This is a genomic window from Erysipelatoclostridium sp. MSK.7.34 (assembly GCF_019041935.1).
In the GTDB taxonomy this organism is placed as follows: Bacteria; Bacillota_I; Bacilli_A; order Erysipelotrichales; family Coprobacillaceae; genus Thomasclavelia; species Thomasclavelia ramosa.
On the sequence record NZ_JAHPYJ010000001.1, the window covers coordinates 115,344 to 173,014 of the forward strand.

Consider the following 57,671-nt stretch of genomic DNA (forward strand, 5'->3'; position numbering starts at 1 on the left):
TTAAATGTGGTCAATGTATTAAAGCATGCCACTTTAATGTAATTGAAAGAAAGTAGGTGTAAGGAATGTCGAAAATAAAAATGACTATCAACAACCGTGAGGTAGAGGCATATGAAGGCCAAACAGTCTTGGAAGCAGCCAAAAATAACGGAATCCATATCCCTACTTTATGTTATTTAAAAGATGTTACAGGAACAGGTGCTTGCCGTGTTTGCCAAGTTGAAATCGAAGGTGCAAAAACATTATGCGCTGCCTGTGTTTATCCTGTTAGAGAAGGACTAGTAGTTAAAACTAATTCTCAACGAGCTTTAGATGCAAGACGCCGAGTCGTAGAATTAATTGTTTCTAACCACTCTAAAGATTGTCTATCTTGTATCCGTAATACAAACTGCGAATTACAACGACTTTGTCAAGAATTAGGAGTCCGCGAAGATGCTTTTGCTGGCGAAAAAACAGCTCCTACCTTTGATGAAGTTTCGCCTGGAATCGTTCGTAATACTTCAAAGTGTGTCCTTTGCGGCCGCTGCGTTGAAACATGTGCTAAAACCCAAGGTTTAGGAATCCTAGGCTTTATGAATCGTGGTTTCAAAACTAAAGTTGGTCCAGTTTATGATAAGAGTATGAATGATGTCAACTGTATGCAATGTGGACAATGTATCAATGTTTGTCCAGTTGGAGCGTTACAAGAAAAAGAAGAAGTCCATAATGTTATTGCGGCTTTAAATGACGACAGTAAACATGTTGTAGTGCAAACTGCACCAGCAGTTAGAGCCAGTTTAGGCGAAGAATTTGGAATGCCAATAGGAACTAGAGTAACTGGTAAAATGGTCCATGCCTTAAAATTAATGGGCTTTGATAGAGTATATGACACAAATTTTGGTGCAGATTTGACCATAATGGAAGAAGGATACGAGTTTATCCATCGTATCAGCAATGATGGAGTTTTACCAATGATTACATCTTGTAGTCCTGGATGGGTAAACTATATTGAACACGAATATCCTGAATTATTAGATCATTTATCAAGTTGTAAATCACCACATATGATGCTAGGTTCAATGATTAAATCTTATTATGCAAAAGAAAATAACCTTGATCCAAAAGATATCTATGTTGTTTCTATTATGCCTTGTGTTGCTAAAAAAGGTGAAAAAGAACGTGAAGAAAACTTAACTGATGGTTTAAAAGATGTTGATGCGGTATTAACAACTAGAGAGTTAGGTAAATTAATTAAAATGTTTGGGATTAATTTCCGTGATTTGAAAGACGAAGATTTTGATCAAGACATGTTCGGTGAATACACAGGTGCCGGAGTTATCTTTGGTGCCAGTGGTGGTGTAATGGAAGCTGCCTTAAGAACTGTAACTGATGTTTTAACAAAAGAAGACTTAACTAATTTAGACTATCATGCAGTTCGTGGTGAAGAAGGAGTCAAAGAAGCTAGTTTAAAAATTGGTGATATGACAGTAAATGTTGCAGTTGCCCATAGTATGGTTCTAGCTAAACCTTTACTCGAAGAAATTAAAAACGGTACATCTAAATATCATTTCATTGAAATCATGGGATGTCCTGGCGGATGTGTTAACGGTGGTGGTCAATCATATGTTAATGCTTTAACTCGTAATAGCGGTTTTGACTGGAAACAAGCTCGTGCTAAAGCGTTGTATGATGAAGACTTAGCATTACCTGTTAGAAAATCCCATAAGAATTCACAAATTCAAAAATTATATGCTGATTTCTTAGGTGAACCAAACAGCGAAAAAGCACATCATTTATTACACACACATTATACAAGAAAAGAACGGTTTAAATAATTATCGTTAGGGGGGAATATATGAAGAAAATAATTAAATATTTATTATGTTTAATGATGATATTCACGATGATTGGGTGTTCAAATACAGAAACTAAAGATAAATCCAATACAGTTAAAATACTATGTCCTGCGGGAGCTCCGTCACTTGCCTTTGTCAGTGAGTATGAAAATATCAGTAAAAAAGGAAAAATAGATTTTGTTGATGGTAGCGATCAGCTTGTTGCTGAATTATCAAAAAATAGCAGTGATTACGATATTATTGTTGCCCCAATTAATTTAGGTGCTAAATTGATTGCTAGCGAACAAACCGATTATCGTATTCAAGGGGTTATTACCTGGGGTAATTTATACTATATTGGAACTAGTAACGAAGCATTAAATCAGACTGGCGAACTGGGTTTATTCGGTGAAGGTGCAGTTCCTCAAAAAATCGTTGATACTGTAAAAATTAATACTTCATTGACTCCTAAGTACTATCAATCAGCAACATTAGTACAACAACAATTATTATCGGGCAACATTCAAGTTGGAATGTTAGCTGAACCACTTGCAAGTGCAACGATTGCTAAAGCTAAACAAGCAGGAATTGAACTTTCAATTATTGCTGATTTACAAAAAGAATACGGTAAAGATGGTTATCCTCAAGCCGCTATCTTTGTTAAAGAAAATAACAACTATGATGAACTATTTGAAGCAATCGATCAGTTCACTAATAATGATTACAATGGATTAAAAGACTATCTAGAAAAAATTGGTATCGAGACATTGAGTTTGCCAAGTGTTGAAATTACAGTTAAATCTATCGATCGTCAAAATGTCCATTATAAAAAAGCTAGTGAATGTTCTGAACAAATTAAAGACTTCTTAAAATTATTTAACATTGATTATAATAAAAATATGTTAAGTTCATGAGACGTAAAATAATTACTTTAATATTAATTATTGGTTTATGGCAAGGTTTTGCTTTATCAATTGATAAAGCAGTAATCTTGCCTTTACCACTTGTAGTCTTTAACCAAATGTTCAACCTAGCAACTAGTCAATCCTTCTATATCGCAATTGGAGCAACTTTATCACGTGTTGCTTTAAGTTTCTTTTTAGCTTTAATAGTTGGGACCATCTTAGGCGTTTTTAGTGGCTTGTTTAAAAGTGTTAATGAATACTTAGCTCCAATTTTCTCATTCTTACAAACTATCCCTCAAATTGCCTATATTTTAATTTTATTGGTATGGTTTAAAAGTCTGACTGCATTGATCATCATTGTTTTATTGATGATTTTGCCAGTATTTTATAATAATGCTGTTAACGGTATTAAAAACATAAGTAACGATTTAAATGATGTTACGATTCTCTATCACCATCCATTTAAATTTAATCTAATTCATGTTTATCTCCCTTTAATCAAAGGGTATATCGTCTCAGCCGTTGAAACAGCTCTACCACAAAGTTTAAAGGTCGGTGTGATGGCTGAAATTTTTGTTTCCTCAAATCAAGGAATTGGTAAACAGCTGTATTTTGCTAGAGCACAAATTGATATGGTCAGTATTTTTGCCTGGACCATCTGGATGGTTATTATTATTATGTTAATTACATATTTTACTAATAAAATAATTAATAAAGATAAAAAGTAAAGAAGTCAAGCGATTTGCCATAACTAGCGCTAATCACACTTCTTTACTTTTTATCATCTACAATTATCTGATCTTTTCCACAACGTTTTCCTTTATATAAACGATCATCAGCACACTTTATCATAGTATTTAAATGCTTTGCTTTCATCGTATCTGAAATTCCAAAAGTCATCGTTATCTTAATAACATTACCCTCATAAATGAAAGAGTGCTGCCTTAAGAGATTATTAAAACGTTCAATTACATAAGTAAGTTCTTCTTTATTTGTATTAAAACATAAGAAAACAAACTCTTCACCACCCCAACGACATATATCAATATCATCAGGTATCTTATCTTTCATCAAATTTGCTAAACTATGTAATACATAATCACCACATAAATGACCATAAGTATCGTTAATAATCTTATAATCATCAATGTCGCCTATTACAATATTACAATCTAAATTAGGAGATGAATTTAAACTATCAAATAGATAATGACGTGTTCTAAGTCCTGTTAACTGATCATTATCAGCTATTTCTTGTAAATTTTCATTTAATTTATCTATTGCTTTTGAAGAAACATCAGAAATAAAAACACTGTATATCATAACAATAAAACAACAAACTGCATTAAATATTGAAAGAGTTAAAATAATATTTTTATCAGAAATTATATATATTGGAGCATCTTGGGTTGAACTGATTATTCTAATAATAATATAAACAAACACTTCAATAATTGCACATAAATAAGCCCATCTTGAATTTTTAAATGGCCAAAAATATACTAGCGATACCATTGCTAATAAGTACAAGGGAAAACCACTTTCCCATCCAAGTGTAAAAACTGTAATTCCAACAAATGTGATAACCTCAAGATGTACCGATAATACTGCAGTTCGATAATAGCCTTTATTTATTATTACCAGCATGATTCCATAAAAAATAACACTAAACAGATTGTAAACTACTAAAAAATTAAAGTTTAATAAATAGAAAATACATAAATAGATTAGATGCATAATTAATGCTAAAGCTACAATTTGTAAATACACACTTCGTACATAGTTACTATGAGCAGCTTTCCCCTTTTCATTCATCTAATCACCTTCGTTCATCTCTATTATAGTAAATTTATACCATTTTTCATATATAAACTTAAAATAAAAAGGAACCTAATAATTTGGGTTCACTTCATATCTCTCATAGACGATATTCCTTTTTATTTTGTAGCTATTCTATAAGAACAGTTTAATGATTTCTTAAATATTTTTCTTTAATATATTCAATTGTTTCATCTAAATTAGAATTCGCCAAGCGTTCAAGCATATCTCTCAAGATTCTATCTGTATTTTCATTAATCACATAATAGTGATGCGTCTTATTATAATAATCAAGTGGTGCTTTAAAATTAAACTGAGTTCCTTGATAAACCATCGTTGCAGCAACACGGTCGCAAAACATTTCAACAACATAATTAATTGGCATTTCAATGGCGATAATTCCTTTGCTAGTAAAATCGATCCAATATTCCCAATGATGTTTATTACGTCCTTTGTGATGCAGCCAGGCACTGCTATAACCAATAGTATCACGTTCATTACTATTTGGTGATTTATAGCCCAAATAATATTTAGCACCTGTTACTAATTCAGTCCAAGAATATTTAGATAAATCATGTTTTAACCCTTGTTTATACAAACCAAATCTGAAACATAATTTCATTACATAAAATTTATGTTTTGTAATTGTTTTAAAATGCTTAAACAGTTTCATTTAATTCACTTTCTGCCTTTGAAATATCGTCACTAGTATCTTCACGATATCGTGTAGCAAATATATCCTCTTGTTCATCCACTTCAACAATGTCAGCTAGATCTGGTAATTCTTCAAGTGTTGTTAAACCAAAAGTATCCATGAACTCATCAGTTACACCATACAAAATAGGCATTCCCGGAGTATCCTCTCGCCCAACCTCTTTGATCAAGGCTTTAGCTACGAGCTTACGAATCATTGCATCGCATCCAACTCCACGAATATCTTCAACTCCAGCCCGTGTAATGGGCTGATTATAAGCAATAATTGCTAATGTCTCTAAAGCAGCATTCGATAAACTAGCACTGCTTTGTTCGACCATCTTTTGATAATAAATAAAGTAATCAGCATTAGTAGCTAATTTATAACGTCCGCCAAAATTAACTAGAACAATCCCCTTTAAAGCTTTATTCCCATAAATTTCTGTAAATTGATCCATTAATAGCGTTGCTTCTTTTTTACTTATTTCTAATACTCCGGCTACTTGTTTAATATCAACACCATCATCACCAGCTAGATACAACATACCCTCAATAATATCTAAATAATTATTTTGTTCCATTAAACTTTCCCCTCTACATATATTTCTTCAAATAACCCATCTTGAATAATCTCTACTTCTTTATCTTTAGCTAAAACTAATATTGAAATAAAAGTTACAATAAAATAGAAACGGTCATGACGGTCAAATAATTCCTCAAATTTAACTTTCTTATTTACTCTTGTTTTAAAATAATTTCGTATTTGAGCTGTTCTTTCATCAATTGAAATATCTTTTTTAGCAATATGTGTATCCAGTGGTTTCATCATTGCTTTTCGCTGAAACATTTTTTGCATTGCTTTCATTAAATCATAAACTTCTAATCCTTCAGGAATCATTGAACTAGTATCCACAACATACTCGTCCATTGACTCTGCCGGTTTAATAATAACTGTTTGACGCTGTTCATATTTATCACGAATTTCATCTAAAACATCTTTATAACGCTTATACTCGATTAGTCGTTTGATCAAAGCTTCACGAGGGTCTTCCTGATATTCATCATTAATTGTCACCTTTTCTTTAGGAATCAGCATCTTACTTTTCATTTCAATCAAATCTGCCGCCATCACTAAATACTCTGACATGATTTCTAATTTAGAAGGATCCATAGCATGAATATATTGCAAATATTGATCTGCAATCAAAGACAATTCTAATTTTTCTAAGTCCATTTCTTTTTCCTTGATCAAATGTAGTAATAAATCTAATGGACCTTGAAAATCTTCAATTATTACTTGATATTCCACTATCGATACCTCCTTCACTTCGATTACGCATTTGTTATTATAACATATATATTATTGCTTTAGAAGTATTCTTTTAGGACCGTAACAAACAAAAAACTATAGCGTTTAAATCACGTTATAGTCTATTATGAGCCTCTTTTCGTCTTGGGCTTACGAATAATAAAATTAAGCATTTCTTTGCCATCAAAAGGATATAGAGGATATAAATAAGATACCCCAAATGGTTTTAAAGATACTAAATAACCAATTAAGATCACATGATAAATGACAAAACCGATCCATCCTAAAAAACCAACAAAAATAATTAAAAATATTTTTAAATATTTATTAGTAAGCGATAGCTCATAGTTAGGGGTTGCAAAACCACCGACATCACCAATTGCACAGAATAATAAAATTTCTTCACTAAAAATTCCTAAATCAATTGCAAACTGTCCTAATAATACAGCGGCAATCATCCCCATCGCATTTGACAAAGAGGTAGGAGTATGAATCGTAGCAATCCGTAACAACTCAATCGCTAATTCAACAAGCAAGACTTGTCCTAAAAAGACTAGATCAATAGTCCCCTTACTTGTCAATAGTAGCCATAAAGGTACTAAATAAATAGAAATTAATACTGCACTACAACGAATTAATCGTATAAAAGTCCCAATGATTGGTGTTTGACGATGCTCCTCAACATGCTCCAATATTTCAAATAATGTGGTCGGCAACATCATTACTGAAGACGATGTATCGCAAATAATAGCAATATGACCATGAAGGATATGCGTAGCTACTACATCCGGGCGTTCACTATATCGAACAAGTGGAAATGGATTATATCCTTGATCTAAGATCATCTCTTCAACGGCACGATCAGACATGACCAAATCTTCATTTTTAATTTCTTTTATACGTTGTAATACTGTTTCCAGCATAGTTTGATCAACTGTGCTATCTAAATAACATAAACAAACATCTAAGGGATTATTTTTCCCAATCGTCTGTTTATTCATAACTAGATCAATCGTACGTATTCGTCGGCGAATCAAACCCGCACAAGTCAGCATCGATTCATTAAAACCATCTTTAGAGCCTCTGACGCTTTTTTCTGTCTCGGGTTCTTCTACAGAACGACTAGGAAAGTGACGAGTATCTAAAACATAAGTTTTATCGCGATAACTAATCATTGCACAACCAGTTAACATTGAATACATGGCCTTTTGATAATCCGGTTCGTCTTTAACATCACCATTATTTAAGCAATCTTTTAATGTTTCACCACGATGGTTGGTAATCCCTTCAACTAAATAAGCAATTAGATCATCAGAGCAAAGACTAGAAACATAATTAATTGTAACTTTTTCATTTTCAAAATCAAGCGTTCGGGTATTTAAATCAAATGATGGATTGTTATTGATCATGATTTTGGCTTAGTACAAATTGCAACTAAAAAAGCAAATAAAATAGCACTACTAATACCCGCTGCGGTTAAATCAAAAATACCCATCGCTAATCCAAAAACGCCAAATTCTTTAGTTGCTGCAAGCGCTCCATGCATCAACGAATGACCAAAACTTGTGATTGGCAATAATGCTCCTGCATGAAATATTTCAACTAGTTTATCATAGATATGAAACAAATCTAAAAAAGCACCAATAACAACAAATAGACTCGTAATATGTCCAGGAGTTAATTTTGAATATTCATAAATCAACTGTGCAATTACACAGACAAAGCCACAAAAAATAAATGCTAATAGATAATTCATTATTCAACAACCTCCAAACTAAAGGCATGGGCAATACAAGGTATACTTTGTTTTTGATTAGTCATAACCGGTGACAATAATGCCCCTGTTGTAATCACTAAAACCCGCTTGTACTTATGTTTTAACATTTTCTGATAGATGTACCCAAATGCTACTAAAGCACTGCACGAAGGCCCACTCCCACCTTGATTAACATCTTGATCACTATCATATAATAGACAGCCGCAATCATCATACTCATTATAGGTAACACTATTTTCATTCATTAATTCCTTCATAATCGATTTCCCATAAGTTGATAAATCACCAGTAAGAATCAAATCATAATCAGTTCCTTGCCGGTTTAAATCTTTTAGATGATTAACTAATGTATCAAAGGCTGCTGGTGCCATTGCTCTTCCCATGTCATTAGGATCACTTTGGTTCATATCAATAACACGACCAATAGTTAATGCTTCTATTCTAACAGCGCTAGGATTATTATCAAGAATTACACTGACTGCACCTGTAGCTGTCGTTGTCATTGTTTCTTTACGTTGGACACCATATTCAATTGGATAACGAAATTGTCTTTCAGCGGTTGCATTATGGCTGCAAACAAAACAATTTGCATTATGAATACAATGATTTTCAATTAACATTGAGGCTGTATTAATAACTAGCCCCATTGTTGCACAAGCACCATACATCGCCATAAATGGTCTTTGAAAATCTTTAGCAGTGTAATTACTGGCAGTGACTTGATTATTTAAATCTCCACCTAAAAAGACATTAATGTCATCTTTTTTCAACTTTCCTTTTTTTAAAGCATGACTAATCGCATCTTGAAGCATTGCCATTTCTGCTAATTCATAAGATTTATGTCCAAAATGAAAATCAGGGTAGTGTCTATCAAAATATTGACCTAACGGTCCATTAAATTCGTCAATCCCGCACGTTGTTCCTGTTGCTCTAACATAAACATTATTCAACTGCATTGAACTACCAGATAAGACTGATGACATAACGAATACCTCCTAACACAAACGAAGCAACAATCCCAAAAGTAATGACTGTTCCTCCTAATTTAAACATATTAGCTCCTATACCTGTTACTAAACCTTCGCTTTTAGCTTCTAAGGCACTAGAAGTCATACTATTAGCAAATCCAGTAATTGGGATAAAAGTTCCAGCTCCTGCCTTTTTTCCAATTCGATCATATATTCCCAATCCTGTCAAAATAGCAGCAGCCAAAACAATCGTAATAATCATCATTGGTGTTGCTTCTTTTTCACTCACATCAAAAATATACATGTAAAACTCTAAAATGCCTTGACCGACAGCACCGATAATGCCACCATAAATAAATGCACTTAAACAATGCTTCCCCACTTGTTTTTGGGGTTTTAAATCTTCAGCAATTTCATTATACTGTGATGTATTCATATTATTCACCTCACAATATTTTTTCCATATTAAAAAAAATTAAACAAAAAAGAGTCAAAACTGACTCTTATAGGCGTTTTAACACTCTTAAAACACTATATCCTAAAATGATATCTACTGGAATCATGATACATTCTTTAATGACTCGGATAAATAACGATAATGTAAATGGAATTCCATACATAACTTGTAACCAATAAGGCGTTAACATAAATGTAATTACCATTTCAACTAATACTACCGAAATCAACCACAGATTAAACAAATGATATTCCTGATCATTTAATTTCTTTTTATAATAACGCATAACAGTAAACAAGACACTTATCATCACAATACAAACCACACTAATTATTATTTTAAAATTAAGTGTAATGTCTACAACATTCTTAGAAATAACTACTTGATCTAAACTAAATACATAAAAGCAAGCCCCTATTCCTAAAAAAATTAAAATTACTTGGATTGCCTTTTCTAAATAATTCATATAATTTTCTTTAATCGTGGCAACTACAATGGATGGAATCAAACATTGTAATACCGCACTCAAAGTAAATCCTAAAAAAGGAAATCCCGTTGGTGTCACAATTAATCCAACTAAATCAACAGCAAGACCAATTATATAACAATATCCTGGTGCAAGCATTATCCCTGCTAAAAGCATTGGGATTACTTCAATTGAGATTTTTAGACTCTCAAAACCAAACAAAGGTATCATAATCGATAACCTTTTTAAAATAGCGGCTAAAACAATAAATAAAGCTGCTAATGTGAGTGATTTAGTATCACTCTTAATTGGAAATTTCCAAAATACAAAAATTCCAATTAAAACTAAAATAATTCCGCAAATAATTTGAATCATAACTTGATTGCTACTTATTTACAATCTTTCCTGCTTCAACCTCATTTCTAGTCCACAGGCGTTAATTCCGATCACTGACCGTACATGCGATTGCTACTAAAAAGTAGACTCCCCCTTTTTCTAAATTATATACAAGATTGTATACAATGGAAATAATACTACAAATTAGCAGACACTTCAACATATTTAATTATTCATCAACAAAGCATAAGTACTCCTTTTTACAAATTACAAGCATATCATCACGTTTTATCCGTGTTTTACCATCAGGGATAATCATTTTATTATCACGTTTAATTAAGACTACTAAAAACTTATTACGAGGATTGATCATCGCTAGAGTACAATCGATCCAATGATGATGCTCTTCAATGTATTCCTCATCTAAATAAATATCATTTCCTTCGTAACCTGGTGCACACATAATCAATAGATCACCTTTTAAAACCCTTGTTGTCCCTTTAGGTAAGATCATCTGATTATCGCGAATAATTGTAGCAACTAACATATTAGTCGGCATTACAATATCAATTAATGTTTGATTTATCCATGGATGATCATCACTCAAATAAACTCGAATTAATTCAAATGAGCTATCATCACTATAATCATTAAATGTTTTCATTGTATCATTTTGATCATCTTCCACTTTGAGCCATTTTGCTACTAAAGGCAATAGACTCCCTTGAAATGTTATTGAAAGTAAAGCAACGAAAAAGACAATATGAAAAATGTCATTATTCGTATATGCAGGTGATACCACTGTCATGATTGCAAAAACAATCGAAGCCGCACCTCTTAAACCACACCAGGAAATAAACAATTGTTGTTTAAACGGTACTCTAAACGGCGTTAAACAGATAAATACCGTTAACGGACGCGCAACAAAAGTTAAAAATAGTGTAATTAGGATAGCAGAGCCTATTATATCGGGAATTTGTGACGGGAAAGACAATAAACCTAGTAAGAAAAACAACAAGATCTGCATCATATGAGAAATACTGTCAAAAAAATGAACTAGTGAAACTTTCTTTTTTAAACGACTATTTCCTAATATTATTCCAAATAGATAAACACTTAAAAAACCATTTCCATTCAGTGCTACTGGTAATGCATATGCTAACAATGCTAGAGCAGCTACAAAAATCGATTTTAAGCCAACTTCATTTAATTGAATCTTATCTAAATAATTTTTTGCTAAAAGACCAATTACTACACCACTAATAATCCCGAATATTATCTGACTAAAAATAAGCATATAAATATTAGTTTTCCCGCTTGATAAAAGGGTCAAAATAATAATTGTCAGCATATATGCTGTAGGATCATTACTTCCACTTTCCATTTCAAGCAATGGAGCAATACCTGCTTTTAGATTTAAACGCTTCATTCTTAAAATACTAAATACTGAAGCCGCATCAGTTGAAGCCATTACTGCTCCAATCAGCATCCCTTCAATTAAACTAGTGTGCAATACCCAATAACAAAATAAACCAACAAAGCCACAAGTTAAAATAACGCCAAGTGTCGACATTATCGTTGCTCTAATAAGTACCGGTTTAGCACTATTAAAATTCAAACAAAAACCACCATAAAACATAATATAAATTAATGCAAATGTACAAATTTGCTCACTTATAATAAAATCATCAAAGCTGATTTTAAACAAGCCATCACTTCCAAATACCATCCCCAACAAAATAAAAATCAATAAAGTTGGTACTCCAAATTTAGATGAAAGCCTTGTTGCAAAAATACACACAATTACTACTACTGCAATCAATAATAAAAATAACGTCATGTCATTCCTCCTATCTTTGTATTATTATATCATATCTAATTAAAAATAATAAATAAAACTCATTATGAAATTTTTTTAGCAAAAAAAGAATCAGTATTACCTGATTCTAACTTCTATCAATTATATATTCCCTTACCTTAGAGATGAAATATAACGATCCCGTTACAAATACTGTCCCCTCATGAGTAAAAGCCTTATCAATCGCTGTTTTAAAATTTGGCTCAATTTTAACATCAAAGCCATTTGCTAATGTCTTAGCATCACTAGCTCGAACATGTTCAAATTCACAAATAGTTATATCTTTAGTTAATTGTAACAATTTTTCAATCATATGTTTATAATCTTTATCCCGTAAAGCACTAAAGATTATTTTTATATTGTCATATTTTTTAGCACATTCATAGAAAGCATCAATTCCTTCTTTATTATGAGCACCATCTATAATAATCAAAGGTTCAATATTAATTATTTCAAATCTACCAGCCCAGTGAGCATTATACATTCCCTGAAGTAAATCATCATCACTAAAATCAACAAATTGATGTTCTTTTAAATATATCAGTGCTTCTAGTGCTAAAGCACTATTATTAATCTGATATAAAGCCGGTGTATCAAGAATAATATCATAATCACGATAATGATAACTAACATTATTCCCATCAATAATTTTAGTTATTGGTTTTAAAGTTATAAGCTCACTATGATGTTTTAAACAAACATCTCTAAATACAGCCAAACATTCTTCCTTTGTTTCCCCGGTTAAGTAATCAATTCCTTCTTTAACAATTCCAGCTTTATTTAAAGCAATACTTTGATAATCATGACCTAAATAATCAACGTGATCTAAACCAATATTAGTATTGATTGCTAATTTAGGCATAATGATATTCGTTGCATCCAATAAACCGCCTAATCCTACTTCAAATAACGCAAAATCGACATTCTGCTCAATAAAATACATAATTGCAATAAATACTTCAATTTCAAACATTGAGATTTCATATTTTAACCATAGTTCCACATATCGATTTGCATATCTAACCATTGTTTCTTCATCAATGAACTGGTCATTGATACGAATAATATCTAATCTTGAGTATAGTGCTGGTGAGGTAAATGTTGCAATCCTATATCCCGCCTGTTTTAAAACTTCTTTAATATAATTAGTAGTTGAACCCTTTCCATTTGTCCCACCAATATGAACACAGTCAAGAAATAACTGAGGATTTCCTATATCTTCCATATAATGTTTAAAATTATTAAGGCTGTATACCCGATCTTTTTGACTATTTATAAAATTAACTACCTCATCATAAGTATTAAAACGTTTATTGACTACCCTTTGTTTAAGCATTGGATAATATAATATACCATTTTTCTTAGTTAGATCACCGACCATTTTAAAACCTAAGTTTAAATAAAATCCTTTAGCCCCAATTCCAGAATTAACTTCAAGATCAGCTAAAGCCAAATTATCAATCAACTCAAATAATTTTGTTCCAATCCCATTTCCCTGATAATCATTATCAACAAATAATAAACTTAGATGTTTTCCCTGAGTAAGTGTAATAATCCCAATTATTTTTTTATTCTCTAAACATATATAAGTCAAATTTTGTTTATTACGATAAAATGTATCACAATTTACTTGATTAAAACTATTAATTCCCTCTTGATCAAAGTCTTTATAAATATCTTTTTTAGCTACTCGTGCAACTAATTCAATTGCTTCTTTTATTTCATTTTCTTTTAATATTCTATATTCCATATTCTCCACCTTAGAACATTATAGAATAAAAGAAGTGGCTAAGCCACTTCTTTTTTTAGAATTTTTCAAATTGATCAATATTTAAAACAAATACGGTTGCCCCACCAACTAAAACATCAACCATAATTGGTGTAAAGAATTCTCCCATCTCTGTTGGAGGAACAGTAGGTTCTTTTTCTACCCGTTTCTTTGAATGTGCTTTGATAATAGAAATACAGTCTTCTACTTTATCATCATTAGTTCCAACAAAAAATGTTGTATTTCCTTTTTTCAAAAATCCCCCAGTAGTAGATAATTTAGTTACGAAGTATCCGCCTTCAGTAAGAGCTCCTTGAACCGATGAGCTGTCATCTGAATTAACAATTGCGATTATAAGTTTCATATTAACTCCTCCTTATACTTCTTATACATATATTATACTACGATTTTTCAAAAGATAGTACAAATATAATAATTAAAGTATTTCATTATGTTGAATAGGTAAGAAGATAGATTCATATTCATTTAAAACATAAGAATCTGTCATCATTGATAAATAGTCAGCAACTATTAATGCTGGATCATTTTTACTATATGCCGGAGCCATCTTATTAACAAATGCTTTTATTTTACAATCATGATTATTAGGATCAGTTAATTCATCATAATAAACATGATATAACTGATTAATCATTCGGACTAATTTTGTATTTTCTTTTACTAGCACCGGATGTTGATGAACCCGATTGGATAAAAAATTCAATAAAGTTTTCAAAGCACTAAACACTTCATTAGAAAAGCGAAGATATGGCTTTCCATAACTATGGATAACAATATCTCCAATCAATCGATTTATCATTGATTTATTATCAAAACCTAAAATATCAGTTACCTCTTTAGGAAGATCAGACTGTTTAATGATTCCTACTTTAATTGCGTCTTCAATATCTTTACCAATATATGAGATAACATCTGACACCCGAACAACACAGCCTTCTAATGTCATTGGACGAATAATTAAGCTAGTATTCTTTTGGTGCCAACAATCTTCATATTCCTGCCAAAATTGCGCAATAGTTTTATCATAATCCGGCATATATTTTTTCGATAACATTTCACCGTTATGACACAGAATCGCATCTAACACTTGTAAAGAGACATTATAACCGATTCCATCGCGTTCAATAAAAAGAATATTCCGTACACTATTAGCATTATGGGCAAAATATCCAAATCCCTTTATCTGCAGAATTTTATCAAGAGCCTTTTCTCCAACATGTCCATATGGTGCATGGCCTAGATCATGTCCTAAAGCCGCCGCTTCAATCAAATCTTGATTTAAAGCAAGACCACGACCAATCTGACGAGCAATCCGACTCACCCATTGGACATGAATAGAACGCTTTGAAATATGAGCATTATTAAAAAAAGATAATGCTTGAGTTTTATCAACATATCGCTGATATGATTTACAATATAAAATTCGATCAATGTCTTCTTCAAACGGCCATCGGATATCAAATTCTTCACGATTTCTAATCGTCTGTTTTACTTTTATACAATCACGATTTTTAGTGGCATAGATAGAAAGCTGATCATCGGCCTCTTTAGTCATTCGTAATGCATTTTTTATGACTATTTCTTCTTTTTTCATTGGAACACCTCTCTATATTCTACACGATTTTTTCTTATTTATGCTACTTTCGCCAAAGTGATGGTGAAAACAAAAGCAGCATTGGGAAAAGTTCTAAACGTCCTGCCAGCATGTCGAAAGTTAAAACTATTTTAGAAACATCTGGCAACGAACCAAAATTACTTACTGGTCCAACAACATCTAAACCAGGACCGATATTATTTAAACAAGAAGCAATAGCTGAAAAAGCACTTTTAAAATCAAGATTAAGAAATGTTAAAATCAATAACGATAGAGCAAATATCGTAATATATACGACTAAATATGCATGAATCGTTCTGATTACATTATCTTCAACCGGCTGATTTTCAAATTCAACTGCACGAACGCTATGGGGATGTAATAATTTATGCAGTTCATTTCTTGCATTTTTAAAATAAATTACAATTCTTGATACCTTGATTCCACCACCAGTTGAGCCTGAACAAGCACCAACAAACATCAATGATAATAATATTACTTGTGAAAATACTGGCCATTGCCCATAGTCAGTAGTTACAAATCCTGTCGTCGTTATGATTGACCCAACCTGGAAACTTGAATAACGGAATGCAGATAAGATTGAATCATATAATGGTAAAATATTAATCGTAATTAAAGCTATTGCAGCAACAATTATAATCAAATACCAGCGCAATTCTTCGCTTTTTAATACTTCCTTGATTCGCCCTAAAATGAAGAAATAAATCAAGTTAAAATTAATTCCAAATAAGATCATAAAAACAGTTATCACACCATCAATATAAGCACTATCATAAGCAGCGATACTTGCGTTTTTAATTCCAAACCCTCCTGTACCAGCGGTTCCAAAAGCATTCAAAATGCAATCAAATAACGGCATTCCGCCAAATAGTAAAAGAATTATTTCAATAACCGTCATAATTGCATAAATCACATATAAGATTCGTGCAGTTAATCGTACTTTAGAAACCAATTTTCCAACCACCGGTCCAGGAACCTCAGCTCGTAAAATATGTAATGAACGTCCTGAAGCAATCGGGATAAATGCGATTACAAACACAAGAATCCCCATTCCTCCAACCCAATGTGTAAAGCTTCGCCAAAATAAACTTGTATGGCTTAATGCCTCCACATTGGATAAAATCGAAGATCCGGTTGTTGTAAAACCCGATACAGTTTCAAACACCGCATCTACATATGAAGGTATCTCACCAGTTAAACAAAACGGAATGGCCCCTAATAATGATATCAATAACCAGCTCAATGCTACGATAGCAAAACCCTCACGAGCATAAATATTCTTTTTACGAGGAGCTTTTCTTGAAATTAGAATTCCTAAAGCCAGCATTATTATGCCAAGTATCGCATAATAAACCCCCTCTGTTTCTTGATAAATCAACGAGACAATTACTGGCATGAACATTAATAAACCGGTAATTGTTAATAACTTACCGATTGTAAAAACAATCATTTTTTTATTCATCCTGCTTATCTCCTTATAATATCATTTAGACTTTTCATTGTCTCACCACGAGAAATAATGACTAAATGATCCCCTAATTCAATCGTCGTATCCCCCTTAGGTACAATTGTTTCATTTTCTCGGGAAATAGCAGCAACTAACACATGATTCTTTAAATTCAAATCATTTAACGTCATTCCTAAAAAAGTTATTTTAGGTGTAGCGATAAATTCACTAGCTTCCACTTCACCATCTACAATCTTATATAAAGTTTTAACACTTGAATCATCATCTTTATTCATTTTTGCTCGAACATAACGAATTATTTGACCAGCAATAATTTTCTTTGGAGCTACGATACTATCAACCTTTAGACTATCCGCAAGACCTGTAAAACTCATCCGAGTAACTTTAGCAATAGTCTTTTTATGATAAATATTTTTAGCATACAAAGATAAAATTAAATTTTCTTCATCTAACCCTGTCAATGCTAAAAAAGCATCTGTTGTCTCTAAACCTTCTTCTAATAATACCTCTTCATCACTTCCATCTGCATTAATAACAGTAACAAACGGTAATTTTTTAGCAAGCACACGACAATGTTCAATATCCTTTTCAATGATTTTTACTTTTATTCCTTGAACCCCTAACTGTTTAGCTAAATAATAAGCAATCTTTCCTCCACCAACAATTAAAACATTTTTTATCCTATTTGTAACAATGCCAATATCTAAACAAAATCTTGATAAGTCTCGATGTGATCCTGTAATAAATAAATGATCACCTGGTTTAATAATATAATTACCATCTGGTATAATTACTTCTTCATTGTGACTTACAGCACATACTAAAATATTAGTCTTAGTAATACTATGTAATTGACTTAGCGGAATATCACGTAAATAACTATCTTCTTCTACATAAAATTCTGCCAATTCAACTTTTCCACGAGCAAAGGTATCAACCTTTACAGCCGAAGGAAATGATAATGATCTTCTAATCTCATTTGCTGCTTCTAATTCAGGATTAATAATCATTGAAAAACCTAACTGATTACGCATAAAATCACGTTGTTTAGAATAATCGGGATTTCTTACTCGAGCAATTGTATGGCGAGTCCCCATTTGTTTTGCCATTAATCCAGCTAAGATATTTAATTCATCCGATGCAGTAACACAAATAATCAAATTTGCTGTAGTTGCCCCTGCCTCCATCAAGATATCATAAGAACCACCATTACCTACAACTCCAATGACATCATATAAGTTTACTACATCTTCTATTTTTTGTGCATCCTGGTCAATCACAATAATATCATGATCCTCGTTGGACATATGCTTAATTAAAGTTTTTCCAACCTTACCAGCACCCAAAATTATAACATTCATAAAGAATAGCCTCCCTTGATAATAACCAAATTGTAGTCCATTTTCCTATATTTCTCAATAGGAATTCGGCAAATACATAAGAAGTTTACCAAATTGAAACATTTTTACAAGGACTTAATAAGTTCTTATAAGATTAACAATTTTTATATCATTTAATTTTAAAATAGATTTCTCATTTTCATTAACTATGATTCATTAGTATAAATTTAAATAACTTAGCCTATATTAGCCTTCGTTAACCATTTATAACAAAATAAAAAAGGACTAAATAAACTAAATCCTATAGATGACACTCCTCTTTATTTTGTGTCTTTTCTATAGGATTTAGTTTAAAAAGTGTCCTTATTTAGTCATATAATCGAATCTTTCCAGTTCTTTAGTCTTACCAATTACCAAGAAATGATCCCCATTTTGGATCACATATTCTGGAGCAACATCTAGAGAAAGATGATCTTCATCACCATGTTTGATTCCAATAATATTCATATTATAAACACGACGAATATTTAAATCAATAAAATTCTTTCCTACCCAATCAAGTGGTGCTTTAATTTCAACTACTGAATAATCTTCATCAAGTTCAACTAAGTCAACAATACTTTTTCTCAATAAACTCTTAGCTACTTTAAGTCCCATATCTTTTTCAGCACGAATAACTTTATTAGCCCCTACTTTTTCAAGAATTTTCATAAATTGTTTATTTTTAGCCTTGGCAATAACATATGGAACACCCAATTCTTTTAAATTCATAGTTGCTAAAACAGCTTCTTCCAAATGTGTTCCGATTGCAACAATAGCAACATCAATATCCTCAATACCGATAGCTCGCAGTTCTTCTTGATCAGTAACATTCGCTACAACTGCTTTCGTTACTTCATCAGCTACCCGCTCAACACATGATTCATCTTGATCAACAGCAATAACCTCACAGCCATATTCTGCCAATGTTGTTGCGACTGTTGAACCGAAAATTCCTAATCCTAATACTGCATATTGTTTACTATTCATCTTTATACCCTCTTTTTATCCTAATAAGATATTCCCATCAGGATACCTTACCTCTTTTTTACTTGCTTGCATATATGATTTTCTTGCAAAAGAAATCATCATTGTAATTGGTCCGATTCGACCAATATACATCAACATAATTATTACAATTTTACCGAAAACACTTAAATACGGTGTTAGTGAAGCACTTAATCCTACCGTTGCTCCTGCAGAAACAACCTCAAAACAAATATCAATAAATGGTGCCTGTTCGGTAATACTCAAAGCAAATATACTTAAAAATACAATTGCTAATGCCATAGAAATAATCGCAAATGAACGCACAATTAAACGTTTAGGAATTCTTCTTGAAAAAGCTGTTACTTCTTTGCGTCCATGATAAATATTGTATACTTCTAATACACCTATTGCAAACGTTACTGTTTTGATTCCTCCAGCAGTACCTGCAGGTGAACCACCAATAAACATCAATACACACATCATCAACTTCGTTGAAGGATGTAAACTTGCCATGTCAACTGAAGCAAACCCAGCCGTTCTAAGAGTTGCTGATTGAAAAAAAGAAATCTGTATTTGATCAAATAGAGGTAGTCCTCCAATTGTTTTGATATTATTAAATTCACACAAATAAAATAAAACAGCTCCTGCTAATAACAATACTACTGTTGCAATAATAACCAGTTTTGTATGTAATGAAAAACTTTTAAATAAATGTTTTTTACTAAATTTCGACCGTTTTCCATACTCTTTTTTTATACAATGAGCAACATCAAACCAAACGATAAATCCAAGACCACCCATTATAATCAAACCCGGAATAACCAAATTGATAATTAGATTATTTTGATATCCAATCAATGAGTTAGCTCCTAGCACATCAAATCCAGCATTACAAAATGCTGAAATCGAGTGAAAGATTGAATAATAAATTCCTTTCACGATTCCAAAATCAGGAATAAATACAAATGCTAGAATGATTGCACCTAACCCTTCAACAATAAATGTATATTTAATTACATTTTTTACAAACTTAGGCAGATCATTTAACGATGGCTGATTTAAAGCTTCTTGTAAAACCAACTTATTTGTAAGAGATATTTTCTTTTTGACCATTATTAATAATAAATTTAAAAAAGTCAAAAAACCTAACCCACCAATTTGAATTAAAATAATAATAACGATTTGTCCTAATATATTGAACTGTTCACTTGTTACTACAGGTACTAATCCTGTTACACAAGTTGCTGAAGTAGCAATAAATAAATTATTTAAATATGCTGTCGGTGTTGTATTATTACAAATTGGCAGCATTAACAAAACTGAACCAATTAAGATAACTGCTAAAAAGCTAATGGCAATCTGTCTTGTTGGTCGCATAGGATGGTGCTCATGATGCATCTTTAAAGTCGAGACCTTCATTTTTTATCCTCCTAAAAGAACAAGTGGTCAATTAATATTTTTGCGCCCATCACAATTAATATTAATCCACCGGCTAATTCTGCTTTACTCTTATATTTTTCACCAAATACATTACCAACTTTGACCCCAATTACACAAATAATAAAGGTAATAATTCCAATCATGCTTACTGAAAGCAATAATGACACATTAAAGAACGCAAAAGTAATGCCAACAGCTAGGGCATCTATGCTGGTAGCAATTGACAACATGATCAAATCCCCTAATCTCAAACTATCATCTTGACATTCATCATCATCACTTGATAATGCTTCTTTAATCATATTCGCCCCGATTAAAGCTAATAAGATAAAAGCAATCCAGTGATCAATAGCTGCAATCTTATTGGCAAATGTTGTTCCTAAAACATAACCTAATGCCGGCATTAAAGCTTGAAACACCCCGAAAAAAGCAGCAATGATAATAGCTTTTTTATAGTTCATTCTTCGCATTGCTAAACCTTTACAGATTGAAACTGCAAAAGCATCCATTGCTAAGCCCACTCCAATGAGGGCTATTTCTATTATTGACATTCCTTATCTATTCCCCTTTTAAAATAAATTCACTACATTTTAAACCATCTATTGCACTAGACATAATTCCACCAGCATACCCAGCGCCTTCACCAATCGGCATGATTCCCTTAATATTACTTTGAAAATTTTCATCACGATATAAGCGTACTGGTGCTGAACTTCTAGATTCAACTCCTGAAAGCATTGCTTTTTCTGTAAACCCTGTAAATTTATGATTCATTAATTGTAATCCTTCTTTTAAAGCAAGATTGACCTCATTACTAAATATTTGACTTAATTTAGCATATCTCACATTTGGTTGAACACTGCAGCTTACTTCTTCCATTTTTAAATCCAGAGTATCATTTAAATAATCTTCAACCCTCATGACTGGCACACTATAATCTTTACCACCTAATTCAAAAGCTTTTTGTTCTAATTCTCGTTGATAGGTAATACCAGCTAATGGATGCGAACTAGCAAAATCTTCAGGTCCCACAGTAACCAGAACTGCACTATTAGCATTTGCTTCATCACGAGCTTGATTACTCATTCCATTAACAACGATTCCACCAGCCTCACTACTTGAGTTTATAACTTTACCTCCCGGACACATACAAAAAGTATATACTCCACGACCATTACTAGTTTTGACCGCTAATTTATAATCAGCAGCTTTTAAACTTGGATGATTCGCATATTTACCATATTGATGCTCATTTATGAATGACTGCAAGTGTTCAATTCGAAGTCCTACCGCAAATGATTTTTGCTCCATTTTTATTCCTTTTTGATATAGCATTTCATAAGTGTCTCGAGCACTATGACCAATTGCTAGAACTAATTTATCTAATTCCATCGTAGTTTTAATATTATTTTTTTCAACAACAATGTTTACTAGCTGATCATCTGCTAAATTAACATCAACTAATTTTGTCTCAAATAACACTTCACCACCATTAGCAATAATCGTCTCACGCATACTTTTAACAACCTTAATTAAATAATCAGTCCCTACATGTGGCTTATTTACATATAAAATATCACTTTCAGCACCATGCTTAACAAAGGTTTCAAGAATAAATTTTTTTCGTTTATCCTTAACCCCAGTTGTTAATTTGCCATCACTAAAAGTTCCTGCTCCCCCTTCCCCAAATTGAACATTACTATCAGGACTTAATTTCCCTGTTTTAAAAAAGTTATCGATATCTTCTTTCCTCTGTTCAACCGCATTGCCACGTTCAATCAATGTTACCTTTTGATGAGCCCGCGCCAAATTATAAGCGCAAAAAAGTCCAGCGGGACCACTGCCTACTACTACAATATGCTCGTCAGTTGATTTTAAAACCGGATAGTCATAAGCAACTACTTTTGATAAGTTTAATTTAGGATATTTTTTTATCATTAAATCTTCATTCTCGACAGTAAAATTAAAACTACAAACAAAGTGAACTTTGTTTTTTCTTCTTGCATCAACAGCTTGTTTAACTAGTTTAACGTCAAATATTTTATTTTTAGAAATATTTAATTGTTGTGAGATTATTTTTCGATAATCTGCCAGTTCCAAAGGAACTTTTACATTATTTATTAATAACATTTTTTTACCTGCTTATTCATTATTGTTTTAGCGATATGATGGCCTGAAGCAAAAGCAAAATGTAAATTATATCCGCCACAATCACCATCAACATCTAAAAGCTCCCCAGCCAAATATATTCCAGGGTATTTAATCACTTCCAAATTTTCATCTATTTCATCCAAACTAACCCCACCACTCATAACTTGAGCTTTACTGTAATCATATGTATCGATAATTTTAAAGCGGATATCTTTTAAATTATCAATATCTTTTAATATTTTAGCTAATTTATCATTGAAGATTCCTTCTAAATAATAATGACCAAATCTATCATGCCGCTCTTTTAAAAATCGTTCTAATTCTTGGCTAGTATATTCCTCCATTAGATCTAAACTAATCTCTTTATTTCCGCAATAACGTGATAATAATCGTGATAACTGCATAATACATATTCCTGATAACCCATTATCACTAAATAACACTTCACCATTTTGACTTTCAATTAATTTTCCATCTACTAATAAACTCGCTTTACATTTAGTTCGAACGCCTTTTAAGCTTCGGTAGGCTGGTTTGGTTTTTATTTGAACTAGACTAGGATACAACTTTGTCACCTTTAAATCAAGCAATTTAACCAAATCATAACTATTTTTGCCTGATAATAAAGAAGCAGGTGAGCCTGTTGCAATAACAATATTATTACAAAAGTATTCACCTTTATTAGTTTTAACTATATACCCATCCTTTTTAACGATAATATTTTTAGCCTGACACTCTTCAATTAAAGCAACTTGATCAAAATTATTCATTAAAGCATTTTTTACGGTTAAACTTTGATTAGAACGCGGATAAAGAAGTGTTCCCACCTGTCGAGTCATTACTCCAATTTGGTTAAAATATTTTCTTGCATCAAAGGCATGAATAATCCTCTTAATCTTGGATTCATCAGTATTGTAAAAATACATATCTAAATTAGTATTAGATAAATTACAGCGACCATTACCACTAGCTAAAATTTTTCGTCCTGCCTTATTTGATTGTTCAAGAATAATTACATTATGATTACTTTTAGCTAGTTCATGACCACAAATCAGTCCACTAGCTCCAGCTCCAATAATTACTGTTGTTTCCATACATTGCTCCTTTTAATGCCTAGATTATAGCATACTCGCTATTTATTTAAAACTAATCTTAATGTTTTTAGCAGAGTTCTTTTGAATTAGAAAAGGATGAACTACTATTTTATTCCATGAAACCTTTTTGATTATTTTAAAACAACTGCTTTTTATCTATTAAACTCTGCTTTTTCCTCATAAAATCAGAATATTTATCTCATTTAAAACGCCCCTTGATAATATTAATCGATAAGTGTATAATTTAAAAGAATTTATCACTTTAAGGAGGAGTTATTTATGGGTAGAGCACATGAGGTGCGCAAAGTTGCAATGGCAAAAACAGCAGCAAAAAAAGCTAAATTGTACTCACGTTATGGTAAAGAGATTTACTTAGCTGCAAAAGCAGGTGGACCTGAACCAGATGGTAACTTAGCATTACGTCGTTTAATTGAAAAAGCTAAAAAAGAACAAGTACCCGCTGATGTTATTAAAAGAGCAATTGATAAAGTAAAAAGTGGTGTTACTGAAAATTATGAAGAAAAAGTATTTGAAGGGTATGCTAATGGTGGAGCTACTTTAATCGTTAAATGTCTAACTGATAATATTAATCGTACTATTTCATCAGTACGTCCTGCTTTTACAAAGTCAAAAGCAAAATTAGGAAATGAAGGATCTGTTTCATATTTATATGACGTTATCAGCGTCGTTGCTTTTAAAGGACTAGATGAAGAAACTGTTTTAGATGCTTTAGTCATGGCTGAAGTTGATGCTCAAGATATTGTTAGTGAAGAAGATGGAACTATCAAAATTATTGGTGAACCAACTGATTTATATAAAATCAAAGAGGCAATTGAAGGTATTAAATCTGATATTGAATTTGAAATAGATGAAATTCAGACTTTACCACAAGACACTGTTGAACTTGAAGGTGAAGATATGGAATTATTTGAACGTTTAATGAATAATCTTAATGATTGTGATGATGTTGATCAAATTTATCATAATGTTGCAAATTACGACGAGGGAGAATAATTCTCCCTTTTTTTACAAGGAGGTATTTTATGCAAGTAACTTATATTTATAACAGTGGGTTTTTAGTTGAATTGGATAAGCATATTTTACTATTCGATTATTATCAAGGAACAATTCCCCCGCTTAATCAAAATAAACCATTATATGTCTTTGTCTCTCATTTTCATCATGACCACTACAATCCTGCAATTTATCAAATCAACCATCCTAAAATCACTTATATTATTGACCGAAAAATCAATAATACTGGAATTAAAGTTCGCCCTAGCGAAATATATGAAATTGATGATTTGTATATTCAAACCCTATTATCAACAGATGCAGGTGTAGCTTTTGTTGTAAAGGTTGAAAATAAACAAATTTATCATGCTGGTGATTTACACTGGTGGCACTGGATTGGTGAACCTGAGGCTGACAACAAATATCAAGCTGGAACTTTTAAAAAAGAAATTAGTAAAATTAAAGATATTCATTTTGATTTAATGATGATTCCTCTAGACCCTCGTCTTGAAGAAAGTAGCTGGTGGGGTATGGAGCATATTTTAAAAAATATTAAAACAAAATATGTTTTGCCAATGCATTTTACTGATAATCCTAAAATGATGCTTAAATATCTCAATCACGAACCTTTGAAACAGTATAATAATATTTTAAAGATAAATAATGAAGGGGAAATATTTATTATTGGTGATAACAATGATGATTAGACCTTATTTACATAATGCTAAATACTATGAAACCGATCAAATGGGAATTATTCATCACTCTAACTATATTCGCTGGTTTGAAGAAGCAAGAATCGATTATATGAACCAAATTGGTTTAACATATAAAAAAATGGAAGAAGAAGGTATCATTTCTCCTGTTTTATCAATTAATTGTAATTATCAAAAAATGATGTATTTTGATGACCTTGCTATAATTGAAGTTAAAATAACTAAATATACTGGTGTCCGCTTCGCCTGTGAATATAAGATATATAATCAAAAACATACACTTTGTACTACTGGCAACTCTAATCATTGTTTTACTGATCGGAGTGGACGACCAATTAATTTAAAAAAAATCAAACCAGATTTTGATCGACTTTTTAAAAAAATTATTGAATAACAAAAAATATATCCTTAATGGATATATTTTTTATTAGCTCGCTAATACTAGTATATATTGATTTATGACATAGGGATAATTATAGAACAAATCATTTCAGTATTAACACCCAAATTGCTAATTCCCAGAAACATCTCAATATTTCATTTCCCATAATATCTTCTATATTACCTATCTATAATAACTCTTTAAACAAGATTAAGCAAATAAATATACAAAAAAATACAGTCTATTTTTTAGGAATAATTTCAATCCAATAATCATCAGGATCATTAATAAAATATAATCCCATTGCCTTATTTTCAAAACATATACATCCCATTTCCTTATGTAACTGATAAGCTTGATCAAAATCATCTACTTCAAAACAAATATGACTTTCATTTTCACCTAATTCATAAGTTTGCGGATGATCCCTTAACCAAGTTAACTCAATTTGAAAATTACTTAAACCATCACCAAGATAAGTTAAAATAAAACTACCATCATTAGCTTCTTTAGTTCTTTCGACTTTTAAACCTAAAGCCTTTTGGTAAAAAGCAACACTTTTATTGATATCTGTAATATTAATATTACAATGTATACACTTAAATTTCATCTTTCTCTCCTAATAATTAATAAACCGTTTTATAATCATTATCTTCAATATCTAATTTACCAAAGTATTTTTCAAAATCAACACCAACAAAGTTAGATAGATCCTTCATCTCTAATACTGTCTTGACATCAACGTCAATTCCATTTTCCATGCGATCTTTTGTAGCCTCAACTTCTTTTTCACCATGAGTATATATACGCGGTTGTCCTTCAGCTTTTGGAGCATCCCTTAATTCTTGCAGGAACGTTGAAAAATGTGTCTCAATATCTTCTGGGTTTCCAAATATTTTAGGATCAATAGCAATAAATCCATGACATGTTCCCCCAATGCCATTTGTATGTGTATGATTCGAAGTCAGTCCTTGTGATAAAATAGAACAGAAAATCTCACAGAACATTCCATAACCATATCCTTTATGGCTTCCTAATTGTTCCGTTGAACCACCTAAAGGCATAATCCCACCACCGATTTTATTAGCAATGTTGTCTAAAACATCTGGTGCATCTATAGAAGGATTACCATCTTTATCTAGTGCCCATCCATTTGGTAATTCTTTTTCAGCTTTTCGATACATTTCTAACTTACCACGAGTAACTACTGTAGTAGAAGCATCAAAAAAGAATGGATATGGTTTAGCTGGCATTGCTAAAGCAGTAGGATTAGATCCTAGCATTGCTTTACGGGCAAAAGTAGGAACCATAATAGCTTCTGAGTTAGTAAATGACATCCCCATTAATCCCTCGTCACAAGCCATTTTTGCATAATAACCAGCAATTCCATAATGATTAGAATTTCTTACCGTTACAATTGCCATCCCTACTGTTTTAGCTTTTTCAATACATTTTTCCATTGCAAATTTACTAATCAATTGGCCCATTCCAGCATGACCATCAATCACTGCCGAAACAGGGGTTTCAAAAACAATCTCAGGTTTTGCATCAACCTTAATCATGCCTTTTTCAATCCCTTTGTGATACCGTGAAAGCCGCTGCATACCATGTGACTCAATTCCATATACGTCTGACAATAATAATACATCTGTGATTGTTTTGCTTTCATCACTTGTAAAACCGAATTTTTCAAATGCTTCATTACAAAAAGCATTTAATGTTTCAAATTTAAATTTCAAATGTGCCATAATTTACCTCACTTAATCGTTATCGTCAACATTCTATCACAAAGTTCCCATTTAGTCATTATTTCCGCCAATGATTTATTACATTATTGTTCAAAAAAAGTAGATCACTGATCTACTTCATATAGGCGGTATTTATCAAAATATATTAATAAGATATTCATAATAACTTCAATTGGCCAATAAACAAGAATAAAGACACTTAATCCAACCAATAAATCAAATTGCAGTACTGAAACCATATATACTGCTGGAAGTATTGCAACAATGATAGGAATGAACCCCATTCCCGAAGGAAACTGGATTTGCATCAACGTTCCACACTCAGGACATCTTTGTCTTGCTTTATAGGCAAAAGAAGCTGCTTTAAATTCATGATTACAGTTCGAACAATACATTATAATGTACAGATCATAACTGTCATTGTACCATCATATTCTACGGCATCTTGATCAGCACAAACTACAAAGTTATCGCCCATTTTTACACTATTCCCATTAATAACACCATTACCTTTAATAACAGTGACTAATTGGAATGGTTTATCATTAACAATCGTATTTTTACCAGTCATTTCGTATTTATTAACTGTAAAAAATTCACTTGATACCAACTTCGTCCTCGTTCCATTTTCAATTGCTGTTTCAACCATACTATCCGCCGCAAGTGGAACATATGGAACTGTTGCAACATCAATCGATTGTTGTACATGCAATTGACGTTCATTTCCTTGAGCATCTTTACGATGATAATCATAAACACGATATGTAATATCTGAAGATTGTTGTGCTTCATAAATTAATGAACCACTGCAAATAGCATGAATCGTACCTGAAGGAATATAGAAGAAGTCTCCTTCTTTGATATCAAATTTATTTAACAGATTGTCGTAGTCATCATTTTCAATCGCTTTTACTAACTCTTCTTTAGTCTTAGCATGGTGTCCCATTACCATTTTTGTTCCTTCATCGGTATTTAGAACATACCAGCATTCTGTTTTACCTAAAGAATTTTCATGAGCTTTAGCGTATTCATCATTTGGATGAACTTGAACAGATAAATCGTTACAAGCATCAATAATTTTTACCAATAATGGAAATTGGTCACCTTCAATATTAGCAAATAACTCTCGATGTTCATCCCATAAACTAGATAATGTCTTTCCAGCAAATTCTCCATCACTAATAGTACAATCTCCATTTTTGTGAGCTGAGATTGCCCAACACTCACCAGTATTGTCACTAGGAATATCATAGCCATAAACATCTCTTAATTTATGACCTCCCCAAATCATTTCTTTAAAAACTGGATTAATTTTTAATACGTGTCCCATTTTTTTACCTTCTTTCTATGTATTTTAAAAATTCATCAATATTATCATCATTGAATACTATTATGCCATGTTTTTCTAGTAGTTGGCAAGTAATACCATCACCATTTATAATGGTATGACTAAACGTCCCATCATATATATAGTTTTTTCCACAACTAGGACTTTTTGCCTTTAACAAAACTACATCAACATCATGTTCTTGTAATATTTCTAAACTCTTTTGTGCTCCTAATCGATATTCCTTAGTCCAATCAACACCATTAATATCAACTACTTTTCCATCTCTTATCTCACAAGGAGAACGAGGAATACTCAATCCCCCTAACACTTCAGGACAAATCATTATTGCTTCATTTCGCATAACCATCTCTTTGACTAATTTAATTAATTTATCATCACCACTATAAGTGCATTTGCATCCTGCTAGACAACTACTTACACCAATCATTTATAGCCTCTTTAATTTCATTGGCATGATCAACAACAAGATCTGCACCATTTTCAAGCAGCTCCTGACGTCCTCTAAATCCCCATGATACGCCTATTGATCTAACCTTCGTATTTTTTGCAGTTAAAATATCAACGTCACTATCGCCTATATAGACGACTTCGTTTTTACGCACATCAAAAAGATTAATAACTAGATTTGTTAAACAGGGATCCGGCTTTTTAGGATGTCTAATACTACTACCGAAAATATATTTAAAACATCCTGGAAATAAAGTCTTAACAATTTTAACTGCATGGTCTTGCGGTTTATTAGTCACAACAGCCAAATTATATCCTTGATCAGCCAAAGTATTAATTAATTTTGTGATTCCAGGATATGGTTTGGTATTTTCTAAACAAATTTCACCATAAATTTCATCAAAACGTTTCTTTACAGCTGTAATATCCCCCTGATGATCAGCAGGTAAAGCCCGCTCAAGCAATTTTAATACACCATTTCCAACAAAATAACGATATTCATCAAGGGTATGCGTAGGATATCCTTTTTCTGTTAAAATAACATTAACAGTATTTGCAAGATCAACTAAAGAATCTATCAATGTACCATCTAAGTCAAATATAATTGTATTTATCATCTTATCACTCCATTATTTACGACAGTATTATAACACATATTTTACTTGTATGCGCACTTTGTTGTGGTATAATTTAGAATTGAGGAGTGAAAGGATGAAAGAAAAAAGTAGTGTATTTATGACATTAGGTACAGCTGTTGGATTAACGATTGCAGTTATTATTTTTGTTATTGGCTTTGTTAATAAAGAAACAAGTTCATGGAGCGCACTCTGGTTTATCGTATTTGCATTTATTGGACGTGTAATTGGATATGGCTTAGATCGAATTGTCGATAAAAACAATCAAAAAAAGCATGGTTAATATTTAAGGATTCGCTTAAGAATCCTTTTTTCGTTCTACCATAGCCATTTTTAATGTGATCGTTTTTAATTTTTCTTTATAACTTGCTTCTGCAGCATTAAATGCATCTAAAATCATCGCCTGCTTTTGATCCATGATTTCTTTTAATTCATTAACAAAAACACGTTCTACTAGTCCCGTTGCTTTTGCAAACGGCTCTTTACCCTCGATAGCCTCAAAAATATCCAGCAAAGTAATCTTATCAGGTTTCCGGCTTAAGCATACACCACCTTTTTTCCCTGCTTCAGATGTAATCAGCCCAGCTACAACTAATTGCCTAATAATTTTTTTTAAATAAGAATCAGAAACACCTAAACTATCAGAGATATTATAACTTTTTAAAGGTTTTTCATCATTGCTATGGGCGATAATTATTAATAAACAAATTGCTTGTTCGACACTATTTTTTACTTTCATTACTTCATTTCCCCTTTGCTATATATTGTAACATTATTCGAGATTAATAATCTAGAAAATATTTTTTATAAATTGATTGACAAACTTATAGTAGATGATTAAAATATGCTTTATTAATAGATAAACTTTATCCATGGATAGATTATATCTATTAATATATTAAATTTCAAGATAAAACTATAATTTAATGGAAAGGAGAAAAAATGATAAAAAAAGAGTGGTCAGCATTTCGTAAAAATTGGTGGCTGAAAATAGTGGCCGTAGCCATCATTGCAATTCCAAGTATTTATGCGGGGGTATTCTTAGGGTCAATATGGGATCCGTATGGAAATACTAAAGAAATTCCCGTAGCGGTAGTTAATGAGGATAAAAAGGTTGAATATAATGATTCCACTTTAAATGTCGGTAAAGAGTTAGCAAAAAGTCTTCAAAACAATGATTCAATGGATTTTAAACTGGTTGACAGTAAAACTGCTGATCAAGGATTAAAAGACGGTGATTATTATATGGTAATTACTATTCCTAGTAATTTTTCTAAAAATGCAACGACATTATTAGATGCCCAACCACAAAAAATGATTTTAAACTATACTACTAATCCTGGCAGCAGTTACATTGCTTCTAAAATGGATGATTCAGCAATTGCTAAAATCAAAGCTGAAGTTTCTTCAACCGTAACTAAGACTTATGCTGAAACTATTTTCAATCAATTGGGAACAGTTGGAAGCGGCATGAGTGAGGCAGCTAATGGTTCTAATCAAATTAATGATGGGGCTAATCAGTTAATTAGTGGTAATAAAACTATTTCGGATAATCTTCAAGTATTAGCAACTAGTTCAATCACTTTTAAAGATGGGGCTTCTACCCTTACAAACGGGTTACAAGATTATACCGATGGTGTAGTAACTGTAAATAATGGTGTATATTCATTAAAGGATGGTATCAATTCTCTAAACAACGCTACTCCTGCATTATCAAGTGGAATAAATCAACTTGATAATGGAGCCACAGAACTTCAAACTGGAATAAGTCAATATACTGGCGGTGTTACTAGCGCTTATCAAGGTTCTCAAGCTTTAGTTAGCAATAATTCTACCTTAAGTAATGGTGTAGATACTCTCGCAGCCGGGGCAAGTCAATTAAAAGCTGGTAACCAGCAAATCAGTGATGGCTTAACACAAATGGCTTCACAAGTAAAAACATCTAGTATTTCTTTATCAAATTATACTACCTTAATCAATACACTTCAAAATAGTGGTAATGCAGACTATAAAAAGCTAGCACAAACAATTTTGGATACAGGTCTAAGTAAAGAAGAAGTTGAACAATACGGATTAACAAAGTTTGGTGTAACTGATGCTTTGCCTTCTTCATATCAATTGGTTCAGCAGATGAGTTCTAGTCTTAGTACGATGAATACAGCCTTAAATGGTGATACAACTACCCCAGGTCTAGCAACTGCTAGTAGAACTATACAAGCTGGTTTAAATAATCTTGATGCTTCAATTAGTGGTGGTGAATATACTAACACTGATGGTAGTAAAACTACTATTCCCACAGAGAAAAGTTTAAAAACTGGAATTAAAAGTTATCTTGCTGGAACAAGTCAAATCAATAGTGGCTTAGCTCAATTAAATGATAATTCAAGTTCTTTAGTAGATGGTGCCAATAAATTAAAAACTGGTACTTCTCAATTAGCTAGCCAAACACCAACTCTAACTAACGGTATCGGTGCCCTTGATCAAGGAGCAAAACAATTAGCTGATGGTACTAGTACTTTAGTAAGCAATAATCCAACTTTGCTCAGCGGTGCTGATCAGTTAGCCGATGGAGCTAATCAAATCAGTGACGGCGCTGGACAATTAGCAGCTGGATCAACTACTCTTGGAACTGGGTTAACCACCTTACAAGACGGCGCAAATACTTTAGCTACTTCACTTCATGATGGTGCAGAGCAGGTAAATAGTATTAACAGTAACGACAGCACATTTGATATGCTTGCTAGTCCTGTAGATACTTCTCATAAGGAAATTTCAACAGTTGAAAACAATGGTCATGGAATGGCTCCATATATGATGAGTGTAGGTTTATATGTAGCTTGTATGGCATTTACGTTGATGTATCCATTATTCAATGATGTTGAAAAAGCAGAAAGCGGCTTTAAATATTGGTTATCTAAAGCTTCAGTCTGGTTTACAGTATCTACAATTGCTTCAATTGTAATGATTGCATCATTGATGTTCTTCTGTGATTTTGCTCCGCAACAGTTACTAATGACTTTTATCTTTGCTGTAATTGTAGGAGCGGCTTCAATGGCATTAGTGACCTTGTTAAGTATTGTGTGTGGTAAAATTGGTGAATTTGTACTCTTAGTCTTTATGGTTATTAATTTGGGTGGTTCGGCCGGTACTTATCCGCTAGAAACATCAAGTGCAATTTTTAAAGCAATTCATCCTTTTATGCCATTCACATATAGCGTTGATGGCTTCAGAAAAGTTATTAGTATGTCAAATGTTTCATTGAATACAGAAATAATTGTATTTGTAGGAATTATTATTATTTGCAGTTTATTAACCATTCTGGTTTATAATCATCGAATTAAAAAACCAACTCCATTAATTCCTCAAGCATTTGAAAATGTTAATGAATAAATAAAATCAATTTAGACAGTGTAGGATTCTATACTGTCTTTTGCTTTTAAAATACACTTTTTATCCCATTAAAATGACTTTTAATACCTTTGATTTTATAAACACATATTGGAACATAAAAACAGTACAATTTCTTGTACTGTTTTTATGTTCCACTCAAGTAAATGCATAAAAATTTAATTTCTCATCTTTTTTTCATTCTTAAAATCAGTATATAAATAATTACTAAAATAATCGCAAGACCATATGGAAACATAAAATCTTTAACTACTCCAAGGATGTAACTAAAAGTATCTTTTTCAATTTCTTTAGTAGTAGCATACTCTTCTTGATATAATAATTTGTCTTGATAATATACTTTTAAATCACCAACTTTTTCTCCCTTTTTAACAGGTGCTTCTAATTTTTTAAATGAGTATTTATATTCTAAATCATCTTTATTAAAATCATTTGGTAAAAAGGCACTAACGTCATTTAAATTTGTAATAGCTATTTTTTGTTCGTCCTTTGCTAAAGTTACATCTAACGTTCTTACTTTAGCACCCTTAGTTAAAATACTTTGTAATGAATAATGTTGCCCCACATAATTCATTATATCTAAAGTATCACTTACTGCAGCATGAGTTTTAACATCATTATTAACACTATGACCTACAATGGTAATAATTTCATTATCATTAACCCGATTTAAACTTGATAGACAACTCTTAGCCTCGTTTGTATACCCACTTTTACAACCAAGAATATCATCAACATTTATTTTTGCTCGTTTAGCATTATACATCGATTTATTAACCCATTGATGTAATCCATTTGAAGACGTTTTATAACGTTGAGCATATATATTTTTAAAATCTTCATTTTGAATTGCATATTGAACAATTAATGCCATATCATGAACTGTAGTATAATGATTTTCATCATGAATCCCGGTCGTATTTACAAAATGAGTATCTTTTAAATTTAATTTTTGTGCTAATTCATTCATTTTATCAACAAATGCCTCTTGACTTCCACATAAATTATTTGCTAGAGCTCTAGTTGCATCCGCCCCACTTGGTAAAATAGCGCCATATAATAAATCTTCATATGTAACTGTCTCTCCAACTTCAAAATTAGCTGAGGAAGCTCCAGTTTCCCATACAGTATCAATATCACTTTGTGTAATTACTGTTGTTTTCTTCATATCATCCATTAATTCTAAAGCAAGAATAACGGTCATTACCTTGGTCATACTCGCAGGATACATCCGTTCATCCATGTTCTTATTATATAAAACCAAACCACTTTTTGCATCAATTGCAACTGCATAATCACAAGTAAGCCCAATATCTTCACTATTTTCTAAAGCTCTTATCGGTGTTAGTGTTGCTATTAAGCATATTCCAACTAATAAAAACGATAATATTTTTTTACACATTCAATTCTTCCTCCCTGACATTACTTCGTTTTAAAAATGATAGTTTCGTTTCAGAAACAATAATTGCAACAAAAATGATAACAAATCCTGCAATAACTTTTAACGTAAGTACTTCTCCATATAATAGAACTGAAAATATTACACCAAATACAGACTCAAGACTTAATAAAATCGCTGCATTACACTCACTCACAAGATTTTGACCAATATTTTGACATAGTAATGTTAGCGCAGTAGCAAAAAAAACTAGATAGCCAATCTGCAAGATCACACTACTGTCAATTTGTTTTATCACTGTAATATCTTCAAATAATAATGAACCAAACAAAGCTAAGATCGCAGTCATTCCAAATTGTAGTGTGGTTAATTTAATAGGATGCATCTCTTGTGAATACTTTTTTATCGCCAAGATATGTAAGGCATAAAAAAATCCTCCACAAATAGTTAAAAGATCACCAGTATTCATTGTCAAATCACCATCTAAAGAAACTAAAGCAACTCCTGATACACAGAGTAAAGCTGCAACAAAGTTATAATTATCAGGTCGTTTATGATAGAATAACCAAACTAAAAAAGGTACAATTGCACAATAAATAGCAGTTAAAAATGCATTTTTCCCTGGGGTTGTCATTGTCAGACCTAATGTCTGTATCAAATAAGCCAAAAATAAACAGGTTCCTGTAATCGCACCCCCTTTTAAATCACGAATACAAGTATCTTTAATATATTTATAAAACATTATGATCATTACTAATGTTGCCAATGTAAACCGAACAAATAACAGGACATTAGGAGTTAAGAAATCCACTGCACTTTTCATAACAATAAATGAACTCCCCCAAATCAAGGCTGCTAATAACAACAAAAATGACCCTTTAAATTTATCACTTTTCATTTGAACCCTCCATACATACTTGTTTATTTTAACACTTTCGACCTATTTCAACAATATTTATTTAATAAAACCCCATTAAACAGCTACTTTTTCTATTTTAGTAATAACTATTGCAATAAAAAAAGTAATCTAAATCGAACAGTCATCCTTGACTATCCAAGATCAGAGATGCAGTCCAATTTATATGATTACTTTTAGCTATACTTATTTAAACTTAGAGATTTTATCTATCCATTGATTACAGCATGACAACGAGGGCACAATTCGCCTTCCATTTCATCTTCATCAAAATAGTTCCAACATCGTGGACATTGATGACCTTCGAACTTTTCAACTTTGATATAAGCGCTATCAAATTCTTCTAACGAAGAATCTTTCACTAACTCAACTTTAGCAACAATAAATAATTGTTTTAAGTCAGCAAGCATTGAAGCCATTTCCTTAAATTCATCTTTTAATGAAATCGTCACTTTTGCTTCCATATTTGATTTTATAATTTTTTCATTTCTCAATCCTTCTAAAGCTTTCATGACATCTTTACGAAGCTCTAGGAAACGATCAAAATGAGCTTTTAATTGATCACTGTTAGGCATATTGATCATTTCAACATTAGGTTCTAAGAAAATTGAATCAGCCTTATTATCATCACAATGGAAATGATCATGTAATTCTTCAGCAGTAAATACTAGAACTGGTGAAATCAATTTCATCATTGCTTTAGCATGATAATATAAAACTGTTTGGACTTGTCTTCTACGAAGACTATCGGCTTTTTCAATATAAAGAATATCTTTAGTAAAGTCCATATAGAATGAGCTTAATAAATTAGTAAAATAATTTAAAATTAATTGATTTGCTTCAGCAAAATCATAATTATCATAAGCTTTATGATATCCTTTAATCAAGTCATTTAATTGAGCTAGCATATATTTATCAACATCAGCCAAAGCTTCAACTGCAACCAGATCAGCTTGTTTAAAATCATTTAAGTTTCCTAATACGAAACGCATTGTATTTCTAATTTTACGATAATTTTCAGAAATTTGTTTCATAATATCATTACTGATTCTTACATCTTGCTGGTAAGCTACTGAAGTTGCCCATAATCTTACAATATCAGCTCCATATTGGTTAACTAATTTAATTGGATCAACAGTATTACCTAATGATTTAGACATTTTATTGCCTTTGCCATCTAAAACAAATCCATGTGATAAAACTGTTTTGTATGGTGCACAACCATGAGCTGCTGTTCCAACAATCAGTGAAGAGTTAAACCAGCCACGGTATTGATCACTACCTTCAAAATATAAATCAACTGGATAACGATATCCCCGTTCAATCATACATCCAGTATGGCTGGAACCTGAGTCAAACCATACATCCATAATATCTTTTTCTTTTTTAAAGATACCATTTGGTGAATGTTCATTTATATATCCTTCTGGTAATAAATCTTTTTCATCACGTTCAAACCAAACATTTGAACCATATTTTCTAAATAAATTAGAAATATGTTTAAAAACTTCTTCTTCCATAATCGGTGTTCCATCTTCACAATAAATGATTGGAATCGGTACTCCCCAAGATCTTTGACGAGAAATACACCAGTCACCACGATCTTTAATCATATTATAAATACGAATATGTCCCCACTCATTTAACCAGTTAACTTTATCAATCTCACTTAATAATTTCTCTCTGATTTTATCAACTGAACAGAACCATTGATCAGTCGCTCTAAAAATAATTGGTTTTTTAGTACGCCAATCATGTGGATAACTATGTGTAATAAATTCAAGCTTTAATAAAACTCCTAATTCATCTAGTTTCATTGTAACTGTTTTATTTGCATCATCTACATATTGACCTTCTAGCCATTCACCACAGTCTTTCATCATACATCCATGTTCATCAACGTTACAATATGCTGGTAAACCATATTTTTGTCCGACGAAAAAGTCATCTGCTCCGAATCCTGGTGCTGTATGAACGCAACCAGTCCCCGCCTCAGCAGTAACATGATCACCTAAGATCACTAATGATTCACGATCATATAAAGGATGTTGACAAGTGATTAATTCTAACTCACTACCTTTAAAGTTTTTGATTACTTTATACTCAGTAATTTCAAATTTTTCCATTAATGAATCAACTAATTCATTTAGAACGATTAATTTTCCTTTAGTTGTTTCAATCAGTGCATAATCGTAACGCTCATTTAAACAAATTGCCAGGTTTGCAGGAATAGTCCAAGGTGTAGTTGTCCAAATAACAAAGCTAGTATCAGTATCTAAGATTCCTTTACCGTCTTTAACAGCAAATTTAACAAAAATAGTCGGACTCTTAATATCATGATATTCAATCTCAGCCTCTGCTAAAGCTGATTCACTTGATGGTGACCAATAGACAGGTTTTAACCCTTTAAAAATTAATCCATCCATTGCCATTTTTGCAAATACATCAATTTGATTAGCTTCAAACTCGGGCATTAAAGTCAAATATGGATGTTTATAATCAGCAAATGTCCCCATTCTGATTAATTGTTCCATTTGTTTATTTACTTGCTCATGAGCATATTCATCACATTTTTCTCTAAAAGCCGCTGTAGACATTTCTTTACGATTTACCCCTAATTTTTGAATCGCATTTTCAATTGGTAATCCATGCGTATCCCAACCAGGAATATATGGCGTATAGCGTCCCTCCATATTATTGTAACGACAGATAACATCTTTGATTACCTTATTTAACATATGTCCCATATGCATATTACCATTGGCATATGGTGGACCATCATGAAAAACAAAATCTTCTTTCCCTTTGTTTTGCTCAATTACTCTTTCGTACATGTTCTCTTTTTGCCAGCGTTCAACATACTTAGGTTCTTTTTTAGGAAGATTCCCACGCATTTCGAACTCAGTTTTTGGCATTAATAGTGTGTCCTTATAGTTCATTTCTTTTCCTCCAAATAAATTAAAAAACGTCCTTTCAAAATAAAAGGACGAATAATTCGCGGTACCACCTTAATTCGTATTTTCCAATACGCACTCAAACATCTTAACGCGATTAACGGCAACCCCTACTAATTTCAAGGTGCTACTCCCGAGTGATCCATTATAATAATAGTTACTGATTTTCACCATCCATCAGCTCTCTACAAACATCTTACTATAAACTGTCTCTTTCATCGTATTTAGTTATCTTCATCTTCTTCGTTAATAAGATTAAAGACTTCCGAATTATCGATTGAATCCAAAATATCTTGGGACATTTTTTGAACCGATGAACGGAATTTAATTGCCTGATCTTTAAAATCATTCATCTCACTAGATAAACTACGAACATAGTCCAATGATTCTTTTAAGATCATATTGGCATTGCGTTTAGCCTTATCAATCAATTCACTTGCTTCTTTTAAGGCTAGACGAGCAATTTCTTCATTAGTTTTTTCGGTAATATTGACACGATGCTGCAATAGCGAGTTTTGTTCTTTAACATGATCTAATTCATCTGTTAAACTAGCAACTTGCTGCTTTAGTGATGCTAACTCAGCTTGATAATCATCTATTTTACTATCAACTTGTTGAACACTATAGCCCCTAAATTGCTTTTTAAATTCACTCATCGTCTCACTCCCCTACTTATAAAAATACCCTTCAACGACATAATTATCCTGTTTAGTTCGTCGTTTAGTATCGACAAATTTAACTCTTCCATGACGTCTTAACGATATTATATCACTATTATTACACAAATAATTTATTTCTTCAACTTCTTTATGATTAACTTTTACAAAACCTGATTGAATATAACTGACAGCCTTGCTTCGAGGCACTCCATATAAAGTTGAAACAACTTTATCTAAACGAAATGAGGAGACAATAAAAGTTTTACTTATATATTGATGTTTAATTGTAATAATCTCTTCACTCTCTAAAATTTTAACTTTACTACGTTTAATTTTAATTAAGTTATTTTTTACATACTCATAGATTTTTGCATCCATGGCAACATAAAAATTATCCTCATACTCATAAATATCCCCAAATAATTCGCGTTTAACCCCTAAAGACATTAATGCTCCTAAAATATCTCGATGATTCAATGTACCAAATGGTTTTGCATAACTTATTTTAGCTAAAACTATTTCAAAATCTTCTTTTTCAATTTGATAAAATGATGGTGCAATAATCAAACGTTTCATTTCACTATCAACCATTCCACCATCTTCAATAACAATCAAATCATTTTGATTCCCTACAATGCTATAAACAATTGATTGATGATATGGATTTAAAAATTTAGTTAAAACAAGTCTTTGTTTATATAGAGCTTGATCTTTAAACTCTAATACCTTTTTAACAAAAACTTCTTCACCTTTAAAATGCTCTATCATAATTAAAAAGTATTAGCTAAGCTAATACTTATCTATTATTCTTCAGATTCATCTTCATCTAAATCAATTGTCCCAGAAACACCAATGTTTTTAGGAGTACATAAGAATATTCTAGGTCCAATTCTTTGGATGTCTCCTTCAATTGCAAAGATAACTCCGCTTAAAAAATCTACAACTCGTTTAGATTGTTCTTTTTGTAAACGATGCAAGTTAACAACAGCAGCTTTCTTTTGCTTTAAATGATTTGCAATATCTTGAGTTTCTGCAAATGCCCGTGGTTCAAATAAAATTAATTGGCTATCTTTATTTGCATTTAAAGCTTTGATTGCATCACTTGTTTTAGAAAACTTTGCTTGCTCAAATAAGCTTGTTTTAGGTTCTGTATCAATCTCTACATCTTCATATTCTTCAACTTCGTCACCGTCTTCGTCAAAAAACCATTTTTTTACTTTTTGTCCGTATCCCATGAAGTGGTCCTCCTTAATTTATTACTAGTATATTATAGCACAATAAATCCGTCCATAAAAGGATAATTACTCAACAAACTGCTGGTTATTTAAAAGATTTTATTAAAATAGTCAAATGCTTAAACATTTGACTATTATGGCTCAATCGATACAAGAATCACATCGCCACCAATGCTCACTACACATTCAATTGGAATAACAATACATGGTGCTTCTTTAAAAAAACATAATAGTTTAAAAAAGCTATATTTCTCTACTACAATTGCCTGTATACATTTACCGCACCAGTCAATTTCAATATCGCTGATAAAACCAATTTTGCAGCCATCAACGACATTGATCACGTCTTTAGACTGCAGTTTTACAAATCTCATCGAATCACCATTAATATATATGCTTATTTTAGATAATTATGTAAATTATCTAAAGCTTTTCTTTCGATTCTTGACACTTGAGCTTGGGAAATAAATAATTCCTTTGCAATCTCACTTTGGGACAACCCCTCAAAATATCTTTGTTTAATCACACGATGCTCTTTTTGATTTAATGATTTTAAAGCATCATATAAATCTATTGTTTCATTTGTTCTTGATACAACTGTTTTATCATCTGTAATCGAATCAATCATCTTTAAATTATTACCATCATCATTTTTAACTTCTTCTTGTAATGAAGAAACACTGTTTGTTGATAACAGCGCTTCAATAACAGCACTTGGCTCAACTTCCAGTTCATTAGCTAATTCATTTATCGTTGGTTCACGATTTAATTTTGTTATATAGCTATCTTTAACCTTTAAAACCTTATACGCTAAATCTCGAATTGAGCGAGAAATCTTGATTTGATGGTTATCACGAAGATAACGTTTCATCTCACCAATTATTAGAGGAACTGCATATGTTGAAAATTTCAAACCAAAACTAGTGTTAAAATTTTCAATTGCTTTAATCAGCCCAATCATTCCAACTTGAAATAAGTCATCCATGCTATCTTCACGACCATAAAAACGTCTTGCCATTGATAAAACTAACTTAGTATTATCGTTAACTAATCTGTCTTTTATCGCCTCGTTTTTAGTAGCTTGGTATTCGTCTATCAATTTATAAGTTTCATCGGTTGTAAGTCTTTTTTTCGGTTCTTGATAACCATTTATAATAACTTGATAATTACTCATATTTGCCTTCTTTCAACTCTATTTTTAGCAAATATGACAAATTTATACTTATTTTATTTCATTATAATTTAATTTATTACGTAATTTTTTGATTATTTTCTTTTCTAATCGTGAAATATATGACTGTGAAATTCCCATCATTTTAGCAACATCCTTTTGCGTCAACTCATCATAATTCATTAAACCATAACGAAACATCAAAATTTCCTTTTCACGTTTGGATAAATCCTTAAAAGCCTCATAAAACATTGCTTTTTGATCACTTTGTTCCAATTCATTTTTAACAATATCACTATCTGTTCCAATAATATCCGATAACAACAATTCATTTCCATCATAATCAATATTTAATGGTTCATCTAAAGATATCTCGTGACGCAATTTATTATTTTTTCTTAGAAACATCAAAATTTCATTTTCTATACACCGTGATGCATAAGTAGCTAACTTAATATTTTTATCAGGTTTAAAAGTATTGATTGCTTTAACTAAACCAATCGTTCCGATACTAATCAAATCTTCTATTCCACCATTTTGCGTCGTATCATAGCGTTTTGCAACATATACAACTAGCCTTAAATTATGCTCAATCAACAAATCTCGAGCATCATTATCACCAGCTCCCAACTTTTCTAAAGCTTCCTTTTCTTCAATACCTTTTAATGGTGGTGGTAAGATATCATGCCGTCCAATATAATAAAGATATTTAGTTTTATTTAATATTTTTAAAATAAATTTTATCATTATAAAATTCCTCCCATAAGTGATTTATTTAATAAACAATCATATTGTATCCCGGCAATCACCCCGACATAGATATCTTGTAATCTCTGATTATTAATTATAACCTGATCAACTTTGATTATTTCAATAATATCTTCACGTAAATCATTTAATTCTAAAACATCGATTACTTCATACTCATCAATAATTTTTTGATTAATTATGATTAAAGGAAAACCCTCATAGTAAACTTCATTACCACTATCAAGAAATCCTTTAATTGTATAACTATGTTGCTGGTAATCCAATTTCATTACATATAAATAGTCATCAATTCTTATTTTTCTTTTTAAATAAACAATAAACATAATCTGCATCAATACAACGAGCAAGCTAACAATAAATAAACCAATGCTACTAACATTTACTGGTGAAATTAAGATTCCATTATAAATAAATGCTTCTGGAATTATTGAACTAGCGAATAATAATAATGAAAAATAAACAAAAATAAAAATTGGATAATACAGAAATATTTGGCGTTGATATAGACATAAAAAAACAACTGCCCAGATCAATATAATTAACCAACTATAACTATCTAAGTATAATAGTAAAATTACTCCACTTAAGTAAAAGCTATGTTTAATAACCATTAGATACGACATTTCCTTACTAATTAAAATCGACATCATTTCCAAAGCAACCAAAATAATTAAATAGTTTGTTAGATACGTCAGTTCAATATATACCTCCATCTTTTCACCCCTAACTATCATAGCGCTTATCTAAGCAAAAAAATGTCAAGAAAAGAAAAAAGGATCTTGCGATCCTAATATTTTAATTTGATTCTTTAATTGCTTTTAAAACAGCATTTCTAAAGCCATTTTCTTCTAAAGTTTCGACCCCTTTGATAGTGATCCCCCCAGGCGAACAAACTTGATCTTTTAAAATACCTGGATGTAACTGTGTTTCTTTTTGCATCATTCCAGCACCGATTAAAGTCTGACTAGCTAGTCTATAAGCAACATCTCTTGGTAAGCCTAAGCGTACCCCACCATCTGCCATTGCTTCAATAAACATATAAACAAACGCTGGTCCACAACCACTAATACTTCCTCCGGCTTTCATTTGATAACTTGGTAAAATTACTACTTCTCCAATGCTTGAAAACATCTCAACAGCATAATTTAGTTCATCTGCAGTTAGCGTATTTTCTTGTTCAAATAAAGTCATTCCATTCATTACCAAAGCTGGTGTATTGGGCATGATCGTCAAATGTCGTGTTGAATCCAATAACAATTCATTATACATTTCATTATCGTAACCAGCAACAATTGAAATAATTGCCTTATTATCTAATTCGTCTGTAATTTTAGCGACTACATCTTCAACAACATTTGGTTTAACTGCAATTATCACTATGTCAGCCATAGCAACTAATTCTTTTTCACTAGTACAAACATTTATTGAAAAATCAGTATGCATCTTTGTTAGTTTATCATTATCTATATCGAATGCATAAACATTTTCACCTTCAACAAAACCACTTTTAATAATCCCGCCAGCAATAGCACCGGCCATGTTTCCCATACCAATAAATCCTATTTTTTTCATCTAAATTATCCCCCTTTGCAAAATAAGCTAACCTTAGTTAGCTTATTAATTAAACTCTTCTATTTTTTATAAATGCTGGTGGAAAATCACCGTCATCATCGTCTTCTTCATCTTCAAAACGCGCTGATAAAGGTACAACATCTTCAACACTGCGTGTTTTTAAAACGTTTGGACGTGGTTCAAAATCATCATCGTTTTCCTCTTCAAAACCTGTTGCAATAACAGTGACGATAATATCATCATCTAAATTTTCATTGATTGCAATTCCTAAATATGTATTAATATCATCACCAACTTCTTGAGAAATCGTCTCAAGAGCAATATTTGCATCAAATAATGAAATATTTGGTCCACCAGTTACATTAATAATTGCATCTTTAGCACCCGCTACAGACACTTCTAATAATGGCGAAGAAATAGCACGTTTTGCAGCCTCTTTCGCTTTATCATCACCAGAAGACATCCCAATTCCAATTAAAGCATTACCGCGATTTTTCATAACCGCAGAAACATCAGCAAAGTCAAGATTAATAAAAGCAGGAATAGCAATTAAGTCAGTAATTGTTTGAACCCCTTGACGTAAAACATTATCAGCTTCTCTGAATGCTTCTTGCATTGGACGTCCACCGATCAATTGTAATAAACGATCGTTAGAAACGGTAATAATTGAATCGACGTTAGCACGTAATTCTTCAATCCCTGAGATTGCTTGTTTTTTTCTTTTCATTCCTTCAAAAGTAAATGGTTTTGTAATAACCCCAACTGTTAAAGCACCTAATTCACGAGCAATTTTAGCAAATACGGGAGCAGCCCCAGTACCTGTTCCACCACCCATACCAGCAGCGATAAAAACCATATCTGCACCTTCTAGCACTTGACGAATTTCTGCTTCTGATTCAAGAGCTGCTTTTTTTCCAATTTCAGGTTCTCCACCAGCTCCTAGACCTTTTGTTAAATCTCTACCTAATTCAATTTTATTAGTAACAGGAGAACGTTTTAATACTTGCAAATCAGTATTTGCAACATAAAATTCTACTCCAGCTACACCCTCTTCTACCATGCGGTTTACGGCATTATTACCACCACCACCAACACCAATTACTTTAATTCGTGCTACTTGTTCAAATCCTAATTCTTCACTCATGACAATATATCCTCTCTTTTTATATTAATCTTCACTAAAAAATGAATCTAATAGTTTTGACATTTTACTTCCTTGTTTTGAAGGCGCTGACTTTGTCAACCCTTTAAATCTAATTGCCATTGTATTTGTCACATCCGGCAATACTAATGAAGGTGTATAATCACCAACAACCTGTTTTCTTTCCATTAAGTAATAAACCATCCCAATTGCAGCTACTAATGACATATCACGAGTTCCAATCGTATCAGGACGATAGATTCGAACGGGACATTCTAAAACCTCTGTAGCAATAGTATCCAGCATTTCCAGCTCTCCACCACCACCAACGATTAAAGTTTCATATTTACTAATATCATCAATAACTGAAATCTTTTCTTTAATCTTATTCATTACTTCATAAGCTGTTTCATTTAATAAATCAGCCAAGTCCTGTTGTGTATAATCACGTTTTTGTTCATCAACAAAGGTTGTATGAATAATATCATTCTGACCTTGTGTTACATCTAATGAACCATATTTAATTTTATAAGCTTCTGCCTGATTCATTGATATCTGCATATTTTGGGCAATTTTACGAGTAAAATCATACCCTCCTACTTGGCAAACTGTCAAGTATTGTAAATATCCATCTTTATAAAATGAAACTGTCGAAGTCTTATAACCCATATCTATCAATAAAGCACCTTCTTGAAGATATACTGCATCAAAAGCCTCTTTTGCGCATGCAAACGCATTGATAGTAATATCAAGTACTTCCACACCGCATTTTTCAACTACCGAAATATATGGGTAAAGCAACTCTTTACTAGTAGTAATGACTAAAGAATCAACGATCAAATTTCTTGAAAGTTCCCCTAAAGGCGCCTCAACGGTTGCTCCTTTATCACTATGATAGCGAACTGGAATAATTGATACTACTTCTTCATCCTTAGAACGTTTAAATTTTGATGACAAACGCAATACTCTAACTATATCATCAGTAGATACTTTAGACCCAGCATCTGATAAACTAATGCTGCTGTCACTTTGATATAATTTAGCTTTTATGGTTGGAATTGTTAAAGCGACGCTCGTAATCTTAGATTCTAGAAAAGCCTCTGCTTCATCAATCAGTTTTCGTATATCTCTAATTAAGATACGATCATCTTCTATAATTCCCTTTTTCACTCCGTGACTAGGAATCGTTTTGACAAACAGTACATTGACATTAATGTTATTTACTTCAGCAACAAGAAACTTTAAGGTTGCACTACCGATGTCTAAAACAGCGTAAATATCTTTCATCACGTATCCCCTTTTCTTAGTATATATACAATATTAGCATAAAAACAGTTATTTTTAAACTCCTTTAAGCAATCCCGTAGAAAAAATTAATTATGAACATAAACATACTTCCCGACAAAATCATAATACTTATAATCTGGGAATTCTTCCATCTTTAAAGCATAATTATCGCCCTTTAATTGTACTGCCATATCATCATATCGCAAGTATAGAATTTTACCATCATCCATGATAAATTCACAACGTTTATCGTCAAGATTTTCAGGCGCATAATTAATATCTGAAATTTGATTAACTACTTGAGCGGGAATTTTTGCAAATTCCTTTGCAAAAGCTGCAAAGCGATCATAATCAAAACCATTTAATTTTGGACACCGTTGTACATATGTAGTTAATACTCCAGCCTCATCTTTAGTTACACGGCCAGTTTCATCAACAACATACAATATATTATCAATCGTACATTGACCAATCGGGTCAGCTTCAACTACTTTTATTTTAACATGACCAAATAAATCTTTTGTAACCTTGGCATCCTTAATTAGCGATGTTTTTTTAATGGCATTTTCAGCTGCATCCATACTTTTAAAGAAAGTATAATCCTGATGCAGTTTTATTTTTGAAGCGGTAATTATTTCTTCACTACTCACACGATTATTACCACTAACAGTTATTGTCTGTAAACGACTATAATCACTGACAAAAAAAGCAATAATCAATCCTATAACTAAAATTACAAAAATGACACGTCGACGCCTTTTTCGCTTCTTTGCCTTTTGTTTCTTTAAATAAGCAAGAACTTGATCGCGATCATAATCGTTATATATATTCTGTTGTTGCTTTCTTTTTGCCATACACTACTCCCAATTAATCAATCCAACCTCACGTCTTAACTTAACTCCAAATTTTTCATTTACTTTCTCTTGTACTAACATAATCAAATCATAAATATCTTTAGCACTGGCATAGCCATTATTTACAATAAAATTAGAATGTTTTGGCGAAACTTGAGCTCCTCCAATTTCATAGCCTCTTAAGCCACATTCATCAATATACTGCCAAGCTGGTTTATCTTGCGGATTTCTAAATACACTTCCGGCACTTGGCATATTCCAAGGTTGTGAAGACATTCTTCGTTCCTTACGTTTATCTAAAACAGCTTTAATCTCATCAGGACTTTTAGCAGTCAATTCAAACGTTACTTCCAAAACAATCAATTTTCGATTATCTTGACAAATTGAATGACGATAAGAAAAGTCCATCTGTTCATTATTAAAAGTAACAACTTCATGCTTTTCATTTAATAATGTGACCGTCTTTACTACACTTGCCAGGTCATACTTATATGCTCCAGCATTCATATATATTCCACCACCAATTGAGCCAGGAATCCCGCCCATAAATTCAAAACCGCTTAATCCAATTTTAGCAGCTTGATATGATAATGAAATCATTGGTACACCAGCTTGAGCAATCATCGTCGAACCATTGACCTTAATCTCATTAAAACATTCGTTGAGAGAAATAATTAAGCCCTCATATTCACGATCAGAGAATAATAAATTTGAACCCCGACCGATTACTAAATATTTAACCCGATGCTTACCACAATATTTAATTGTTTTAATCAGACTATCAACATCTTTAACTTTTAAATAAATACGCGCTGGTCCTCCGACTTTATAAGTGGTATGTTTATACATCGGCTCATCTTCAATCATCTCACCAACATCTAATTTTTCTAAATCTTCTTTAACTTGAGAAAATTTCATTCTATACTCCTACATTTCTTTAATTAATTTATAAATATCTCTACATGCATTTGGTTTACCAAGAGCCTTGGCACTTTTTTGCATACTCTCTTGAACAATTTTATTCTCTAAAATATAATCCACTTTTTCCACAAAATCTTTACTATTAAGATTTTCCTCTAAAATCATCATTGCTGCATTACGATCAGCTAATTCTCGAGCATTATACTCCTGATGATTAGCGGCAACATAAGGACTTGGAATTAAAATTGCTGGGATCCCTACCGCTGTAATTTCTGCCAGCGTAGAAGCACCAGCACGAGAAACAACCAAGGTTGTATTCTTTAATACTGATGGCATATCATCAATATACGGTACTAATTTAATATTCTTATTTAACTTTCCTAATTTTGTTTTCATCTCTTCAAAATAAGGCTTCCCAGTTACATAAAGCACTTGATAATTCTTTTGTTCAAAAGTCTTTAATGATTTTAACATCATTTCGTTAACAGATTTTGAACCCAATGATCCCATTACAATAGTCACTAAAGGAAGATTTTTATTTAGATGATATTTTTTAAAAATATCATCTGGTTTGATTGAGGCAATTACACTAGCACGTGGATTCCCTAATTTATAAGTTTTATCTTTGGGAAAATTCTCATATGCTTTATCATAACAACATACGATTTTATCAACATTTTTAATTAAAATTTTATTTGTTAAACCAATAATTGAATTTTGTTCATGAATCATTGTTTTATATCCTAAGCGATTAGCAGCTTCAACAACACTAGCACTAGGATAACCACCAAAACCAATGACAATATCCGGTTTGAATTTTTTAACTATTTTTTTCGCTGTAAAAATTGATTTAACAAAAATAGCAGCAGCAATCCCCTTTTTAATAGGATTTCCAACTAACCCGCGAACATTTAAACCAATATATTCATAGCCTTGTTGAGGTACTACTTCTGATTCAATACGATCCTTAGTTCCTACAAAAAGAAACTCACTATCTGGTTCTACTTCTTTTATATATTCAACTAAAGCTAAGGCAGGGTATAAGTGTCCACCTGTGCCCCCAGCTCCAACTATTACTTTCATCATCTCACCTCTAGACACTAGTATAACATTAATATGTTGATTTTGAAATATTTAATACAATTCCAATTGCAATAAGCGTAATCGTCAATGACGATCCTCCGTAAGACATTAACGGCAAAGTTACTCCCGTTACTGGAAATAAACCGACAACTACTCCAAGATTGATCAAAGTTTGAATTCCAATCATTGAAATAATTCCAATCATTAAAAAGCTGCCAAATAAATCTTTTACTTTAGTTGCTTGATTAAAGACAGTTACAAACATATAACCGTACATTCCAACTAATAAAACGCCCCCAATCAATCCAAATTCTTCTAAAAATATAGCAAAAATAAAATCTGTTTGTGGTTCCGGTAAATAAAAATGTTTTTGCACACTATTATTAAAGCCTACTCCTAAAATTCCCCCTGGTGCAATCGCATAAAGTGACTGAATAATTTGGAAACCACTTCCTAAGGGATCGGCAAAAGGGTTTAAAAAAGCTACGATACGTGCTAAACGATATGGAGCCGAAATAATCATAATAACGATTCCAATTGCCCCTAAGATCCCTAACATAACAAAATATTTAAATGGAAATGGACTAACGATCAACATCACTACAATTGAACAAGCCATTACAACACCACTGCCAAAATCAGGCTGAAGCATAATTAAACCAAACCCAAGTCCCAAAATCAATAACAACTTCAAACTAGCTTTTAGTTTCTTTAATTCATGATAATGATTGTTAATATAGTTTGCACTATAAATAATTATCGCAATTTTAAACAGCTCAGATGGCTGCAACGAAATAATACCTAAATTAAACCATGAGCGCGACCCCCCGCGAACTGCTCCAATCCCCGGAATCAAAACTAAAATCATCAAGATAAAAGACCCAATCAAAAGTTTATTTGCATTTTTTTGATAAATATGATAATCAATCTTTGAAAACACAAACATAGCAATTATACCAATAACAGCAAAAATTCCTTGTCGTTTAATGTAATATAAAGAATCATTAAATTTATATCCGGCCCAAATATTCGAGGCACTATATACCATCATCAACCCAATTATCACAATTATTAAAACTGTAACGACCACTCTTCTACGTTTCATATACTTACCTCCATTTTAAGTATATGAAAAAATATTTTAAGAAATGAAAAAAAGCTTATCATTCCTGATAAACTTTTTATTTAATCATAACCTTGATATTCCTTTTTAAATCATTTAACTGCTTATCATACGTTGCTTCTTTAGCTAATACCTTTGCTCTTTCAAAATAATCAATTCCTCCAAATCCTCTAAAATATACAATGGTATAACCATAATTACTCATTAATACTTCCAAATCTCCAACTTGTCGAGATTCATCAAAAACCCAATTTGCAATTTCAATAGTACTATCCCCTTTAGATATATTGTCATAATCTCCCTGATTGTTCTTATCATCTGCATATTTACTATTATATTCATGAAACTTATCAATCGATCTGTCAGTATTATTCATAAAATCTTGTAGCAAATTGTCTGCAAATTCTTTACATGTATTCATTTTTTCGGTTGTCAAATTATCAGTATCTGTTTCTCTAGCATCTAAATAAACTGTTGAAATACTAGCTTGTCGATAAACAGGCTGTTCTCTAGCCACCAGCATAACTACATCAATACTAGAATCCCCTTCAACTACTTTAACACTATTAATTGGTAATGCCTGATCAAATAATACGGATTGCAAATATTCAGGTAAATCTGATTTTCTTAAATCTTGACGTAGACTCAAATCATTATTTTGATAATAAATTTTTTTATCATCACTACTATAATCAACTGCCATCTGTTTAAAATCTGCCTCACTACGAATCTTTTGGGCAAACTCATCTGCTTTTGCTTTATCATCCTTAGCAAAAGCAAAATAGCGAATATTGATCGTATCAATATCATTTTTATTAGCTAGATAATATTGCTCCACCTCTTCATCAGTTGGTTCTTTTAATAAAACTGCTGCATATCGTGAGGCCAGATTAGCTTCCTCATAATAACTGATTAAATTATCCTTTGTTGCCTCTAAACCAAAGGTTGAATGGAGATAATCTTCAAAATCAATCTTATTTTCTTTACAATAACTTTCTAGTTCACCAAATGTTGAGCGAGCTTTCTTTTTATCATCAGCATTTATTTGATAACCAGCAGTTTTAGCACCTCTTACCAATGCCTCTACTTCTAAAATATCTTTCTTTGCCTGATCAGCAAAATAATATTCCCATGATTTGTCTGTATAACCAGTAACCGTACAATCTTGATTTTTTAAATCATTTATATCCTTTTCAATATTAAAATCAACTATACTTGCATAATCATCACTAAAAGCACTGTAATATTGGTTTAAATATTTAGTCAAAGCGCGACCATAGAAAAACTCAAATTTTGCTTTTGGCACCTCTTTATCATCTAGTTTCATTGTATAGCCAACTTTCAGATTTCCTAAATAATTATTTTCTGGTTCTTTGGAACAACCTATTATCAAAGCTGCCAGTACTAGCAAAATCATTAATTTTTTAAGTATTTTCATATGCTCACCTCAATTAATTATAGAGGTATGCTGAACCATACCTCTATATCATCTTTATCATTTTATTTTACTGCTTTTCTTTTTTTAGCTGTTACATATGCAGTTAATCCTGCCACTAGAGCAACGGCCCCAGCCAGCATTGTTGTGTTTAAATTAATTTCATCACCAGTTTTTACTGAAGTAGTAGGTTTATCAGGTGTTGGTGTAGGGGTAACTGTTGTTGTATCTGTAGTTGGACGGTCTGGATTATATGTTTGAACACGCTCATCATCAATAATTCCTGACCAGTTTAAACCATAGGCTACATCATAAGTATTTCCTTGTGTATCTTTATAACATACTAGATCACCAGCAACATCTTCTTTATTCGCTTCTACAGTATCCATATTTGCAGGAAATTGTAATGGTAATAATCCTTTTGGTTCAGATTTACCATTAATAATATCAAACACAGCACTATCACTTACAGAGAAGCCACATACGATTGCATCTACTTTGTCTTCAAATTCACTAACGATAACAGGACCATTAGCATTTAAAGCAACAACTACAGGAATATCTTTATTGACTGCTTTAGCTGCTTCTACAGCTTCCAAACAAGCTGTTAAATCGTATTCATTAGCAATTTTACTAGTTGCTCCATAATAAGATCTATTTTGTTGGGTACCATCACTATTTAAATCTCCAGCAATTGACACTTTTCTTACGTTTTCGCCATCAGCAGTATATGGGCGGTATTGCAATGATAATGGATAAAATTTTTGTTTACCATCTTCAACGATCATACCTGATTGATTAAATAAGCTTCCGTTATTTGGAGAACGCATTCCAACAATTACTTTATCAACATTTGATAAATCAGGTCGTACTACTTTATCATCAACTATTTCATCAGTTAAAACTGTTCCATAGATAGATTTAGCTGTCTCAATATTCATTGAATCTGACCAAGATGCAGGTGTATCACCAAAAACTCCTTTTTGTTCTGCAGTATATGTTTTAGGAATATAAACAGTCATATCTTTAGGATCTTTTGCTTGATCTTTAGCCGCTTTAATTGTGTTATCTTTATTCTTTAACATAACCACTGACTCTAACTGAGCTTGATATCCAGCGTCTTTTTTATCTTTACTTCCAGCTTCAGCTAATGATTCATCTAAATTCAAATAAGTATTTTCAAATAATCCTGGTTCCATTGTTAATTTCAGTAAACGTTTAGCTGAAGTTGCAAAGCGAGTATTAGCAGCTTCTTCGCCATCACGATCAACCATTTGCTGCCATGACCAAACGATTGGCTTATTGTCATTATTACCACCAAACATGTCACCACCAGCATCTAAGATTGCTAAATGTCTTTCGTTATCAGTAGCATTTTCCATTCCCCAAGCCATTCCTAGACCACCTAGTGCTAATTGTTCAGGGGGCGTGCTAGTAACACCCCAGTCAGTACAAACTACACCGTCAAAGCCTAAATCATCTCTTAAAATACTCATTTTAGACTTACTATAAGCTGAACCAACTCTTTCGCCACCTAAAGCACTACCGTCAGCATTGATTCCAATTGAATAAGATGTCATCACTGCAGTTGCCGCTCCAGTTTTCCCTTTCAATTTTAAGCCACCTTGAGCAAAAGGAGTTAAATGTTCTTCAAAATTACCACCTGGATAAACTGCATATTTACCTGCACGGGTATGTGATTCACGACCACCTTCACCGGCTCCATCACCAGGGAAGTGTTTGATCATACAGTTAATTGAATCTTTTCCCCATCCTTGATCTTCTCCATTAACATATGTTGATTGTGAACCGTCTGCATAAGCTTGAGCCATATCTGTAGATAGTTTAGTATTTTCACCAAAAGTTCCACCAACTCTTAACCAGCGTGGTTCTGTCGCTAAATCTATTTGAGGTCCTAAAGCTGTTACAATTCCTAATGCACGATATTCAGCTGAAGATGCCTTTGCAAAATTATACATATGTTCAGTATCAAAAGTTGCTGCCAATCCAATATTAGAAGGCCATTTAGAAATATCTGTAACCCCACTAGAAACATTATCAGAATATAAATCTCCTGACCCTGCTGTTGAACGAGGATCAGAACTAAAATCAACAGGAACATTGAAATCAGATATTTCTACATACTCTTGCATCGCATTGACCCAACGTACTGAATCTTCCACATCATTTCCTGCTGCATCAGTAATATTTCTAACATAACTATTTGTTAAATAATCTTTTTGTGAATCTGTTAATCCTGCAGCACTATTTCCTTCATGGCTACTAAATAACATTAATCCAGCAATCTTTGCGAACCCATCTTCACCTTCAGCAACCAATGCATCAGCAAGATCTTGTGCTCTTGTTTCAGCATCAAGATACCATCTTTCATAATCATCGATTTCTCCATTTAAGTTCATATCTTTGAAAGCATATTCCTTACCATCGATATTTTCGCTTAACAACGCCGTTTTACCAGCTTCTTTAGCTTTTTCATCAAAAGCTTTTGAATAAGTCAAAGCTGGAGCTGCTTCACCTTTATAATCAGGATTAGTTACTACCATAATATCAATATCGTAGTCACTAAATTGAGCGTTTTCTCCGCTTCCTTCTGTTTTCGCAGCCTGATATTTTGCTTCCACAACAGAATATTTTGATAATTCTACTGCATTTAATGCAATCGGTGTTGCACTTCCGATAATACAGCCGGCAGCTGATAAAGCAGCCAATGTTTTTGTAAGTTTTTTCTTCTTACTCATCTTCGATTTTCCTCCTCGTTTAAATTCCCTATGCTTCTAGTATAAACGAGAAGTTGATGAAAGCGTTTACTTAATCATCGACAAAACACAAATAAAGTTTAACCTTTTTTGTTTTCGTGAAAAAAAGTATTTTTTCTTAGACCAAATTTATAAAAAAAATAAATCTATTTATAAAATTCTTAAATTATTTAATATCTATAAAAATAATAAGTAATCATTTTATAAATTAAATCAGCAATTGCTAAACGAATAAAATATTCATTAAATGAAAAAGGTATTGTTAGTGTTGTAACATTATCATAATTTTGAACTGACTTTTGACCAATAAAAATAACTTTACAATTAGTTTGCATAATTCTTTCTAATCCATATACCGGTTCAATAGTTTCCTTTTCAATAAACCCATCAAATGAATGAACTCCGTTAGTAATAATTATTAAACTTTCTTGATCAATCAAAGCTAACTGTTCCTCAAAATCCTTTTTATTTAAAGATTTAGGAAAAATCAATTCCTTATGATATAACCCCAATAATTCTTGAAAATCATAAAACAGCGGTAATTCTCGAGGTTCTCCAAAGACAAAGATATTATTTGCTTCATTAATTTGTTTAGCGAATATTTTTATTTTTTGAAATGTAACAATTTTTTGTACTTCACTAAAATATTCATCGTTTAGTCGAACATACTCATTTAAATTATCTTTTGAAAACATTAAGTTTGCATTCATCTTTAAGCGATCCAAGCGAATCTTTTCATCGAGACATTCTTCTTGAAAATCACTGCAAAAGACTTTCCAAGAATCATATCCTAAATAACGGCAAAATTTTAAAACAGATGTTTTTGAAATCAAGGTATCTTCAACAACTTTGCTAATTGATAATCGATTGATCGTATCACAATTAGCTAATAAATATTTTGCTAACGAATAATGAATATTTTCATTTTGATTGTAATTGATTAATTGATGTAATTTAATTAAGATTGATCCCACTATTATTTCCCTCGACAATACTTTAAATTATACTCAATATAAATTAAATCTAAGATCAATATCGTATAATAATCAAAATCAACAAAACTATTTTTATTAGTCGTTGGAATGTAGAGATAATGATTGATGTATTGAAGTGAGCTATACCGATTACTGCAGCTAATAACTGCTTTCTTGCCAGCATTATTACAAATTAAATTAAACTTGGACTTACATTCACCAACATATCTTCCAGAAGCAGTTAAAATAATCGCTAGATCGTCCTCATTCATTGGCTCTAAATAATCACTTTCACTTTGAAAATCACTATAAACTGTTTTACCAATACTGATCATATTTATTTGGAAATCAACTGCCAATGATAATGGATATACTGCCCCAAATAAATAAATTCTACTACTTTGATTAATTATTTCAACTAGTGCATTGATCTCTTTTTTTAAATTATTTTTAAATTCTAAACTATCATTTTTAGCAATATAACATAAATGATCATAGATACTTTCTATATCAATATTACTAAAACGACTTTCAATTTGCTGTTCTTTAACTTTTTTTGTTTTAACTAAAAAGCTTTGAAAATTATTCCAAGAATGAAAACCAAAATATTCACAAAATCTCGTTACACTAGCTCTCGAAACATAACATTCATCCATAATATCTTTAAGCGTAATATTTTGGCAATAACTATAATTTTTAATAATATACCGGGCTATTTCGTAAATCACATCTTTTTTTACACATGAATTGATATAGACTATCAATCTGCTGAGTAATGTATTCATGCCTTCCTCCTTTATAAAATAATATTTATCTATAAACAGGTAGCACTGAAACGACATTAAGATAACTTACGATTACCCATAAGCTTGCAATTTTTAATGTTACCATGCATATACATATAATTTTATTATATAATGGGAAATTTTCAAATAGAAAGTTTTTCATAAATTAAAAAAGACACTTTCGACAATAAAATAAACCTTTAAGCTATATTCCTTAAAGGTTCACTTTACAAAGCATCTTCTATAATTTATTAACAATATTTTTAAATACTCGACCACGTTCTTCATATCCAGAAAATTCATCAAAACTGCTGGTTGATGGCGAAAGTAAAATAATATCGCCAGCTTTTGCTTTCTCGATTGCCAGCAAAGTCGCTGCTTCTAAATTCTCAACAGAACTACTGTTTGCAACATGCATATCATTTTTAAATCGCTCTCCAGCAGCACCAAATGTCACCAGATGACTGATTTTATTACCATAAGTAGCCATTTCGGTTAAATCTAACCCTTTATCAAAACCACCCATCAATAAAATTACTGGTTGTTCAAAAGCTTTTAAAGCAATGATCGTAGCGTCAGTATTAGT

At 31.8% G+C, this 57,671-nt stretch carries 58 protein-coding genes and 1 other annotated feature (2 of these 59 cut by a window edge); of the genes, 9 read left to right on the forward strand and 49 right to left on the reverse strand.

The annotated features are described in order from the left end of the window. The 4 genes in view from KTF99_RS00595 to KTF99_RS00610 are tightly spaced (at most 20 nt apart) and all read left to right on the forward strand, a layout consistent with a single transcriptional unit that may run on beyond the window. Window positions 1-56 carry the 3' portion of an NADH-quinone oxidoreductase subunit NuoF gene (locus tag KTF99_RS00595; protein ID WP_003536604.1) on the forward strand. 1,744 nt of this gene lie to the left of the window's left edge, so 56 of the gene's 1,800 nt are visible here — the last part of the coding sequence; the start codon falls outside the window, past its left edge; its stop codon occupies window positions 54-56. Window positions 57-65: 9 nt separating this feature from the next. After that, the gene (locus KTF99_RS00600; RefSeq protein WP_003536603.1) at window positions 66-1,814 is read left to right on the forward strand and encodes an NADH-dependent [FeFe] hydrogenase, group A6; all 1,749 of its coding nucleotides are present in this window, start codon (window positions 66-68) and stop codon (window positions 1,812-1,814) included. Window positions 1,815-1,834: 20 nt separating this feature from the next. After that, window positions 1,835-2,728, forward strand: a complete 894-nt coding sequence (locus KTF99_RS00605; protein WP_003536602.1) for a hypothetical protein — start codon at window positions 1,835-1,837, stop codon at window positions 2,726-2,728. Then, a complete protein-coding gene (locus KTF99_RS00610; RefSeq protein ID WP_003536601.1) occupies window positions 2,725-3,447 on the forward strand; it encodes an ABC transporter permease in 723 nt (240 codons plus the stop codon). The genes KTF99_RS00605 and KTF99_RS00610 overlap by 4 nt, the downstream gene beginning before the upstream one ends. Window positions 3,448-3,490: 43 nt before the next feature. Here the strand turns inward: KTF99_RS00610 and KTF99_RS00615 are convergent, their stop codons facing one another. The 20 genes from KTF99_RS00615 to KTF99_RS00710 all read right to left on the reverse strand — a co-directional run bounded on the left by KTF99_RS00615 (window position 3,491) and on the right by KTF99_RS00710 (window position 24,327). Continuing rightward, on the reverse strand, window positions 3,491-4,534 hold the full coding sequence (locus KTF99_RS00615; protein WP_217215395.1) for a GGDEF domain-containing protein: 1,044 nt from the start codon (window positions 4,532-4,534) through the stop codon (window positions 3,491-3,493). 151 nt (window positions 4,535-4,685) lie between these two features. Beyond that, window positions 4,686-5,210, reverse strand: a complete 525-nt coding sequence (locus tag KTF99_RS00620) for a DUF5662 family protein (RefSeq protein WP_003536599.1) — start codon at window positions 5,208-5,210, stop codon at window positions 4,686-4,688. Then, window positions 5,197-5,811 (reverse strand): SMC-Scp complex subunit ScpB, encoded by a 615-nt coding sequence (gene scpB / locus KTF99_RS00625; protein ID WP_003536598.1) that lies wholly within the window; start codon window positions 5,809-5,811, stop codon window positions 5,197-5,199. Before scpB ends, KTF99_RS00620 begins: the two co-directional genes overlap by 14 nt. Further along, complete coding sequence (locus KTF99_RS00630; RefSeq protein ID WP_003536597.1) at window positions 5,811-6,539, reverse strand: segregation and condensation protein A; 729 nt, start codon at window positions 6,537-6,539, stop codon at window positions 5,811-5,813. The genes scpB and KTF99_RS00630 overlap by 1 nt, the downstream gene beginning before the upstream one ends. 125 nt (window positions 6,540-6,664) lie before the next feature. Further along, complete coding sequence (locus KTF99_RS00635; RefSeq protein ID WP_008791437.1) at window positions 6,665-7,948, reverse strand: spore germination protein; 1,284 nt, start codon at window positions 7,946-7,948, stop codon at window positions 6,665-6,667. Continuing rightward, complete coding sequence (spoVAE, locus tag KTF99_RS00640) at window positions 7,945-8,295, reverse strand: stage V sporulation protein AE (RefSeq protein WP_003536595.1); 351 nt, start codon at window positions 8,293-8,295, stop codon at window positions 7,945-7,947. Before spoVAE ends, KTF99_RS00635 begins: the two co-directional genes overlap by 4 nt. Beyond that, window positions 8,295-9,299 carry a stage V sporulation protein AD gene (locus KTF99_RS00645; protein WP_008791436.1) on the reverse strand — a complete coding sequence of 335 codons (1,005 nt, stop codon included), beginning with the start codon at window positions 9,297-9,299 and terminating at the stop codon, window positions 8,295-8,297. Before KTF99_RS00645 ends, spoVAE begins: the two co-directional genes overlap by 1 nt. Then, a complete protein-coding gene (gene spoVAC, locus KTF99_RS00650; RefSeq protein ID WP_003536593.1) occupies window positions 9,277-9,720 on the reverse strand; it encodes a stage V sporulation protein AC in 444 nt (147 codons plus the stop codon). The genes KTF99_RS00645 and spoVAC overlap by 23 nt, the downstream gene beginning before the upstream one ends. A 67-nt stretch (window positions 9,721-9,787) precedes the next feature. Beyond that, the gene (locus KTF99_RS00655) at window positions 9,788-10,582 is read right to left on the reverse strand and encodes a folate family ECF transporter S component (RefSeq protein WP_008791435.1); all 795 of its coding nucleotides are present in this window, start codon (window positions 10,580-10,582) and stop codon (window positions 9,788-9,790) included. A 190-nt stretch (window positions 10,583-10,772) separates the two neighbouring features. Beyond that, the gene (locus KTF99_RS00660; protein WP_217215396.1) at window positions 10,773-12,383 is read right to left on the reverse strand and encodes a potassium/proton antiporter; all 1,611 of its coding nucleotides are present in this window, start codon (window positions 12,381-12,383) and stop codon (window positions 10,773-10,775) included. Window positions 12,384-12,489: 106 nt separating this feature from the next. Next, complete coding sequence (locus KTF99_RS00665; protein ID WP_217215397.1) at window positions 12,490-14,151, reverse strand: GNAT family N-acetyltransferase; 1,662 nt, start codon at window positions 14,149-14,151, stop codon at window positions 12,490-12,492. 55 nt (window positions 14,152-14,206) lie between these two features. Further along, on the reverse strand, window positions 14,207-14,533 hold the full coding sequence (locus KTF99_RS00670; protein WP_003536589.1) for a cyclic-di-AMP receptor: 327 nt from the start codon (window positions 14,531-14,533) through the stop codon (window positions 14,207-14,209). Between the two features lie 72 nt (window positions 14,534-14,605). Beyond that, window positions 14,606-15,784 carry a deoxyguanosinetriphosphate triphosphohydrolase family protein gene (locus KTF99_RS00675; RefSeq protein WP_003536588.1) on the reverse strand — a complete coding sequence of 393 codons (1,179 nt, stop codon included), beginning with the start codon at window positions 15,782-15,784 and terminating at the stop codon, window positions 14,606-14,608. 43 nt (window positions 15,785-15,827) lie between these two features. Next, the gene (locus KTF99_RS00680) at window positions 15,828-17,267 is read right to left on the reverse strand and encodes a TrkH family potassium uptake protein (protein ID WP_118263664.1); all 1,440 of its coding nucleotides are present in this window, start codon (window positions 17,265-17,267) and stop codon (window positions 15,828-15,830) included. 5 nt (window positions 17,268-17,272) lie between these two features. Further along, complete coding sequence (gene trkA / locus KTF99_RS00685) at window positions 17,273-18,634, reverse strand: Trk system potassium transporter TrkA (RefSeq protein WP_003536586.1); 1,362 nt, start codon at window positions 18,632-18,634, stop codon at window positions 17,273-17,275. A 342-nt stretch (window positions 18,635-18,976) separates the two neighbouring features. Further along, window positions 18,977-19,642, reverse strand: a complete 666-nt coding sequence (locus KTF99_RS00690) for a potassium channel family protein (RefSeq protein WP_003536585.1) — start codon at window positions 19,640-19,642, stop codon at window positions 18,977-18,979. 15 nt (window positions 19,643-19,657) lie between these two features. Beyond that, window positions 19,658-21,061 (reverse strand): TrkH family potassium uptake protein, encoded by a 1,404-nt coding sequence (locus tag KTF99_RS00695; protein ID WP_029480450.1) that lies wholly within the window; start codon window positions 21,059-21,061, stop codon window positions 19,658-19,660. A gap of 11 nt (window positions 21,062-21,072) precedes the next feature. Further along, window positions 21,073-21,633, reverse strand: a complete 561-nt coding sequence (locus tag KTF99_RS00700; RefSeq protein WP_003536583.1) for a manganese efflux pump MntP — start codon at window positions 21,631-21,633, stop codon at window positions 21,073-21,075. A 7-nt stretch (window positions 21,634-21,640) separates the two neighbouring features. Then, complete coding sequence (locus KTF99_RS00705) at window positions 21,641-23,212, reverse strand: NAD(P)/FAD-dependent oxidoreductase (RefSeq protein WP_003536582.1); 1,572 nt, start codon at window positions 23,210-23,212, stop codon at window positions 21,641-21,643. Further along, window positions 23,203-24,327 carry an aminoacetone oxidase family FAD-binding enzyme gene (locus tag KTF99_RS00710; protein ID WP_003536581.1) on the reverse strand — a complete coding sequence of 375 codons (1,125 nt, stop codon included), beginning with the start codon at window positions 24,325-24,327 and terminating at the stop codon, window positions 23,203-23,205. The genes KTF99_RS00705 and KTF99_RS00710 overlap by 10 nt, the downstream gene beginning before the upstream one ends. A 279-nt stretch (window positions 24,328-24,606) precedes the next feature. Between KTF99_RS00710 and KTF99_RS00715 the strand changes: the two genes are divergently transcribed. Genes KTF99_RS00715 through KTF99_RS00725 form a run of 3 tightly spaced genes read left to right on the forward strand, consistent with a single transcriptional unit; the run spans window position 24,607 to window position 26,451 of the window. Then, window positions 24,607-25,341: a YebC/PmpR family DNA-binding transcriptional regulator gene (locus KTF99_RS00715; RefSeq protein ID WP_003536580.1), complete on the forward strand. Its 735-nt coding sequence runs from the start codon at window positions 24,607-24,609 to the stop codon at window positions 25,339-25,341. A 29-nt stretch (window positions 25,342-25,370) separates the two neighbouring features. Continuing rightward, window positions 25,371-26,048 (forward strand): MBL fold metallo-hydrolase, encoded by a 678-nt coding sequence (locus KTF99_RS00720; protein ID WP_003536579.1) that lies wholly within the window; start codon window positions 25,371-25,373, stop codon window positions 26,046-26,048. Next, a complete protein-coding gene (locus KTF99_RS00725) occupies window positions 26,038-26,451 on the forward strand; it encodes an acyl-CoA thioesterase (protein ID WP_003536578.1) in 414 nt (137 codons plus the stop codon). Before KTF99_RS00720 ends, KTF99_RS00725 begins: the two co-directional genes overlap by 11 nt. 229 nt (window positions 26,452-26,680) lie before the next feature. On the opposite strand, the gene KTF99_RS00730 is transcribed toward KTF99_RS00725, so the two are convergent. From KTF99_RS00730 to KTF99_RS00755, 6 genes are all read right to left on the reverse strand, one after another. After that, window positions 26,681-27,049 (reverse strand): VOC family protein, encoded by a 369-nt coding sequence (locus tag KTF99_RS00730; protein WP_029480455.1) that lies wholly within the window; start codon window positions 27,047-27,049, stop codon window positions 26,681-26,683. A gap of 16 nt (window positions 27,050-27,065) precedes the next feature. Further along, a complete protein-coding gene (locus KTF99_RS00735) occupies window positions 27,066-28,187 on the reverse strand; it encodes an Ldh family oxidoreductase (protein WP_217215399.1) in 1,122 nt (373 codons plus the stop codon). 104 nt (window positions 28,188-28,291) lie between these two features. Beyond that, complete coding sequence (locus tag KTF99_RS00740) at window positions 28,292-28,582, reverse strand: hypothetical protein (protein ID WP_003536575.1); 291 nt, start codon at window positions 28,580-28,582, stop codon at window positions 28,292-28,294. Beyond that, window positions 28,582-29,517 carry a type I phosphomannose isomerase catalytic subunit gene (locus tag KTF99_RS00745; protein WP_003536574.1) on the reverse strand — a complete coding sequence of 312 codons (936 nt, stop codon included), beginning with the start codon at window positions 29,515-29,517 and terminating at the stop codon, window positions 28,582-28,584. Before KTF99_RS00745 ends, KTF99_RS00740 begins: the two co-directional genes overlap by 1 nt. Before the next feature lie 4 nt (window positions 29,518-29,521). Further along, complete coding sequence (locus KTF99_RS00750; RefSeq protein WP_003536573.1) at window positions 29,522-29,965, reverse strand: DUF523 domain-containing protein; 444 nt, start codon at window positions 29,963-29,965, stop codon at window positions 29,522-29,524. Next, complete coding sequence (locus KTF99_RS00755) at window positions 29,949-30,602, reverse strand: HAD family hydrolase (RefSeq protein ID WP_003536572.1); 654 nt, start codon at window positions 30,600-30,602, stop codon at window positions 29,949-29,951. Before KTF99_RS00755 ends, KTF99_RS00750 begins: the two co-directional genes overlap by 17 nt. A 94-nt stretch (window positions 30,603-30,696) precedes the next feature. On the opposite strand from KTF99_RS00755, the gene KTF99_RS00760 reads away from it, so the two are divergent. Continuing rightward, window positions 30,697-30,903, forward strand: a complete 207-nt coding sequence (locus KTF99_RS00760; RefSeq protein ID WP_003536571.1) for a DUF2273 domain-containing protein — start codon at window positions 30,697-30,699, stop codon at window positions 30,901-30,903. A gap of 15 nt (window positions 30,904-30,918) precedes the next feature. Here the strand turns inward: KTF99_RS00760 and KTF99_RS00765 are convergent, their stop codons facing one another. Beyond that, a complete protein-coding gene (locus KTF99_RS00765; protein WP_003536570.1) occupies window positions 30,919-31,359 on the reverse strand; it encodes an RrF2 family transcriptional regulator in 441 nt (146 codons plus the stop codon). A 203-nt stretch (window positions 31,360-31,562) separates the two neighbouring features. Between KTF99_RS00765 and KTF99_RS00770 the strand changes: the two genes are divergently transcribed. Continuing rightward, window positions 31,563-34,010 carry a YhgE/Pip domain-containing protein gene (locus KTF99_RS00770; protein WP_003536569.1) on the forward strand — a complete coding sequence of 816 codons (2,448 nt, stop codon included), beginning with the start codon at window positions 31,563-31,565 and terminating at the stop codon, window positions 34,008-34,010. Between the two features lie 184 nt (window positions 34,011-34,194). On the opposite strand, the gene KTF99_RS00775 is transcribed toward KTF99_RS00770, so the two are convergent. The 22 genes from KTF99_RS00775 to murD form a co-directional block, all read right to left on the reverse strand. Then, complete coding sequence (locus KTF99_RS00775; RefSeq protein ID WP_009300071.1) at window positions 34,195-35,430, reverse strand: D-alanyl-D-alanine carboxypeptidase family protein; 1,236 nt, start codon at window positions 35,428-35,430, stop codon at window positions 34,195-34,197. Further along, complete coding sequence (locus tag KTF99_RS00780) at window positions 35,423-36,325, reverse strand: DMT family transporter (protein ID WP_003536567.1); 903 nt, start codon at window positions 36,323-36,325, stop codon at window positions 35,423-35,425. The genes KTF99_RS00775 and KTF99_RS00780 overlap by 8 nt, the downstream gene beginning before the upstream one ends. 227 nt (window positions 36,326-36,552) lie before the next feature. Beyond that, the gene (gene ileS, locus KTF99_RS00785) at window positions 36,553-39,282 is read right to left on the reverse strand and encodes an isoleucine--tRNA ligase (protein ID WP_022007778.1); all 2,730 of its coding nucleotides are present in this window, start codon (window positions 39,280-39,282) and stop codon (window positions 36,553-36,555) included. Between the two features lie 40 nt (window positions 39,283-39,322). Next, window positions 39,323-39,525, reverse strand: a binding site (T-box leader). Continuing rightward, a complete protein-coding gene (locus KTF99_RS00790) occupies window positions 39,522-39,953 on the reverse strand; it encodes a DivIVA domain-containing protein (protein WP_003536565.1) in 432 nt (143 codons plus the stop codon). It overlaps the preceding feature by 4 nt. Before the next feature lie 12 nt (window positions 39,954-39,965). Continuing rightward, window positions 39,966-40,724 (reverse strand): YlmH family RNA-binding protein, encoded by a 759-nt coding sequence (locus KTF99_RS00795; protein ID WP_003536564.1) that lies wholly within the window; start codon window positions 40,722-40,724, stop codon window positions 39,966-39,968. A gap of 35 nt (window positions 40,725-40,759) precedes the next feature. Next, window positions 40,760-41,191, reverse strand: a complete 432-nt coding sequence (locus tag KTF99_RS00800) for a cell division protein SepF (RefSeq protein WP_003536563.1) — start codon at window positions 41,189-41,191, stop codon at window positions 40,760-40,762. Between the two features lie 134 nt (window positions 41,192-41,325). Then, window positions 41,326-41,565, reverse strand: coding sequence for a YlmC/YmxH family sporulation protein (locus KTF99_RS00805; RefSeq protein ID WP_003536562.1), 240 nt, complete (start codon window positions 41,563-41,565; stop codon window positions 41,326-41,328). 23 nt (window positions 41,566-41,588) lie between these two features. Continuing rightward, the gene (locus tag KTF99_RS00810; RefSeq protein ID WP_003536561.1) at window positions 41,589-42,365 is read right to left on the reverse strand and encodes a SigB/SigF/SigG family RNA polymerase sigma factor; all 777 of its coding nucleotides are present in this window, start codon (window positions 42,363-42,365) and stop codon (window positions 41,589-41,591) included. Between the two features lie 48 nt (window positions 42,366-42,413). After that, a complete protein-coding gene (sigE, locus tag KTF99_RS00815) occupies window positions 42,414-43,109 on the reverse strand; it encodes an RNA polymerase sporulation sigma factor SigE (protein ID WP_003536560.1) in 696 nt (231 codons plus the stop codon). Then, on the reverse strand, window positions 43,109-43,846 hold the full coding sequence (locus KTF99_RS00820; RefSeq protein ID WP_254210074.1) for a sigma-E processing peptidase SpoIIGA: 738 nt from the start codon (window positions 43,844-43,846) through the stop codon (window positions 43,109-43,111). The genes sigE and KTF99_RS00820 overlap by 1 nt, the downstream gene beginning before the upstream one ends. 82 nt (window positions 43,847-43,928) lie before the next feature. Beyond that, complete coding sequence (proC, locus tag KTF99_RS00825; RefSeq protein ID WP_003536558.1) at window positions 43,929-44,705, reverse strand: pyrroline-5-carboxylate reductase; 777 nt, start codon at window positions 44,703-44,705, stop codon at window positions 43,929-43,931. Window positions 44,706-44,754: 49 nt separating this feature from the next. Next, complete coding sequence (ftsZ, locus tag KTF99_RS00830; protein WP_003536557.1) at window positions 44,755-45,849, reverse strand: cell division protein FtsZ; 1,095 nt, start codon at window positions 45,847-45,849, stop codon at window positions 44,755-44,757. Between the two features lie 24 nt (window positions 45,850-45,873). Further along, on the reverse strand, window positions 45,874-47,133 hold the full coding sequence (gene ftsA / locus KTF99_RS00835) for a cell division protein FtsA (RefSeq protein ID WP_003536556.1): 1,260 nt from the start codon (window positions 47,131-47,133) through the stop codon (window positions 45,874-45,876). A gap of 86 nt (window positions 47,134-47,219) precedes the next feature. Next, the gene (locus KTF99_RS00840) at window positions 47,220-47,987 is read right to left on the reverse strand and encodes a cell division protein FtsQ/DivIB (protein ID WP_003536555.1); all 768 of its coding nucleotides are present in this window, start codon (window positions 47,985-47,987) and stop codon (window positions 47,220-47,222) included. Between the two features lie 3 nt (window positions 47,988-47,990). After that, window positions 47,991-48,905, reverse strand: coding sequence for a UDP-N-acetylmuramate dehydrogenase (gene murB / locus KTF99_RS00845; RefSeq protein WP_003536554.1), 915 nt, complete (start codon window positions 48,903-48,905; stop codon window positions 47,991-47,993). A gap of 9 nt (window positions 48,906-48,914) precedes the next feature. Further along, complete coding sequence (murG, locus tag KTF99_RS00850; RefSeq protein WP_003536553.1) at window positions 48,915-49,991, reverse strand: undecaprenyldiphospho-muramoylpentapeptide beta-N-acetylglucosaminyltransferase; 1,077 nt, start codon at window positions 49,989-49,991, stop codon at window positions 48,915-48,917. Window positions 49,992-50,019: 28 nt separating this feature from the next. Further along, on the reverse strand, window positions 50,020-51,096 hold the full coding sequence (gene ftsW, locus KTF99_RS00855; protein ID WP_029480463.1) for a putative lipid II flippase FtsW: 1,077 nt from the start codon (window positions 51,094-51,096) through the stop codon (window positions 50,020-50,022). Between the two features lie 76 nt (window positions 51,097-51,172). Then, on the reverse strand, window positions 51,173-52,552 hold the full coding sequence (locus tag KTF99_RS00860; RefSeq protein WP_008791419.1) for a peptidylprolyl isomerase: 1,380 nt from the start codon (window positions 52,550-52,552) through the stop codon (window positions 51,173-51,175). A gap of 62 nt (window positions 52,553-52,614) precedes the next feature. Next, window positions 52,615-55,308, reverse strand: a complete 2,694-nt coding sequence (locus tag KTF99_RS00865) for a glycoside hydrolase family 3 N-terminal domain-containing protein (protein WP_217215403.1) — start codon at window positions 55,306-55,308, stop codon at window positions 52,615-52,617. A 188-nt stretch (window positions 55,309-55,496) separates the two neighbouring features. After that, on the reverse strand, window positions 55,497-56,300 hold the full coding sequence (locus tag KTF99_RS00870; protein WP_003536549.1) for a MurR/RpiR family transcriptional regulator: 804 nt from the start codon (window positions 56,298-56,300) through the stop codon (window positions 55,497-55,499). A 2-nt stretch (window positions 56,301-56,302) separates the two neighbouring features. Further along, the gene (locus tag KTF99_RS00875) at window positions 56,303-57,085 is read right to left on the reverse strand and encodes a MurR/RpiR family transcriptional regulator (RefSeq protein WP_009008950.1); all 783 of its coding nucleotides are present in this window, start codon (window positions 57,083-57,085) and stop codon (window positions 56,303-56,305) included. 241 nt (window positions 57,086-57,326) lie between these two features. Continuing rightward, a protein-coding gene (gene murD, locus KTF99_RS00880; RefSeq protein ID WP_009008949.1) for a UDP-N-acetylmuramoyl-L-alanine--D-glutamate ligase crosses the window boundary here: on the reverse strand, window positions 57,327-57,671 show its end. Its footprint extends 996 nt past the window's final position; 345 of the gene's 1,341 nt are visible here — the last part of the coding sequence; its start codon lies beyond the right edge, outside the window; its stop codon occupies window positions 57,327-57,329.

Bases quoted from the DNA above. Each gene is read 5' to 3' on its own strand.
- KTF99_RS00600 (WP_003536603.1), top strand. From the start codon at position 66: ATGTCGAAAATAAAAATGACTATCAACAACCGTGAGGTAGAGGCATAT.
- KTF99_RS00605 (WP_003536602.1), top strand. From the start codon at position 1,835: ATGAAGAAAATAATTAAATATTTATTATGTTTAATGATGATATTCACG.
- KTF99_RS00610 (WP_003536601.1), top strand. From the start codon at position 2,725: ATGAGACGTAAAATAATTACTTTAATATTAATTATTGGTTTATGGCAA.
- KTF99_RS00615 (WP_217215395.1), bottom strand. From the start codon at position 4,534: ATGAATGAAAAGGGGAAAGCTGCTCATAGTAACTATGTACGAAGTGTG.
- KTF99_RS00620 (WP_003536599.1), bottom strand. From the start codon at position 5,210: ATGAAACTGTTTAAGCATTTTAAAACAATTACAAAACATAAATTTTAT.
- scpB (WP_003536598.1), bottom strand. From the start codon at position 5,811: ATGGAACAAAATAATTATTTAGATATTATTGAGGGTATGTTGTATCTA.
- KTF99_RS00635 (WP_008791437.1), bottom strand. From the start codon at position 7,948: ATGATCAATAACAATCCATCATTTGATTTAAATACCCGAACGCTTGAT.
- spoVAE (WP_003536595.1), bottom strand. From the start codon at position 8,295: ATGAATTATCTATTAGCATTTATTTTTTGTGGCTTTGTCTGTGTAATT.
- KTF99_RS00645 (WP_008791436.1), bottom strand. From the start codon at position 9,299: ATGTCATCAGTCTTATCTGGTAGTTCAATGCAGTTGAATAATGTTTAT.
- spoVAC (WP_003536593.1), bottom strand. From the start codon at position 9,720: ATGAATACATCACAGTATAATGAAATTGCTGAAGATTTAAAACCCCAA.
- KTF99_RS00655 (WP_008791435.1), bottom strand. From the start codon at position 10,582: ATGATTCAAATTATTTGCGGAATTATTTTAGTTTTAATTGGAATTTTT.
- KTF99_RS00660 (WP_217215396.1), bottom strand. From the start codon at position 12,383: ATGACGTTATTTTTATTATTGATTGCAGTAGTAGTAATTGTGTGTATT.
- KTF99_RS00665 (WP_217215397.1), bottom strand. From the start codon at position 14,151: ATGGAATATAGAATATTAAAAGAAAATGAAATAAAAGAAGCAATTGAA.
- KTF99_RS00670 (WP_003536589.1), bottom strand. From the start codon at position 14,533: ATGAAACTTATAATCGCAATTGTTAATTCAGATGACAGCTCATCGGTT.
- KTF99_RS00675 (WP_003536588.1), bottom strand. From the start codon at position 15,784: ATGAAAAAAGAAGAAATAGTCATAAAAAATGCATTACGAATGACTAAA.
- KTF99_RS00680 (WP_118263664.1), bottom strand. From the start codon at position 17,267: ATGAATAAAAAAATGATTGTTTTTACAATCGGTAAGTTATTAACAATT.
- trkA (WP_003536586.1), bottom strand. From the start codon at position 18,634: ATGAATGTTATAATTTTGGGTGCTGGTAAGGTTGGAAAAACTTTAATT.
- KTF99_RS00690 (WP_003536585.1), bottom strand. From the start codon at position 19,642: ATGAATAGTAAACAATATGCAGTATTAGGATTAGGAATTTTCGGTTCA.
- KTF99_RS00695 (WP_029480450.1), bottom strand. From the start codon at position 21,061: ATGAAGGTCTCGACTTTAAAGATGCATCATGAGCACCATCCTATGCGA.
- KTF99_RS00700 (WP_003536583.1), bottom strand. From the start codon at position 21,633: ATGTCAATAATAGAAATAGCCCTCATTGGAGTGGGCTTAGCAATGGAT.
- KTF99_RS00705 (WP_003536582.1), bottom strand. From the start codon at position 23,212: ATGTTATTAATAAATAATGTAAAAGTTCCTTTGGAACTGGCAGATTAT.
- KTF99_RS00710 (WP_003536581.1), bottom strand. From the start codon at position 24,327: ATGGAAACAACAGTAATTATTGGAGCTGGAGCTAGTGGACTGATTTGT.
- KTF99_RS00715 (WP_003536580.1), top strand. From the start codon at position 24,607: ATGGGTAGAGCACATGAGGTGCGCAAAGTTGCAATGGCAAAAACAGCA.
- KTF99_RS00720 (WP_003536579.1), top strand. From the start codon at position 25,371: ATGCAAGTAACTTATATTTATAACAGTGGGTTTTTAGTTGAATTGGAT.
- KTF99_RS00725 (WP_003536578.1), top strand. From the start codon at position 26,038: ATGATGATTAGACCTTATTTACATAATGCTAAATACTATGAAACCGAT.
- KTF99_RS00730 (WP_029480455.1), bottom strand. From the start codon at position 27,049: ATGAAATTTAAGTGTATACATTGTAATATTAATATTACAGATATCAAT.
- KTF99_RS00735 (WP_217215399.1), bottom strand. From the start codon at position 28,187: ATGGCACATTTGAAATTTAAATTTGAAACATTAAATGCTTTTTGTAAT.
- KTF99_RS00740 (WP_003536575.1), bottom strand. From the start codon at position 28,582: ATGTATTGTTCGAACTGTAATCATGAATTTAAAGCAGCTTCTTTTGCC.
- KTF99_RS00745 (WP_003536574.1), bottom strand. From the start codon at position 29,517: ATGGGACACGTATTAAAAATTAATCCAGTTTTTAAAGAAATGATTTGG.
- KTF99_RS00750 (WP_003536573.1), bottom strand. From the start codon at position 29,965: ATGATTGGTGTAAGTAGTTGTCTAGCAGGATGCAAATGCACTTATAGT.
- KTF99_RS00755 (WP_003536572.1), bottom strand. From the start codon at position 30,602: ATGATAAATACAATTATATTTGACTTAGATGGTACATTGATAGATTCT.
- KTF99_RS00760 (WP_003536571.1), top strand. From the start codon at position 30,697: ATGAAAGAAAAAAGTAGTGTATTTATGACATTAGGTACAGCTGTTGGA.
- KTF99_RS00765 (WP_003536570.1), bottom strand. From the start codon at position 31,359: ATGAAAGTAAAAAATAGTGTCGAACAAGCAATTTGTTTATTAATAATT.
- KTF99_RS00770 (WP_003536569.1), top strand. From the start codon at position 31,563: ATGATAAAAAAAGAGTGGTCAGCATTTCGTAAAAATTGGTGGCTGAAA.
- KTF99_RS00775 (WP_009300071.1), bottom strand. From the start codon at position 35,430: ATGTGTAAAAAAATATTATCGTTTTTATTAGTTGGAATATGCTTAATA.
- KTF99_RS00780 (WP_003536567.1), bottom strand. From the start codon at position 36,325: ATGAAAAGTGATAAATTTAAAGGGTCATTTTTGTTGTTATTAGCAGCC.
- ileS (WP_022007778.1), bottom strand. From the start codon at position 39,282: ATGAACTATAAGGACACACTATTAATGCCAAAAACTGAGTTCGAAATG.
- KTF99_RS00790 (WP_003536565.1), bottom strand. From the start codon at position 39,953: ATGAGTGAATTTAAAAAGCAATTTAGGGGCTATAGTGTTCAACAAGTT.
- KTF99_RS00795 (WP_003536564.1), bottom strand. From the start codon at position 40,724: ATGATAGAGCATTTTAAAGGTGAAGAAGTTTTTGTTAAAAAGGTATTA.
- KTF99_RS00800 (WP_003536563.1), bottom strand. From the start codon at position 41,191: ATGGGATACGGACAAAAAGTAAAAAAATGGTTTTTTGACGAAGACGGT.
- KTF99_RS00805 (WP_003536562.1), bottom strand. From the start codon at position 41,565: ATGAGATTTGTAAAACTGCAGTCTAAAGACGTGATCAATGTCGTTGAT.
- KTF99_RS00810 (WP_003536561.1), bottom strand. From the start codon at position 42,365: ATGAGTAATTATCAAGTTATTATAAATGGTTATCAAGAACCGAAAAAA.
- sigE (WP_003536560.1), bottom strand. From the start codon at position 43,109: ATGATAAAATTTATTTTAAAAATATTAAATAAAACTAAATATCTTTAT.
- KTF99_RS00820 (WP_254210074.1), bottom strand. From the start codon at position 43,846: ATGGAGGTATATATTGAACTGACGTATCTAACAAACTATTTAATTATT.
- proC (WP_003536558.1), bottom strand. From the start codon at position 44,705: ATGAAAAAAATAGGATTTATTGGTATGGGAAACATGGCCGGTGCTATT.
- ftsZ (WP_003536557.1), bottom strand. From the start codon at position 45,849: ATGAGTGAAGAATTAGGATTTGAACAAGTAGCACGAATTAAAGTAATT.
- ftsA (WP_003536556.1), bottom strand. From the start codon at position 47,133: ATGAAAGATATTTACGCTGTTTTAGACATCGGTAGTGCAACCTTAAAG.
- KTF99_RS00840 (WP_003536555.1), bottom strand. From the start codon at position 47,987: ATGGCAAAAAGAAAGCAACAACAGAATATATATAACGATTATGATCGC.
- murB (WP_003536554.1), bottom strand. From the start codon at position 48,905: ATGAAATTTTCTCAAGTTAAAGAAGATTTAGAAAAATTAGATGTTGGT.
- murG (WP_003536553.1), bottom strand. From the start codon at position 49,991: ATGAAAGTAATAGTTGGAGCTGGGGGCACAGGTGGACACTTATACCCT.
- ftsW (WP_029480463.1), bottom strand. From the start codon at position 51,096: ATGAAACGTAGAAGAGTGGTCGTTACAGTTTTAATAATTGTGATAATT.
- KTF99_RS00860 (WP_008791419.1), bottom strand. From the start codon at position 52,552: ATGAAAATACTTAAAAAATTAATGATTTTGCTAGTACTGGCAGCTTTG.
- KTF99_RS00865 (WP_217215403.1), bottom strand. From the start codon at position 55,308: ATGAGTAAGAAGAAAAAACTTACAAAAACATTGGCTGCTTTATCAGCT.
- KTF99_RS00875 (WP_009008950.1), bottom strand. From the start codon at position 57,085: ATGAATACATTACTCAGCAGATTGATAGTCTATATCAATTCATGTGTA.